Source organism: Methylophaga nitratireducenticrescens (assembly GCF_000260985.4).
GTDB classification, from domain to species: domain Bacteria; phylum Pseudomonadota; class Gammaproteobacteria; order Nitrosococcales; family Methylophagaceae; genus Methylophaga; species Methylophaga nitratireducenticrescens.
In genome coordinates this window covers 3,020,344-3,077,020 of sequence record NC_017857.3, presented here as the reverse complement: position 1 = coordinate 3,077,020, position 56,677 = coordinate 3,020,344, and the positions used below count along the sequence as shown (strand labels likewise).

At 45.5% G+C, this 56,677-nt stretch carries 62 protein-coding genes and 1 pseudogene (2 of these 63 running past the window's edge); 32 read left to right on the top strand and 31 right to left on the bottom strand.

The features are described 5' to 3' along the window. Positions 1–188, top strand: partial view of a tRNA epoxyqueuosine(34) reductase QueG gene (gene queG / locus Q7A_RS14795; protein WP_014707646.1) — the 3' portion only. It extends 886 nt beyond the left edge of the window; only the last 188 of its 1,074 coding nucleotides appear in the window; the start codon falls outside the window, past its left edge; it ends in the stop codon at positions 186–188. A gap of 55 nt (positions 189–243) precedes the next feature. Further along, positions 244–2,181 carry a methyl-accepting chemotaxis protein gene (locus Q7A_RS14790; RefSeq protein WP_014707645.1) on the top strand — a complete coding sequence of 646 codons (1,938 nt, stop codon included), beginning with the start codon at positions 244–246 and terminating at the stop codon, positions 2,179–2,181. 475 nt (positions 2,182–2,656) lie between these two features. Here Q7A_RS14790 and polA read toward each other — a convergent pair whose 3' ends face one another. Further along, the gene (gene polA, locus Q7A_RS14785; protein WP_014707644.1) at positions 2,657–5,371 is read right to left on the bottom strand and encodes a DNA polymerase I; all 2,715 of its coding nucleotides are present in this window, start codon (positions 5,369–5,371) and stop codon (positions 2,657–2,659) included. A 131-nt stretch (positions 5,372–5,502) separates the two neighbouring features. On the opposite strand from polA, the gene Q7A_RS14780 reads away from it, so the two are divergent. The 6 genes from Q7A_RS14780 (at position 5,503) to Q7A_RS14755 (ending at position 10,076) form a co-directional block, all read left to right on the top strand. After that, complete coding sequence (locus Q7A_RS14780) at positions 5,503–5,799, top strand: DUF2782 domain-containing protein (protein WP_044326485.1); 297 nt, start codon at positions 5,503–5,505, stop codon at positions 5,797–5,799. A gap of 27 nt (positions 5,800–5,826) precedes the next feature. Beyond that, positions 5,827–6,783, top strand: coding sequence for a homoserine kinase (locus Q7A_RS14775; RefSeq protein ID WP_014707642.1), 957 nt, complete (start codon positions 5,827–5,829; stop codon positions 6,781–6,783). Positions 6,784–6,811: 28 nt separating this feature from the next. Then, positions 6,812–7,849: a lipopolysaccharide heptosyltransferase I gene (gene waaC / locus Q7A_RS14770; protein ID WP_014707641.1), complete on the top strand. Its 1,038-nt coding sequence runs from the start codon at positions 6,812–6,814 to the stop codon at positions 7,847–7,849. Positions 7,850–7,879: 30 nt separating this feature from the next. Further along, positions 7,880–9,325, top strand: a complete 1,446-nt coding sequence (gene hldE, locus Q7A_RS14765; protein WP_014707640.1) for a bifunctional D-glycero-beta-D-manno-heptose-7-phosphate kinase/D-glycero-beta-D-manno-heptose 1-phosphate adenylyltransferase HldE — start codon at positions 7,880–7,882, stop codon at positions 9,323–9,325. A 188-nt stretch (positions 9,326–9,513) separates the two neighbouring features. Then, the gene (locus tag Q7A_RS14760) at positions 9,514–9,759 is read left to right on the top strand and encodes a type II toxin-antitoxin system CcdA family antitoxin (RefSeq protein ID WP_014707639.1); all 246 of its coding nucleotides are present in this window, start codon (positions 9,514–9,516) and stop codon (positions 9,757–9,759) included. Beyond that, on the top strand, positions 9,759–10,076 hold the full coding sequence (locus Q7A_RS14755) for a CcdB family protein (protein WP_014707638.1): 318 nt from the start codon (positions 9,759–9,761) through the stop codon (positions 10,074–10,076). Before Q7A_RS14760 ends, Q7A_RS14755 begins: the two co-directional genes overlap by 1 nt. 15 nt (positions 10,077–10,091) lie before the next feature. On the opposite strand, the gene Q7A_RS14750 is transcribed toward Q7A_RS14755, so the two are convergent. Then, positions 10,092–10,535: a DODA-type extradiol aromatic ring-opening family dioxygenase gene (locus Q7A_RS14750; RefSeq protein ID WP_202971540.1), complete on the bottom strand. Its 444-nt coding sequence runs from the start codon at positions 10,533–10,535 to the stop codon at positions 10,092–10,094. Between the two features lie 439 nt (positions 10,536–10,974). Here Q7A_RS14750 and Q7A_RS14745 point away from each other — a divergent pair, with 439 nt between their 5' ends. Continuing rightward, entirely contained in the window at positions 10,975–11,424 is a 450-nt protein-coding gene (locus Q7A_RS14745) for a hypothetical protein (protein ID WP_041354623.1), read from the top strand. A 67-nt stretch (positions 11,425–11,491) separates the two neighbouring features. Here Q7A_RS14745 and Q7A_RS14740 read toward each other — a convergent pair whose 3' ends face one another. The 5 genes from Q7A_RS14740 to Q7A_RS14720 all read right to left on the bottom strand — a co-directional run bounded on the left by Q7A_RS14740 (position 11,492) and on the right by Q7A_RS14720 (position 13,421). After that, positions 11,492–11,986 carry a hypothetical protein gene (locus Q7A_RS14740; protein WP_041355218.1) on the bottom strand — a complete coding sequence of 165 codons (495 nt, stop codon included), beginning with the start codon at positions 11,984–11,986 and terminating at the stop codon, positions 11,492–11,494. 37 nt (positions 11,987–12,023) lie between these two features. Next, positions 12,024–12,242 (bottom strand): hypothetical protein, encoded by a 219-nt coding sequence (locus Q7A_RS15150; RefSeq protein ID WP_014707634.1) that lies wholly within the window; start codon positions 12,240–12,242, stop codon positions 12,024–12,026. A gap of 262 nt (positions 12,243–12,504) precedes the next feature. Then, the gene (locus tag Q7A_RS14730; protein ID WP_041354621.1) at positions 12,505–12,840 is read right to left on the bottom strand and encodes a hypothetical protein; all 336 of its coding nucleotides are present in this window, start codon (positions 12,838–12,840) and stop codon (positions 12,505–12,507) included. A gap of 55 nt (positions 12,841–12,895) precedes the next feature. After that, the gene (locus tag Q7A_RS14725; RefSeq protein WP_041354619.1) at positions 12,896–13,180 is read right to left on the bottom strand and encodes a type II toxin-antitoxin system RelE family toxin; all 285 of its coding nucleotides are present in this window, start codon (positions 13,178–13,180) and stop codon (positions 12,896–12,898) included. Then, positions 13,170–13,421, bottom strand: coding sequence for a type II toxin-antitoxin system Phd/YefM family antitoxin (locus Q7A_RS14720; RefSeq protein WP_041354617.1), 252 nt, complete (start codon positions 13,419–13,421; stop codon positions 13,170–13,172). Before Q7A_RS14720 ends, Q7A_RS14725 begins: the two co-directional genes overlap by 11 nt. Positions 13,422–13,614: 193 nt before the next feature. On the opposite strand from Q7A_RS14720, the gene Q7A_RS14715 reads away from it, so the two are divergent. Both Q7A_RS14715 and Q7A_RS14710 read left to right on the top strand, forming a co-directional pair. Next, a complete protein-coding gene (locus Q7A_RS14715) occupies positions 13,615–13,836 on the top strand; it encodes a TA system antitoxin ParD family protein (RefSeq protein WP_007113097.1) in 222 nt (73 codons plus the stop codon). Then, a complete protein-coding gene (locus Q7A_RS14710) occupies positions 13,829–14,119 on the top strand; it encodes a type II toxin-antitoxin system RelE/ParE family toxin (RefSeq protein ID WP_014707632.1) in 291 nt (96 codons plus the stop codon). Before Q7A_RS14715 ends, Q7A_RS14710 begins: the two co-directional genes overlap by 8 nt. 327 nt (positions 14,120–14,446) lie before the next feature. On the opposite strand, the gene Q7A_RS14705 is transcribed toward Q7A_RS14710, so the two are convergent. The 3 genes from Q7A_RS14705 to Q7A_RS14695 are packed head-to-tail and all read right to left on the bottom strand — an operon-like array spanning position 14,447 to position 17,009. Continuing rightward, positions 14,447–15,253, bottom strand: coding sequence for an aldo/keto reductase (locus tag Q7A_RS14705; protein ID WP_014707631.1), 807 nt, complete (start codon positions 15,251–15,253; stop codon positions 14,447–14,449). Next, positions 15,250–16,449, bottom strand: a complete 1,200-nt coding sequence (locus tag Q7A_RS14700; protein WP_014707630.1) for an FAD-dependent oxidoreductase — start codon at positions 16,447–16,449, stop codon at positions 15,250–15,252. Before Q7A_RS14700 ends, Q7A_RS14705 begins: the two co-directional genes overlap by 4 nt. Then, positions 16,446–17,009: a D-sedoheptulose-7-phosphate isomerase gene (locus Q7A_RS14695; RefSeq protein ID WP_014707629.1), complete on the bottom strand. Its 564-nt coding sequence runs from the start codon at positions 17,007–17,009 to the stop codon at positions 16,446–16,448. The genes Q7A_RS14700 and Q7A_RS14695 overlap by 4 nt, the downstream gene beginning before the upstream one ends. A gap of 115 nt (positions 17,010–17,124) precedes the next feature. Here Q7A_RS14695 and rfaP point away from each other — a divergent pair, with 115 nt between their 5' ends. From rfaP to Q7A_RS14675, 4 genes are read left to right on the top strand one after another with little or no spacing between them, the layout of a single operon-like run. Then, positions 17,125–17,925 carry a lipopolysaccharide core heptose(I) kinase RfaP gene (rfaP, locus tag Q7A_RS14690; protein WP_041355216.1) on the top strand — a complete coding sequence of 267 codons (801 nt, stop codon included), beginning with the start codon at positions 17,125–17,127 and terminating at the stop codon, positions 17,923–17,925. Between the two features lie 5 nt (positions 17,926–17,930). Next, a complete protein-coding gene (locus Q7A_RS14685) occupies positions 17,931–19,310 on the top strand; it encodes a lipopolysaccharide kinase InaA family protein (RefSeq protein WP_014707627.1) in 1,380 nt (459 codons plus the stop codon). A gap of 32 nt (positions 19,311–19,342) precedes the next feature. Continuing rightward, positions 19,343–20,470, top strand: a complete 1,128-nt coding sequence (locus tag Q7A_RS14680; RefSeq protein ID WP_014707626.1) for a glycosyltransferase family 4 protein — start codon at positions 19,343–19,345, stop codon at positions 20,468–20,470. Between the two features lie 40 nt (positions 20,471–20,510). After that, complete coding sequence (locus tag Q7A_RS14675; RefSeq protein WP_014707625.1) at positions 20,511–21,470, top strand: glycosyltransferase family 9 protein; 960 nt, start codon at positions 20,511–20,513, stop codon at positions 21,468–21,470. Here the strand turns inward: Q7A_RS14675 and Q7A_RS14670 are convergent. Both Q7A_RS14670 and Q7A_RS14665 read right to left on the bottom strand, forming a co-directional pair. After that, the gene (locus Q7A_RS14670; protein WP_014707624.1) at positions 21,467–23,191 is read right to left on the bottom strand and encodes a carbamoyltransferase family protein; all 1,725 of its coding nucleotides are present in this window, start codon (positions 23,189–23,191) and stop codon (positions 21,467–21,469) included. The genes Q7A_RS14675 and Q7A_RS14670 overlap by 4 nt on opposite strands. A gap of 65 nt (positions 23,192–23,256) precedes the next feature. Then, positions 23,257–24,180, bottom strand: a complete 924-nt coding sequence (locus Q7A_RS14665) for a DUF6625 family protein (protein ID WP_014707623.1) — start codon at positions 24,178–24,180, stop codon at positions 23,257–23,259. A 287-nt stretch (positions 24,181–24,467) separates the two neighbouring features. On the opposite strand from Q7A_RS14665, the gene Q7A_RS14660 reads away from it, so the two are divergent. After that, entirely contained in the window at positions 24,468–25,709 is a 1,242-nt protein-coding gene (locus tag Q7A_RS14660; RefSeq protein ID WP_014707622.1) for an O-antigen ligase family protein, read from the top strand. A 6-nt stretch (positions 25,710–25,715) separates the two neighbouring features. On the opposite strand, the gene Q7A_RS14655 is transcribed toward Q7A_RS14660, so the two are convergent. The 5 genes from Q7A_RS14655 to Q7A_RS14635 form a co-directional block, all read right to left on the bottom strand. After that, positions 25,716–26,861, bottom strand: a complete 1,146-nt coding sequence (locus tag Q7A_RS14655; RefSeq protein ID WP_014707621.1) for a glycosyltransferase — start codon at positions 26,859–26,861, stop codon at positions 25,716–25,718. A 70-nt stretch (positions 26,862–26,931) separates the two neighbouring features. Then, entirely contained in the window at positions 26,932–27,963 is a 1,032-nt protein-coding gene (gene waaF / locus Q7A_RS14650; RefSeq protein ID WP_014707620.1) for a lipopolysaccharide heptosyltransferase II, read from the bottom strand. Positions 27,964–27,969: 6 nt separating this feature from the next. Beyond that, positions 27,970–28,776: a ZIP family metal transporter gene (locus tag Q7A_RS14645; protein WP_014707619.1), complete on the bottom strand. Its 807-nt coding sequence runs from the start codon at positions 28,774–28,776 to the stop codon at positions 27,970–27,972. A gap of 38 nt (positions 28,777–28,814) precedes the next feature. Continuing rightward, complete coding sequence (gene pgeF / locus Q7A_RS14640) at positions 28,815–29,555, bottom strand: peptidoglycan editing factor PgeF (RefSeq protein ID WP_041354611.1); 741 nt, start codon at positions 29,553–29,555, stop codon at positions 28,815–28,817. Then, positions 29,548–30,369 (bottom strand): inositol monophosphatase family protein, encoded by an 822-nt coding sequence (locus tag Q7A_RS14635; protein WP_014707617.1) that lies wholly within the window; start codon positions 30,367–30,369, stop codon positions 29,548–29,550. Before Q7A_RS14635 ends, pgeF begins: the two co-directional genes overlap by 8 nt. Positions 30,370–30,442: 73 nt before the next feature. Here Q7A_RS14635 and Q7A_RS14630 point away from each other — a divergent pair, with 73 nt between their 5' ends. Genes Q7A_RS14630 through pmbA form a run of 7 tightly spaced genes read left to right on the top strand, consistent with a single transcriptional unit; the run spans position 30,443 to position 35,911 of the window. Beyond that, a complete protein-coding gene (locus Q7A_RS14630; protein ID WP_014707616.1) occupies positions 30,443–31,171 on the top strand; it encodes a 16S rRNA (uracil(1498)-N(3))-methyltransferase in 729 nt (242 codons plus the stop codon). Continuing rightward, complete coding sequence (locus tag Q7A_RS14625; RefSeq protein ID WP_014707615.1) at positions 31,168–31,479, top strand: DUF3301 domain-containing protein; 312 nt, start codon at positions 31,168–31,170, stop codon at positions 31,477–31,479. The genes Q7A_RS14630 and Q7A_RS14625 overlap by 4 nt, the downstream gene beginning before the upstream one ends. Before the next feature lie 19 nt (positions 31,480–31,498). Beyond that, on the top strand, positions 31,499–32,545 hold the full coding sequence (locus Q7A_RS14620; RefSeq protein ID WP_014707614.1) for a response regulator: 1,047 nt from the start codon (positions 31,499–31,501) through the stop codon (positions 32,543–32,545). A gap of 14 nt (positions 32,546–32,559) precedes the next feature. After that, positions 32,560–33,408 carry a peptide chain release factor N(5)-glutamine methyltransferase gene (gene prmC, locus Q7A_RS14615; RefSeq protein WP_014707613.1) on the top strand — a complete coding sequence of 283 codons (849 nt, stop codon included), beginning with the start codon at positions 32,560–32,562 and terminating at the stop codon, positions 33,406–33,408. 11 nt (positions 33,409–33,419) lie between these two features. Then, positions 33,420–34,178 carry a HesA/MoeB/ThiF family protein gene (locus Q7A_RS14610; protein ID WP_014707612.1) on the top strand — a complete coding sequence of 253 codons (759 nt, stop codon included), beginning with the start codon at positions 33,420–33,422 and terminating at the stop codon, positions 34,176–34,178. Then, positions 34,179–34,589 carry a Mov34/MPN/PAD-1 family protein gene (locus Q7A_RS14605; RefSeq protein ID WP_041354608.1) on the top strand — a complete coding sequence of 137 codons (411 nt, stop codon included), beginning with the start codon at positions 34,179–34,181 and terminating at the stop codon, positions 34,587–34,589. Continuing rightward, positions 34,586–35,911: a metalloprotease PmbA gene (gene pmbA, locus Q7A_RS14600; RefSeq protein WP_014707610.1), complete on the top strand. Its 1,326-nt coding sequence runs from the start codon at positions 34,586–34,588 to the stop codon at positions 35,909–35,911. Before Q7A_RS14605 ends, pmbA begins: the two co-directional genes overlap by 4 nt. Before the next feature lie 26 nt (positions 35,912–35,937). On the opposite strand, the gene Q7A_RS14595 is transcribed toward pmbA, so the two are convergent. Genes Q7A_RS14595 through Q7A_RS14580 form a run of 4 tightly spaced genes read right to left on the bottom strand, consistent with a single transcriptional unit; the run spans position 35,938 to position 39,276 of the window. Beyond that, positions 35,938–38,109 (bottom strand): PilZ domain-containing protein, encoded by a 2,172-nt coding sequence (locus Q7A_RS14595; protein ID WP_014707609.1) that lies wholly within the window; start codon positions 38,107–38,109, stop codon positions 35,938–35,940. An 8-nt stretch (positions 38,110–38,117) separates the two neighbouring features. Then, positions 38,118–38,387 (bottom strand): BolA family protein, encoded by a 270-nt coding sequence (locus Q7A_RS14590; protein WP_014707608.1) that lies wholly within the window; start codon positions 38,385–38,387, stop codon positions 38,118–38,120. Continuing rightward, complete coding sequence (locus tag Q7A_RS14585; RefSeq protein ID WP_014707607.1) at positions 38,384–38,683, bottom strand: YciI family protein; 300 nt, start codon at positions 38,681–38,683, stop codon at positions 38,384–38,386. Before Q7A_RS14585 ends, Q7A_RS14590 begins: the two co-directional genes overlap by 4 nt. Next, on the bottom strand, positions 38,683–39,276 hold the full coding sequence (locus Q7A_RS14580; RefSeq protein ID WP_014707606.1) for a septation protein A: 594 nt from the start codon (positions 39,274–39,276) through the stop codon (positions 38,683–38,685). Before Q7A_RS14580 ends, Q7A_RS14585 begins: the two co-directional genes overlap by 1 nt. Before the next feature lie 52 nt (positions 39,277–39,328). Here Q7A_RS14580 and Q7A_RS14575 point away from each other — a divergent pair, with 52 nt between their 5' ends. The 4 genes from Q7A_RS14575 to Q7A_RS14560 all read left to right on the top strand — a co-directional run bounded on the left by Q7A_RS14575 (position 39,329) and on the right by Q7A_RS14560 (position 42,842). Further along, positions 39,329–40,159: a PHP domain-containing protein gene (locus Q7A_RS14575; protein ID WP_014707605.1), complete on the top strand. Its 831-nt coding sequence runs from the start codon at positions 39,329–39,331 to the stop codon at positions 40,157–40,159. A gap of 70 nt (positions 40,160–40,229) precedes the next feature. Next, the gene (locus Q7A_RS14570; RefSeq protein WP_014707604.1) at positions 40,230–40,856 is read left to right on the top strand and encodes an L-threonylcarbamoyladenylate synthase; all 627 of its coding nucleotides are present in this window, start codon (positions 40,230–40,232) and stop codon (positions 40,854–40,856) included. Next, complete coding sequence (locus Q7A_RS14565; protein ID WP_014707603.1) at positions 40,853–41,527, top strand: lysophospholipid acyltransferase family protein; 675 nt, start codon at positions 40,853–40,855, stop codon at positions 41,525–41,527. The genes Q7A_RS14570 and Q7A_RS14565 overlap by 4 nt, the downstream gene beginning before the upstream one ends. Before the next feature lie 67 nt (positions 41,528–41,594). Beyond that, positions 41,595–42,842, top strand: a complete 1,248-nt coding sequence (locus Q7A_RS14560) for an O-antigen ligase family protein (RefSeq protein WP_014707602.1) — start codon at positions 41,595–41,597, stop codon at positions 42,840–42,842. Here the strand turns inward: Q7A_RS14560 and Q7A_RS14555 are convergent. From Q7A_RS14555 to Q7A_RS14535, 5 genes are all read right to left on the bottom strand, one after another. Further along, complete coding sequence (locus tag Q7A_RS14555) at positions 42,834–43,736, bottom strand: glycosyltransferase family 9 protein (protein WP_014707601.1); 903 nt, start codon at positions 43,734–43,736, stop codon at positions 42,834–42,836. The two genes, Q7A_RS14560 and Q7A_RS14555, sit on opposite strands and share 9 nt — an antisense overlap. Next, a complete protein-coding gene (locus Q7A_RS14550; RefSeq protein WP_014707600.1) occupies positions 43,733–44,731 on the bottom strand; it encodes a glycosyltransferase in 999 nt (332 codons plus the stop codon). The genes Q7A_RS14555 and Q7A_RS14550 overlap by 4 nt, the downstream gene beginning before the upstream one ends. Further along, positions 44,728–45,849 (bottom strand): glycosyltransferase family 4 protein, encoded by a 1,122-nt coding sequence (locus Q7A_RS14545; protein WP_041354606.1) that lies wholly within the window; start codon positions 45,847–45,849, stop codon positions 44,728–44,730. The genes Q7A_RS14550 and Q7A_RS14545 overlap by 4 nt, the downstream gene beginning before the upstream one ends. A 15-nt stretch (positions 45,850–45,864) precedes the next feature. Further along, positions 45,865–46,824: a mitochondrial fission ELM1 family protein gene (locus tag Q7A_RS14540; RefSeq protein ID WP_014707598.1), complete on the bottom strand. Its 960-nt coding sequence runs from the start codon at positions 46,822–46,824 to the stop codon at positions 45,865–45,867. Between the two features lie 131 nt (positions 46,825–46,955). After that, positions 46,956–47,879, bottom strand: coding sequence for an LpxL/LpxP family acyltransferase (locus Q7A_RS14535; protein ID WP_014707597.1), 924 nt, complete (start codon positions 47,877–47,879; stop codon positions 46,956–46,958). A gap of 165 nt (positions 47,880–48,044) precedes the next feature. On the opposite strand from Q7A_RS14535, the gene clpB reads away from it, so the two are divergent. Together clpB and Q7A_RS14525 are read left to right on the top strand one after the other, a co-directional pair. Next, positions 48,045–50,630 (top strand): ATP-dependent chaperone ClpB, encoded by a 2,586-nt coding sequence (gene clpB / locus Q7A_RS14530; RefSeq protein WP_014707596.1) that lies wholly within the window; start codon positions 48,045–48,047, stop codon positions 50,628–50,630. Between the two features lie 288 nt (positions 50,631–50,918). Continuing rightward, positions 50,919–51,767, top strand: a complete 849-nt coding sequence (locus Q7A_RS14525; protein WP_014707595.1) for a formate/nitrite transporter family protein — start codon at positions 50,919–50,921, stop codon at positions 51,765–51,767. A gap of 38 nt (positions 51,768–51,805) precedes the next feature. Here Q7A_RS14525 and cynS read toward each other — a convergent pair whose 3' ends face one another. From cynS to Q7A_RS14510, 3 genes are all read right to left on the bottom strand, one after another. Further along, positions 51,806–52,246, bottom strand: coding sequence for a cyanase (gene cynS, locus Q7A_RS14520; RefSeq protein WP_014707594.1), 441 nt, complete (start codon positions 52,244–52,246; stop codon positions 51,806–51,808). Positions 52,247–52,320: 74 nt separating this feature from the next. Then, a complete protein-coding gene (locus Q7A_RS14515; protein ID WP_014707593.1) occupies positions 52,321–53,148 on the bottom strand; it encodes a formate/nitrite transporter family protein in 828 nt (275 codons plus the stop codon). 140 nt (positions 53,149–53,288) lie between these two features. Beyond that, positions 53,289–53,573, bottom strand: coding sequence for a hypothetical protein (locus Q7A_RS14510; RefSeq protein ID WP_151903932.1), 285 nt, complete (start codon positions 53,571–53,573; stop codon positions 53,289–53,291). A gap of 36 nt (positions 53,574–53,609) precedes the next feature. On the opposite strand from Q7A_RS14510, the pseudogene Q7A_RS14505 reads away from it, so the two are divergent. Further along, a pseudogene (locus tag Q7A_RS14505) lies at positions 53,610–53,851 on the top strand (transposase); the annotation flags it as partial. 184 nt (positions 53,852–54,035) lie between these two features. On the opposite strand, the gene Q7A_RS14500 reads toward Q7A_RS14505, so the two are convergent. Further along, positions 54,036–54,902, bottom strand: coding sequence for an SDR family NAD(P)-dependent oxidoreductase (locus Q7A_RS14500; protein WP_014707590.1), 867 nt, complete (start codon positions 54,900–54,902; stop codon positions 54,036–54,038). A 102-nt stretch (positions 54,903–55,004) separates the two neighbouring features. Between Q7A_RS14500 and Q7A_RS14495 the strand changes: the two genes are divergently transcribed. Further along, the gene (locus Q7A_RS14495; RefSeq protein WP_014707589.1) at positions 55,005–55,838 is read left to right on the top strand and encodes a CheR family methyltransferase; all 834 of its coding nucleotides are present in this window, start codon (positions 55,005–55,007) and stop codon (positions 55,836–55,838) included. On the opposite strand, the gene Q7A_RS14490 is transcribed toward Q7A_RS14495, so the two are convergent. Continuing rightward, positions 55,835–56,518 carry a DUF4126 domain-containing protein gene (locus tag Q7A_RS14490; RefSeq protein ID WP_014707588.1) on the bottom strand — a complete coding sequence of 228 codons (684 nt, stop codon included), beginning with the start codon at positions 56,516–56,518 and terminating at the stop codon, positions 55,835–55,837. The genes Q7A_RS14495 and Q7A_RS14490 overlap by 4 nt on opposite strands. Before the next feature lie 51 nt (positions 56,519–56,569). Here Q7A_RS14490 and Q7A_RS14485 point away from each other — a divergent pair, with 51 nt between their 5' ends. Continuing rightward, positions 56,570–56,677 carry the 5' portion of a Nif3-like dinuclear metal center hexameric protein gene (locus Q7A_RS14485; RefSeq protein WP_014707587.1) on the top strand. Its footprint extends 651 nt past the window's final position, so 108 of the gene's 759 nt are visible here — the first part of the coding sequence; it begins with the start codon at positions 56,570–56,572; its stop codon lies beyond the right edge, outside the window.

The following is a 56,677-nucleotide window of genomic DNA, read 5'->3' as shown; positions in this document are numbered from 1 at the left end:
GCCTGGAAGGCAGCCCAATCCGCCGCATTGGTTATGAATGCTGGTTGCGGAATATTGCTATTGCTCTGGGCAATGCCGAAACTTCACAAAAAATTGTGGCGTCATTAAAAGACCAGCTTGAACATTCCTCAGAACTTGTACGCGAACATGTTCAGTGGGCTTTGGAACAGCACATTAATCCGTCATAAAGCTGTCATTAACTTGCGCTAGAGTTTCATGCTTGTATGTTAAGCGGGATAAAGAGTGCGATTAAGTGTAGTTTCAAGATGGCTGGCAATATTTATTGCTGCTGGATTAATGATTGGTGTGCTGGCGGGTATCTGGGGCTGGCAACAATTAGATAAGCCGTATCAGATTGCCCAACAGTTTCAGCAATTTAAATCCCGGTTTGATATTGAAGTACGGGTATTGCTGGCCCGTTATCTGGCTTCCGGTGATGCCGATCTACTTCAACAGGCCGAGACCCAGCTTGTTGAATTATCTGCCGTAGAACAGACCTGGCTTAATGAACAGGACAACCAGACGATTCAATCAGCCATTGCTGTGCTTCAGGAAAAAGTATTTGAAGTGCGTGAAGCCGGAAAACTGGCCGGTAATCCACAAGCGCTGCTGATTCAGAACGAACGTGAGCGAGATGGTGAAATTGGCCTTTTGATCGACTACGCTCAAAAGAGTGAAGCGCAAGGGCATCCCTATCAGCAATCTTTTACAGCACTACTGGCAGAATTAAGTCGTCAGCTGAATGATATTGGACGCCTTCGACAGCGTTATATCGAGTTGCAAACCAGCGATATTCAAACGGCGTTAGTTTCTGCGAACAATGCGTTTATCGATAAGCTGGAACAATTAAATACCTTGCCAAAATTTGGCATTTATTCGGAAGTGAATACCGAAGCATTAATCCCTCAGGATCCCGAAGAACTTGGGCAACGTGGCATTGACTCATTGTTATCATTGAGCAGGCGCTATGAAAAAGAATTAAGCAATACATTACAGTTTGATCAGCAGCTACAGCAAAAACGCGCGGCCTTAGGCGGTGAGATCTCTACATTTGCCGACACGCTGGATCAGTTTCAGTTAAAAATAGAAGACATCAAACAGTCCATCAGTCAGCAGGTGCAGTGGATCATGATGGGGGTCGTTAGCATCATTATCCTGACTATTTTGCTGTTCTATTTTTTACAGAAACGCATTATCCGCTTCCTAATACAGCTGGAACATTATTTCAGCCAGATGATTAAAGGTAACTTTCAACAGACTCTGGTTTCAGAGTTGCCGTTTGTCGAATCGCGATCAGTTGAGCAATCGGCGCTGCAGCTGCAAAGTTATTTTGCTCAATTGATTGATAAGCTGAATCAGCAATCTCAAAATGTGTTGTCTGCCAGTACTGATTTACAAACGGCCTCGATGCAGGCGGTTTCGGTCAACCAACAACAGATTGCCGCCACCGAGGAAGTTTCGGCTGCGATCACCGAGTTATCGTATTCCTTTAAAGAGGTTGCCCAAAGTGCCTCTAATGCAGCTGAATCGACAGAACAGGCTACACAGGCAACTGAGCAGGCCAGTCAACAATTAAGCAGTGCCGCCAATGCCAGCCATCAACTCTCTGAGAATTTGTTAGCATTTGAAAGCACGATGAATACATTGGAACAACGTGGCAAGGACATCAATCAGGTGCTGGTGGTGATTCAAAGCGTGGCTGAGCAAACGAATCTATTGGCCTTGAATGCGGCAATTGAGGCCGCAAGAGCCGGTGAACATGGCAGAGGATTCAGTGTGGTGGCCGATGAAGTCCGACAGCTGGCGACCCGCACCAAACAATCAACGGAAGAAATCCAGGCCATTATTGTCGATCTGCTGAACAGTAGCAGTGAAGCCGCTGCAACGGTTCGGTCCCAGAGTCAGTTTGCTGAGCAATGTGCTGAACAAGGTTTAAACGCGAAAACAGCGATGATCCCGGTAATAAACGCGGTGCAGAATATTCATCAGGTCAATGCTTCCATCGCTACAGCAACCCAGCAACAGACAGCCGTAGTGGATGATATCGCCAGAAGTACCGAACAGATCAAACAGCGCTCCGAGACCGTGAATCAGCAAATCACCGAAATTGAACAGGCTGGGCACAGTCTCAATCAAGTCAGTCAGAGTTTGAATAAACTGGTGGGGCAACTAAAACAATAAACCGATACACGCTTTGTCGCTGGAAACATTATGAACAACCATTTTGCTCCACTCCTGCAAAAGCAGTTGAGTCGACGCTCAGTATTGCCATTTAGTCTGGGCTCCTAAAGCCTCAAGCATGTATTTTATTTTTCGGCGATTTTCCTGTTCATGATTTGTCTCAGAAAATCAGCACCTATCTGCGTAATCTACGGATAAAACTCCTTAAAAGCTTCCTGCCCCTATTTGTTTCTGTGGTGAAAAATCCGCTAGGGCTTGTTTATCTCACTGCTGGTGACTATTTTTGTGTCCGACAAGGTGGAAAATAAACAGTGTAGCCATCTACGGGAATACCGGATCAATCTGTTTTTGAAATTACCTGGTTTGATAGTTTGTTATCGGTTTCATTAAAATTATTTCTCTAAAAATCTGTGTCCATCTGCGTAATCTGCGGATAAATTGCTTTTGCACCTTCGTGTCTGTGGTTAATTATCAGCTAGTGCGCTTGTTCCCAATTATCCCCAACCCCAATACCAACTTCTAATGGCACTTCGAGATCAGCGGCTTGAATCATAAATTGCTCAATTTCGGTTTTAGCTAAATCAAGCTGATCTTCGGGCACTTCAAATACTAATTCATCGTGCACCTGCATAATCATGCGAATACCGGTATCAGCTTCAAGCAACCAGTCATGGATCGAAATCATTGCGCGTTTGATAATATCTGCGGCACTGCCCTGCATCGGGGCGTTAATCGCGGTTCGTTCGGCGTATTGACGACGCAGGCCGTTGCTGGAGTTGATTTCCGGCAAATATAACCGTCGCCCGAAAATGGTTTCGACATATCCATCTTTTTTGGCCTGTTCACGAGTATTGTCCATGTAATTTCTGACACCGGGATAGCGTTCGAAATAGGTTTCCATGTATTTGGCAGCCTGATGACGTTCGATGCCCAGTTGTTTGGATAGTCCGTGGGCGGACATACCGTAAATTAAACCAAAGTTGATGGCTTTGGCACTGCGACGTTGATCACCGTTAACTTGTTCCGCTTCCACGCCAAAAATTTCGGAGGCAGTGTGGCGATGTATGTCTTCACCCTCGGCAAATGCGGTCAGCAGGCTTTTATCGCCTGATAAATGCGCCATGATGCGTAATTCAATTTGTGAATAATCGGCTGCCAGGATCTTGGCACCTTTTCCGGCAACAAAGGCTTCACGGATTTTACGACCCGTCTCAGTACGGATCGGAATATTCTGCAGATTTGGATCCGAAGAAGATAAGCGTCCGGTAGCTGTGACCGCCTGATGATAAGAGGTATGAACACGGCCGGTCTGTTGATTGACCTGCTGTGGCAGTTTGTCAGTGTAAGTGGATTTCAGCTTACTCAAACTGCGGTAATTCATAATGATTTGTGGAAGTTCATAGCCATCATCTGCCAGTTCCTGCAGCACATTTTCAGCGGTCGAAGGTTGGCCTTTAGGCGTTTTTTTACGAACTGGCAATTGCTGCTGGTCGTAAAGAATTTCCTGTAATTGCTTTGGTGAACCCAGATTGAATTTGGTCCCGGCAGAGGCATGGGCCTCTTTTTCCAGCCGATCAATATCCAATGCCAGTTGGTCGCTTTGCTGTTGCAGCATAAAGATATCAATATGCACGCCATTACGTTCCAGTGTGTTGAGCACCGGCAACAACGGCATTTCCAGTTCACGATAAACGGTTTCCAATGATGGAATCGCCTGAACCTTGGGCCATAAAACGTGATGCAGTTGCAAGGTGATATCGGCATCCTCACAGGCATATGGAGAGGCTTCTTCTAAACCGATTTCATTGAAAGTCAGTTGTTTTTTGCCTTTACCGGCAATATCTTCAAAATGAATGGTGCTGCGGCCCAGATATTTTTCGGCCAGCGAGTCCATATCGTGGCGGGTCGCGGTGCTATCCAACACATAGGACTGCAACATGGTGTCATGGGCAATACCCTGCAAATTAATGCCATGATTGAGCAGGATATGCCGGTCATATTTGAGGTTCTGACCGACTTTCAGTGCCTTGGGATCTTCCAGTAATGGTTTCATCAGAGCCAGCGTGGCATCAAAATCCAGCTGATCCGGGGCGCCCGGATAATCATGCGCCAGCGGCAGATAAGCGGCTTCACCGGCTTTAATGGCAAATGACATACCGACGATACGTGCCTGCAAATAATTGAGGCTGGTGGTTTCGGTATCAAAGGCAAACAGTTCAGCTTTTTTGAGTTTATCCATCCAGCTATCCAGCTGCTGCTGAGTCAGAATGGTTTCATAATATGTTTCATTGCTGGTGGCAGGTTCATCCGTTTTTGTCGAAGGCCCAGCAGCAGGTGCAGAGTCTAATTCTTGTAACCAGCTTTTGAATTCATAACGTCGATACAGCTCTGCCAGTTTCTGGTTATCCGCTACCTGCATATCCAGCGTTTCCGGTGTGAAATCCAGCTCGACATCCATCTTGATGGTGGCCAACTGATAGGAGAGTGGCAAAGCATCAACGGCTGCTCTTAATTTCTCACCCAGTTTGCCTTTAACTTCATCAGCATGTTCGATAACACCCTGCAAACTGCCATATTGTTGCAGCAGTTTGGTTGCGGTTTTTGGGCCAACACTGTCAACGCCGGGGATGTTATCCACCTTGTCGCCCATCAACGCCAGATAGTCGACGATTTGCTGTGGGGTCAGGCCAAATTTTTCTTGCACGGCGGCGATATCGGTTTTAGTGTTATTCATGGTGTTGACCAGTGTCACATGCTTGCTAACCAGCTGCGCCATATCTTTGTCCCCTGTAGAAATCACGGTTTCAATTCCGGCTGCAGTGGCCTGTTTTGCCAGCGTGCCGATCACATCATCAGCTTCAACGTTATCAATGCAGAGCAGCGGCAAGCCCATGGCTTTAACAATTTCATGGATCGGTTCAATTTGTTCACGTAAATCGTCCGGCATTGGCGGACGGGTGGCTTTATACTCTGCGTAGAGATCATTACGGAAGGTTTTGCCCTTGGCATCAAATACCACTGCCATATGTTCGGGTTGATAATCACGGATTAATTTACGCAGCATATTGATGACGCCATAAATGGTACCGGTGGCTTCGCCGTCACTATTCGTTAACGGAGGCATCGCGTGATAAGCGCGATACAGATAGGAAGAGCCATCAACAAGAATAAGTGGTGCAGTTTGAGTCATAGTTCACAAGGCCTGAAATTAGTGGCAAACAGATTGCTTTTATCATCGTAGCGGAAATGCTATCTTTATCGGAAATTTAGTGGAGCCAAGTCATGTTAAAACCGTTCGCCATTGTATGCGCAATTAGCGCGATGATCACAGGAAGTGCGTGGGCAGGAGCTACCGGTCCTGATTTGACTGAGCCTCCAGCGATGCCGCCTCCGTTACAAGATGGCGAAAGCATCGAACCTGAAATCAACATCATCCAGGAAGAAGATCGCACTATCGAAGAATACCGCGTCAACGGTCAGCTCTACATGATCAAAATCACCCCGGATATTGGCCCTTCGTATTACCTGATGGATACTGATGGCGATGGTTCATTGGAAACGACCAAACATAACCTTGCCAATCCGGAAGTGCCGAACTGGATCCTGTTGGAATGGTAACAAAAACTCCCGTTAACTGAGATTTTCATGTCTGTTTATACCGAAGTCGGGCGCGATGAATTAATAGCGTTCATCGGCGAGTATGCCGTTGGTAATCTGATTGACTATCAGGGCATTTCTGCTGGAATTGAAAACACTAATTATTTTGTCACCACTGATCAGGGAGAGTTTGTGCTCACCCTGTTCGAGCAGCATGAGTTTGCTGAGCTGGATTATTTTCTCGAGGTCATGACGTTTTTCTTCAAGCATGGCATTCCCTCGGCGCATCCCGCTGAAGATAAACAGGGAAATTACCTCAAGTCCTTATGCGGTCGTCCAGCAGCACTGGTGATGCGTCTGGCTGGTCATACAGTGGATGAACTTGCGACGCTTGGCCAATGCGAAGCTATCGGCGATATGCTGGCGCAAATGCATTTGGCCGGGCAGAAGTTTAAACATCGTCGGGCCACCCAACGCGGTGCCGATTGGCGTGAATCAATAGCCGAAACTTTGCTTCCGCATATGTCTGCAGAACAGGCCGATATGCTCAAAGCAGAACTGGCTTTTCAGCGACATTACAGTGATCTGGAATTACCATGGGGCGTGACTCATTCAGATTTATTTCGTGATAACGCCTTATTTATTGATAATGAACTGCAGGGTATTATTGATTTTTACTTTGCCTGTGATGAATTTCTGATTTATGACCTGGCAGTTGCCGTTAATGACTGGTGTATTAACGAGCAAGGCTTGATTGATATCGAACGCTATCATCGTTTGATGAATGCCTATCTGCAACGCCGGGAACTCAATGAAGCCGAACAATCTAACTGGAATCTGGTGTGTCGAGCTGCAGCATTACGTTTCTGGCTGTCACGCCTGCAGGATCAGCTTTTCCCTCGTGAAGGTGAAATGACACAGATTAAAAACCCCGATGCATTTCTGAAAATCCTGCAACAGCATCGCCACAACCCATTATCTTTAAATACTTTGCAAAACGCTTGATGTTATTCCATCAGGTGTTTTTCCGTTTATGAAAGTATTAATCATCAAGCTCACCTCCATGGGCGATTTAATGCATGCCTTACCGGCGTTAACCGATGCAGCAAAAGCTTTTCCCGGTATTGAATTTGACTGGGTGGTGGATGAAGCCTTTGCCGAAGTGCCAAAATGGCATCCCAATGTTCGCAAAGTTATTACCACCTCGCATCGCCGTTGGAAGAAATCTGCCTGGCAAACGCTGACCGGTGGTGAATTACGCCAGTTCTATCGGGAACTGAATCTGGATGATTACGATGCGGTCGTCGATATGCAGAATAATCTGAAAAGTGCGCTGGTCAGCAAATTACGTCGCGGCCCGGTCTATGGTCTGGATAAACAGTCCTGTCGAGAGCGACCGGCCCACCTGGCCTATCAATATCCAATTAACGTCAATCCACAACAACATGCCGTGGAGCGGATGCGGCAGCTACTGTCCCAGGCTTTGGATTATTCGATCCCCAAAGCGTCAGCGAAATATACTGTAAATTTCAGTAAATACCCGTTGCCTGAACTCGAGTTTGTCTTACCCAAGCGATATCTGATGTTTGTGCATAATGCCAGCTGGTTGACCAAGCTCTGGCCGATAAATTTCTGGCAACAGTTGGTATTACAAGCGCGAGCAGAAGGTTATGCGGTCCTGTTACCGTGTGGTAATAATGACGAATATCAACGTGCTCAACAGATCGCCTCAGTCGATGCCATGGCTTTTGCATTACCGCGTTTAGGCCTCAACGATATCGCGGCGATCATGCACCATGCGGCAGGAGCGGTATGCAGTGATACCGGCCTGGCGCATCTTGCTGCCGTGGCAGGAACGCCTGCATTAACCTTGTACGGTGCTACGGATACAGCGCTTATTGGCACTTATGGCAAAGATCAGCAGCATCTGGTCAGCGAATTTAACTGCGCCCCATGTTACAAACGCAAATGTCCGTTACCCGCCTCACGCAGTGGCGAACCCGTCTGCATGACTGAGCTGACACCGGAAATGGTTTGGCATGGACTGCAACCACTTTTAGCCGCACAATAACCACTTTCCTTAATCAATAATTTAAACGTTATGAAAAACGCATTCCCGGATTTTCGGCAGGCCAATGTTGTAGTAGTTGGTGATTTGATGCTGGATCGCTTTTATTTTGGCAAAACCAAACGCATTTCACCCGAAGCGCCGGTGCCGGTGGTCAATATTGAACGTTTGGAAGATATTCCGGGAGGTGCTGCCAACGTAGCGATGAATATTGCTTCTCTCGGTGCCAAATGCAGCCTGTCCGGCATTACCGGTCAGGACGAAGCCGCTCAGGTGCTAGAAGAGCGACTGAATTCTGTCAGCATTGAATGTGCGTTTCATCAAACTTCACAACATCCGACTATTATTAAATCCCGCATTATCAGTGCCCATCAGCAGCTGCTACGGATGGATTTTGAAAGCCGCTTTACGGTCGAAAGCGGTGTCGGTATGGCTGACAAAGTCACACCATTACTGGTCAATGGTGGGGTGATGGTTCTGTCGGACTACGATAAGGGAACGCTGCACGATCCACAGCAGTGGATTGCACTAGCCAAAGCCAATGCGATGAACGTGCTGGTGGATCCGAAAGGTAATGATTTCAGTAAATACCGTGGCGCGGATTTAATCACCCCCAATCTCACTGAATTTGAAGCGGTAGCGGGCGAAATTCAATCAGAAGCCGATCTGATTGAAAAAGCCAAAAAACTGATTGCCGACTTTGACATTAAAGCCGTATTGATCACTCGCAGTGAACAAGGCATGTCGTTGATCACCAACGATAACACCGAGTTCCATTTACCGGCCATTGCCAAAGAGGTCGCGGATGTCACCGGAGCAGGGGACACCGTGATTGCCACGTTGGCGGCGGCACTGGCAGCCGGACAATCTTTGCAACAAGCCGTGACCTTAGCCAATGTCGCCGCCAGTATTGTGGTCAGCAAGTTGGGCACATCAACCGTCAGTGAACCGGAACTGTTTGCCGAATACCAACGCCATCAGGGAACCCGTCAAAGTGATCATTCCTTTGCCGGTGCGGTCACGGTTGAGCAATTAAAAATTGCCGTCGACCAAGCCAAAAAGCGTGGCGAAAAAATCGTCTTTACCAATGGCTGTTTCGATATCCTGCATGCCGGTCATGTCAGCTATCTGCATCAGGCTCGAGCTCAGGGCGATAGATTGATTGTCGCCATCAATTCTGATGAATCTGTCACCAAACTCAAAGGCAAAGGCCGTCCGATCAACACCGCTGATCGCCGTCAGATTGTGCTGGCAGGCTTGGCCGATGTGGATTGGGTTACCGTGTTTGAAGGCGATACCCCTGAAGACCTGCTCAGAGAAATCCAGCCGGATATCCTGGTTAAAGGTGGCGACTACGATAAAAAAGGCGTGGTTGGCTGGGAAATCGTCGAAGGTTACGGCGGCGAAGTCAGAGTCATGGGGTTAACCGAAAACTGCTCTACCACGGCGATAGTGAATAAGATCCATCAGGATAGATAAAGCACTTTATCCGCAGATTACGCAGATGGACGCAGATTATTCAAAAAGCTAAATAAACCACAGAGACACAGAGGGCACGGAGAAATATTAGATTTAATAGCCACTGAATCGATATGACTAAGGATCATTTTCTTTTCAATGCGCACATTTATGCGCATAATGAGGGCGTGTATTAGGAGAATTAAAGTATGCAATCTCTATTCGACCTTGAAGCGCCAAAAAAACCAACAAATCTTAGTGTTAACAGTGATCTATTGAAAAAAAGTAAGGCAATGAACATTAATCTTTCGGCCACGCTTGAACAAGCACTTACCGATAAATTGGCCAAGTTAAATTCAGAAAAGTGGGCTGAAGAAAATAAAAATGCCATACAAGCTTACAATGAGTTTGTAGAGGAACATGGTTGTTTCGGTGATGAATTCAGGGAGTTTTAATGGCACAATTTGACGTTTACCAAAACCCAAGCAAAACCACCCGTAATGCATTTCCTTATCTGGTTGATATTCAAAGTCCCGTTATCTCTGAAATTTCCACCAGAATTGTTATTCCGCTCGGAAGACTGAACAGTTTCAAGAACGAGGTGATGATTAATTTAACTCCAGTAATAGAATATGATGGAGAAAAGCTTCTATTACTCACCCCGCAAATCGCTTCCATCCCATCAAAACTTTTAAAAGATCCAATCGGTTCTTTAAATCATTTTCGTGATGAAATTATATCCGCATTAGACTTTGCCATTACGGGTGTTTAATTCTACTTTTTAATATCATTCCCAAAGATACATGCGCGCTTTTTTATTGCGCACCTGTAATTCAAATGATTTTGAACAAACCGTTGCAGCAAATCCATAACAGACGTGAAGGGAAAGCAAGTGTTCTTTTCTTGGGTGGCAATAGCGTGCAAAAGGTGCCGACTGCCAATTGATAAACCTTTGTTCTCTTTCCGTTTCAGTCAGCTTTTCATCACAACACTTTTCAAGTAACCAGTCTTCGAATGACTCATTCATGGTTTTTGCTTCATCTGTCTCAGCTGTGAAAAAAGCCCGCATATTGTGAAATAAAAACCCGGAACCTATCAGCAGCAATGATTGATCCCCCAAAGTTTGTAGAGCCTGTCCCATCTTGATATGCAGCTCAGGGTCGAGACTGTTGACCAAAGACAATTGAACGCTGGGGATATCTGCTTCTGGATACATGATTTTTAATGACACAAACAGACCATGCCACCAGTGTCAGGGTAGATAAAAGCAATTTATCCGCAGGTGGTATGCAGCTCAGGGTCGAGACTATTAACCAGAGACAATTGAACGCAGGGGATATCCGCTTCCGGATACATGATTTTTAATGACACAAACAGACCATGCCACCTGTGTCAGGATAGATAAAAGCAATTTATCCGCGGATTACGCAGATGGACGTAGAATTATGAAGTATTGTCATTTTCTTTGTGATCAGCTGTTGATGACTTGAGACAAACAAAAAACCCATGGAATGGATTTATCCCAAATCTGTTTTAGATCCTCATACCTGTACTTTCCACATTCAGAAATTATGTTGATTTCGTATGCTTTCTCTTGGCATTTAACTTTTAGATATGTTTGGCATAAATCCTGCCCTACCACTATGAATGTTCTTGGCAAGGAGATAAAAATGCAAGTTAATAACGTTTCGTATGCAACTGGGATAGCTCAACTACATAAAAGTGGCAACAATTTGCCGCTTGCTAAAGTGCAAAACTTACAAGAATCCTCTTCTAACTCTATACGAGAACTGGCTAAATCTATTGACCCCAGCAATATGAGCAGGAATGAAGCCCGGGCCATCGTGGATGCTCAAAGGCAAGCTGGTGAACCAATAGAATTGGACAACCCATTTCTCTTGCACAGTATGATCTTGGTAAACGAAAATGGTCAGTTACGCAATGCAACGGAGACTGACCCAATTATGAATGAAAAATTTAATATGTTCGATGCCTTTAAAAGTGAAATTGAATTCAACATATCGAAAGGCCTTTCCACAGACACATTAGAAAAAGGGTTAGACTTCTTAGAGAAATTTAAAAACTTAAGAGAGACTGCAGAGATCAACCTTTACGCATAACGCGAAGCTTAACTGCGGCTATCGGCTTCGTACTAAACTAGGGACTGGTTAAATGTTATAGGTTTACTCAGACTGCGTCCCATGAATAGCTGGCGTTTTTACCTTTGCCCTTGCCAAGCTTTTTTCGGTCAATCAGTCGAGATTCAAACTGAAAGTTCTCGTCTATTTTAACAACGAGTAACTTGTTGAAATTACCTGCTCTCTTGACCAATACTTTACCTTTAGTTTTTTCAGGGGAAATCGTTTTGATCTCAATCCAGTCGTTTCCCATACGACCATCTGATCCAGCCATTCCAGGAAGATGACGTTTGATCCCATATTTCATCTCAGCATAAAGCTCACCGAGCTCTCCCCAAATTTGAAGATAACGACCAGTGAGTCTGTGGTACTCAGCAGCGTAATAGACCAACTCCTCAAAAACTTTGCTAAATTCAACGGGAGTATTCGGAAACTCAGCCTTGAGGTCTTGTTCGTGCAATTGGCCATTAATCCACTGCCAACTAATCCATTCCCCATCATCCCAAATGCCATCAGATGGATCGCTGATGGGAAGTCCTGTCATTGCACACCGCATCTTGGTCTCTCCCTGTATTTAACAATTATGCCGCTATCAACTTATTCAGCAGTTCCGCATATTCCAAGACATTGGCAATAGCCTCGCGAAGCTCGTTATCAGGAACCGACTTACCGTGAATAACGCGATCCCGAGTCTTCTTTGCTTCCTCCAGTTTTTCAATTGTCTCCTTGCTGAGCGGAGAACCAAAAACGTTTTTGAATATATCCTTGAACCCATCACGGGTTAAGTGTTGGTAGTTCATGACACGAGAAAAAATCCCGTTTTCCGCGGTGAATCTTGACCATACCCCTATACAGAGTTCTGTTCTGAGCCTGCTCACACCTGAGAAAAACGTATGCAAGCGGTATGTCATAGGGAAACTCATTACTAACCGGATTGGGAAGGTGTAACAAGTAATCCTTCACCTCCTGAGCCGGTTCCTCATAAAATTGATTCAATGCGATGTATGTGGGAATTCTAGCCATGACTTTCCTGAGGCATAACGCCAATATTATGTGCTTGGACTACTGAGTACACGGCTGTAGCGAAAAAACGAAAAGCCCAAACCATACATTACCAAGCAATATCAGCAACTTGATTGCATTCCGAGCAAACGCGGGAATATTTTGATAGCGGTATAAAGAGCCAATGACCACCCATTGCACAGCCAGCCACACAGCTGAGAAATACAAAATGCCTTTGTGACACTCTATGTCAGAGGCGGTGTAATAGGCATACCTCCACCCCGAAACCATACCCGTGGTGAGAAGCACGAGAATCGCGCAAGACAGCAGATTGCGCCAACGCGGGTACTCGGTGCTTAAAAGCTTTTCCTTCGCTTCGGTCAAATTTTTCGTCATTCAAATCTCTTCACGAACTGCCACATAATGACCATGTAATGGCGTGATGCTGGCCTCATTTTCGGTCCTTCAATGTCTGGTAGACCTTCCCTTTCTTTCGTTTACCAGCGACAAGGACATAGATGACTAGCTCTTCATCTACCACTTCGTAAACCAAACGGTAGCCAGCTGATCGTAGTTTAATTTTGTACACGGAGCTATAGCCTCCAAGCTTTGCTGAAGGTATTCTTGGATTAATAAGTCGCTCTTCAAGTTTCTTCTTAAACTGACTTCTTATAGGAGCGCTCAGCTTCTTCCATTCCTTCAGTGCTGAAGGGACAAATTTCAGCTTATAGGTCATCCAGTGACACCGCGACGGCTTCTGCGCGCTCACCATGGCGCTCTTCGACCAGCTTGCCCAGTTCGTAATCCTCAATCATTTCCATCATAGCTTCATACGTATCTGCAGGTATGAAGTATGCAGCAGGCTTGTTATGGTTCAGGACAGCAATAGGGGAGCCACAGGCCTGGGATAGCAATGATGATGGATTTTTCTTTAATTCTGAGATGCTTACAGAGAAATCTGCTAATACTTGGCGCATATAAACCTCATAAATGACCTAAATAAAGATCTTATATTAGGTCATTTGTATGACGTTGACTAGAGGCAAATTGAACCATAACGCTGCGCTTTGCGGCTGCTTTGTAGCGCCAGCGGAAAAGCAGCGATTTGTTACAAATTGCCTCAATTGTGGCATATTGCTACAATCTAAAAACTCAACGTAGGAGGTACAAATGGCTACGAACAGCATTCGCTTAGATCAAAATCTTATTGAAAAAGCCACTATTATAGCCAAAGCGCTTAATCGAACCCCGCCTAAACAAATAGAGCATTGGGCAAAAATCGGCGAGATGATGGAAGACAACCCGGATTTACCCTACGAGTTTGTCAGGCAAGCCATCATCGCACAGGCAGAGCGGGACGCCGGAAAGCTGGAGGCCTACGATTTTGGTTAAGGCCACCAGTGTATTACAAACCCCTACATTCAAAAAAGCAGTAAAGAAGCTCAAGCTCAACCAGAAAAAAGACCTTGATTTGGCCGTTAAGGAACTAATGGCCAACCCCAACATTGGTGAGCAGAAAAAAGGGGATCTGGCCTTTCTGCGAGTCCATAAGTTCAAAATGAACAAGCAACTGACTCTTCTGGGTTATAGTTTTGATGACGGTGCTCTTGTCCTTGAACTGATGGCCCTGAGCTCACACGAAAACTTCTACCGCGATATCAAGCGGAAGCAGTGACGTTGTAACAGTCTGTTAATCAGGTCTTCGACCTCATAATAATTATTAACGTGAATGGATCATAATTATTTAGCAAACTGTTCTATCCTTTTTAAGTAATTGAAATTAGAACTTTAATATTTGAATAACTATAACTGAAATAATTAATCGTGAATCATTCACGATTAATTTAAAGTTGCATTCTGAAAAAGTCGGTTGGGAATTTGAAGAGTAAAAGTAGCTAAAGCTGTCAAAGTAATCCTATTATTTATCGACGCTAAATCTGCGCCCATCTGCGAAATCTGCGGATAAATATTTAAACCCCAAAAAACTCCGTGCCCTCCGTGGTTAACTATTTTGAATCGCTGCAATAGCCTTAGCCACATTATCCGCAAGATGAACCGGATTAATCGTCCCAACCACCACACTAGCCACTGCCGGATTGGCAAAGATCATTTCAAAGCTGGCAATTACGCTGTCTTTGGTCGAGTTAGCAGGCAAATGCCCACTGGCGAAAGCTTTTTTGATAAAGATGGCTTTATTGAGCTGCTCAGCCGTATCTATCACGATTTGTTCTTCCTGATAGGCGAGGTTATGGGTGACCATGACGATGTCAGACTGTTGCAGGGCGAGCAGGCCGCCGTCGACGGTTTTGCTGGAGATACCGGTGACAGCAATCAGGCCTTGTTGTTTTAGCTCGTTGAGTGTTTCCAATGCCCGATGCTGTTCGATGATGGGCACATCGTTGCCGTCGGAATGAATCAGCAAAATATCAATCATCTCGCGATTGAGGCGTTGCAGGCTTTGTTCAACACTTCTGATAATCGCATCCCGGGAAAAATCAAAATGTGACTCGCCGGTAGCGGCATCAAACTGTTCACCGGCTTTGGAGCAGATAATCCAGTCATATGGCAGTTGGGGTAATAACTCGCCAAGACGTTGTTCGCTGTTGCCGTAGGCGGGGGCGGTATCAATCAGATTGATGCCTAAATCCCAGGCTTGCTGCAGTAAGGTAATTGCGGCTTCATCATTTGGAATGGTGAATGATTCGGGGTATTTAACGCCTTTATCACGTCCCAGTTTGACCGTGCCGAGCCCCAGCACCGAGACATCCAGTTGGGTACCTGGAATATTTTTTTTAGGCAGCTTATTCATTTATTAAATGCCCGATCCCATAGTGGTTCAGCCAGTTGTGCCAAAGGCAAAATATGCTGCTCTGGATGGGCTGTTTTTTGCATATTTTGTATTGCTAGCGCTTCGATAACTTTATCGGCCAGATCGGGTGATAAAGCTAACTTGGTCGGCCAGGCAATATGCAGATTTTTATGACTGCTGACATAGGCGCTATCGGGACGTGCAAAACCGCTTTGTTTGGGTTCGGCTCGATTGACGTTATGAGTAGTCCATTCCAGTTCCGGCAGGGTAAACCACGGCAGGATTTGTTTAAGTAAAACTCGTGCGTCCGCTATTAAACTATCAGGATCTTTGCCTACACCTTCTTCTGCAATATTGCCACCGAGATACCATACGATATTACCGGTTTTATCGGGATGGCTGCTGATGGTGGCAATCGGTTTGCTGCCACTGCCGAGGCTGTGGGCATAAATCTGCGGTAAAGGATTAGCCGAATCTTTTGCTTTGCAGAGCAGCATTTGCAATGGCCGTTTCTGCATTTTTGGACGTGACAGTTGCAGGCTTTTTAACAATTCACCGGTGCCTTCGCCGGAAGTCAGTACAAACTGCTGCGCCTGAATTTCAAGTTCATAGCCGAAACGCATTGCAGTTATTTGGCCATCCTGTTTTATCCATTCCGGTGTACTGTCAGGCGTTTTTAAAATCGTCGCGGTATAGGGTTTGATTAAGACTTTAAGCAAACTGCCGACATCCAGCACAGGTTCGTCCAATTGGTATAACGTGCCTTTAAAGCCTTCATCGGCAAAGAGGCCGCTGCGTTCCGATTTAGGGATATTCTGCATCCGGCTTTGCAGTGCCTTGCTGGCAAAAAACGACACCATTTTGGAAGACAGGCTTTGTGTGGACCAGAGCAGTTGATGTTCGGTAAACACATTGACGCTGGATAAATCGATTTCACCACTGCCTTGCAGGCAAGCTTTCCAGCGAGCCGGCATACCGCTGATGGTTTGCGCGGCGTTGGATAAAATGCCATTTAACGCATATTTGCTGCCACCATGGATAATGCCCTGAGCACTGAGTGTCTGAGCATGGCCTATTTTCTGGTTTTCCAGCAACAGTGAGTGATAACCCAGCTGGCTTAGCCGATTATGCAGCCACAAACCGGCAATGCCGGCGCCGACAATGACCACATCTGCGGTGATGATGTTTTGGCTCATGCTTTGCTGAGTTTCTCGTCCAGTGCTTCACATAACCAGTGACCAATCAGGATATGGCCTTCCTGCACCCGGGCGGTTTCGGTATCGGCGACACAGACACAATGATCAGCAATGGCTTTAAGCTGTCCGCCGCTTTGGCCGGTAAAGGCAATGGTTGCGCAACCGGCTTTTTTGGCGGCATTGATGCCGTTAATTACATTGGCGCTGTTACCGGAAGTCGATAAACCAATCGCGATATCGCCGGGTCGGGCCAGCGCCTGAATTTGCCGATCAAATACAGTTTCAAAACTGTAGTCATTGCTGTGGGCAGTCAGAATTGATGTATCGGTGGTCAGCGCAATCGCAGCCAGTGGTCTGCGGTCTTCTTTATAACGAATCACAAATTCCGCGGCCAGATGCTGGGCATCTGAAGCGCTGCCGCCATTGCCGAAGAACAACACTTTATTGTCATTCAGTACGCAGTTGCTGATAAGGGCCAGTAAATCATTTAATTGAGGCTCCATATCAAACAAGCTTTCAATCATCTTCTGGTGGCGTTGCAAGGTGGATTTAAATGACACGGCTTACCTCATTTCGGCTCTGGTGGTAGTATTTGTGGTTTCCTGCAAACAGTGTAACAAAACGCTGTGCGCGTTCGCACAACTCACTGCTTGGCATAGCCTTTAGATGGCCTTAATGAAAAAGAATTCCTGTTATTTGCGACAAGATTTGGCTCAGGTCTGGGCCGATAAGCCAGTGTTTGATATTTTGGCGAACATCGATGGCGAAATCTTTCGGGATAAGGAAGGCCGCCGTACCTTGCGCTTTGAGCTGAATGACCGATCGTATTTTCTGAAATATCATCAAGGTGTCGGCTGGGCGGAAATCATCAAAAATCTGCTGCAAATGCGTTTGCCGATCATCAGTGCTCGCAATGAATGGCAGGCTATTCATTTTCTGGAAAAGCACGGCATCGAAACCATGACGCTGGCAGGATATGGCGATAAGGGGATTAATCCGGCAACATTACGTTCGTTTGTGATTACTGATGATCTGGTTAATACCATGAGCCTGGAATATGTTGGCGAGCAGTGGCAACAACGGCCGCCGAGTTTTGCCACCAAACAGGCGCTGATCCGCAAGCTGGCCAATATGGCGGGCACTATGCATAAAAACGGCATGAATCATCGTGATTTTTATCTGTGTCACTTTCTGCTGGATGAACGCTTTGCCGAGCACAATACGTTTGATGACAACGCGCCGGTTTATCTGATTGATTTGCACCGTGCGACTATTAGACATAAAACACCGAAACGCTGGCAGATAAAAGATTTGGGCAGCCTGTATTTTTCGGCTTCCAGAGTACCTTTGACTAAACGGGACAAATTACGCTTTATGCAGATTTATTCAGGCTTACCTTTGCGTGCGATGCTCAGTGAGCAGGCCGATTTATGGCGTGAGGTGAAACGTCGCGCGCAAAAGTTGCTGGCGGAATAATGGTGATGTTGACGGCTAAAAGTATACTAAAAGAATTACCTGCCAGTTTTCCAGTTGAATTGGAACTGGGCGGCACAAAGTATCAAATCCTGTCGGTATTACGTTTTCTGGCCGGACGGCGGATTGTTTTGCATGCCAGTAACGAGAGTGGCGAATTTGTGCTCAAGTTATTTGCTGCGCAAGGCAAAGGCCAGCAGGAATATCAACGCGAACTGAAAGCGCATCAACATTGCAGCCAGGCCGATATCGCCGTTGCGCCAATTTTGCAGCATGCTGATGATCAGCAGGGCATCAGTTTTATCATCTATGCCTTTTTGCCTAAAGCGGTGACGTTGAATGCTTTATCAGAAGAAACGTTTCCGTTGACAGTCTTATTTGATTTGTTTGGTCGTTGCCATCAAAACCAGTGCTATCAGCAGGATCCGCATCTGGATAATTTTGTGTTTTCCAATAACACTTTGTATCTATTGGATTTGGCTTCCGTAGTTTGCCCGAAAAAACCGTTGAAAATGACGACCTGCCTGAATAATCTGGCAAGGCTGATGGCACAGTTTCCGCTGGAGCAGCAGGAGTGGTTGTTGAACGGTTTACCTGCTTATTTTGCTGCCAGAAATATGGTGCTGGATCCTATGGTTGAGCAGCAATTACTTGGCAAGATCAAAAAAGCCCGTGACTATCGCCAAGCGCATTATCTGAAAAAGCAGTTTAGATCCTGCACCATGACCCGTTATCGAAAATCGCTGATGCTTGAAGCGGCATTGCGTGGCAATTTGTCTGTATCTCTAGCAGATCAGCCGTTAACGGTTTTAAACCAAGCCATGCAGGATGGGATTTCTCTGAAAAAAGGCAACTCTGCTACCGTTGTAAAAAGTGAGCTGGCGGGACAGCAAGTGGTCATTAAACGCTATAACATGAAAACGCCTTGGCATTTCTTACGACGTTGTCTGCGGAAAAGTCGGGCCAATGTGTCCTGGTACAATGCCAACCTGCTGGAGTTTCTGGGTATTGCTACACCACAACCACTGGGCTTTGTTGAACAGCGGTTTTTCGGGCTGCGGCATAAAGCCTATTTTATTTGCAAGCATATTGCTGGTCGTTCGTTGGCAGACCTTTCTGACTCGGAAATTCAGCAACCGCAGATGCTGCAGCAAATCAGTGATTTATTTGAGCAATTACATCTGCATCATATTTATCATGGTGATTTAAAAGCCACCAATTGGCTGGTCGATAATCAGCAAAAAATATGGCTGATTGATTTGGACGCGATGCAGCAAATCACCAAAACCGGATTTAAGCGTTTGCATAAACAGGATCAACAGCGGTTTTTACGCAATTGGCCGGTTGGCGAAACTCGTCACCTGTTAACCAAAGCGATCAAAGCATAAGGCAACTAAATAGTGTTAAACGGGACGAATTTATGAAGCTGGCGGTATGCCTGTATAAATATTTTGCCTATGGCGGCCTGGCGCGTGATTTTCGGCGGATTCTGGAAATTCGCCGTGATGCCGGGGATGAAATCGATGTGTATTACATTGAATGGCAAGGCGATCCCATTCCCGGTTTTAACCAAATTCCGATTAAGGTTTCAGGGCTAACCAATCATGCCAAAGTACGGGATTTTTATAATAAATCGCAGCCATTAATTGCTGCCGGTAATTATGATCTGGTGATTGGTTTTAACAAAATGCCTGGTCTTGATTTGTATTACGCTGCTGACCCTTGTTATCTGGCGCGGGTCAGAAAAGAGCCAAGCTATATCATTAAACAGTTTTTTGGACGGGTAAGATTCTACGAAGCCTGGGAGAAAGCCGTATTTGGACCGCAAAGCCACACCGTGTCGATGATGATCTCATCGGTACAGCGCAAATTGTTTGAACAGTATTATCAAACCCCACCTGAAAGGCTGGTCGATCTACCACCTGGTATCGATCCTGAGAGAGTGCGTCCGGATGACTGGCAAGTGCAGCGCCAACAATTTCGCCAAGATCTGTCTTTGAATGACGACGACTTTTTACTGCTGATGATAGGTTCCGGTTTTAAACGTAAAGGCGCTGATTTCGCCATCGAAGCCATGGCCGCTTTACCACAGGCATTACGCGATAAAACACATTTGTATGTGGTAGGTGAAGATAATGCCAACCCCTTTGAACAACTGGCACAAAGGCTGGATGTCGCTGAACGAACTCATTTTATGGGTGGACGCGATGATGTAGCAAAATGGCTGCTGTCGGCCGATGTGTTTTTACACCCGGCACGTTCTGAAAATACCGGGACCGTGATTCTGGAAGCCATGGTGGCTGGCCTGCCCAGTATGGTCAGCACTGCCTGCGGTTATGCCAATTATGTCAAAGACTCAAACGGCGGTGAATGTATCGACCAGCCGGAAGATACGTCAGCGTTTACACATCAGTTGGCTAAAATGCTCGATAAACAATGCCTGCAACAGTTGTCACAAAATGCCTTGGATTATGCCGCCACACATGATTTGTACAGCATGCCACAGCGGGCTGCGGAGTTGATAGAAATGTTAGCTATAAAGCAGTAAGCCAATATATTTACAAAATAATTCAAGAAAATTTCAATACATGCAATCAGTTAAAAGAATAGCAATTGTTCCGTTCCCTGCTCTTGGTGATGTGACCATTTGTTTGCGATTAGCACAAAATCTGACTAAAAGTGGTTGCGAAGTAACGTTGTTTGCAAATTTAATTACTTCAGCTGCTTTAAATTTCCCTTGGCTTAAGCTGAGCGCATTGCCAACGAATCCTGCTGTCATGATGCCATCATACGATCTGATCCTTCTGGACGTATTGTCGCCGTGGGTAAAAGATCATTTGGCCGATTTAGGAGTTTCGAAAAATATACTACTGTTCACTTCAAAGAATTATTCTAAAAGCCTTCCAACTAAAACTTTTTCAAATAAAGACTTAATTTCTCAATCATCAGGTACTTTTACCAACCGTCCACTTTGTTTGGATAAAAACAGCACCAGAAGTATGGTTGACTGGGTTGATGAGTATGGGGTGGAGGTATTAGGTGTTAAAGCCGACTCATTGTTACCTGCAGTTACTTTCCATCAGCCAAAGCAAGTTAAAAATTTAGTGGTGATTTTTCCAACTACGCCAAATCCAAAAAAGAACTTTTCTATTAAAGGCTTTAATAAACTTGCAACAAATCTTATTGGGATGGGGTTTCAAGTGGATATTGTTGTTATGCCCCATGAAAGAGAACAGCTAGAAGCTAAATTTGAGAATATAAATGTTAAAAGTTTTGAGCTAATCGCAGATTTAATAGAGTACCTGCGATCAGCTAAGGTTGTTATTAGCAACGATTCGGGAGGAGGGCACCTTGCTGCAATGCTCGGTATTTCCACCATAACTATTACTCGTAAAAATAAAAACTTCGTATGGCGTCCAGGTTATAAGGTGGGGAATGTTGTTTCACCAATGATTACATTAAAATTTGGTGGCGAACATATCTGGCGACCATTTATTTCAATTAAAGAAATTGAAAAAATTACCAAAAAAATTATGTGTAATAGTTAAACTTTGGTGATCAGAATATCTTCCATCACCAGATATTGCAGATCCGAACCGAAGAACATATTTAACGCATCCGTTGGGCTGCAGACCATAGGTTCACCACGACGATTCAATGAGGTATTCAAAACCACCGCATTGCCGGTGAGTTTTTCCATTTCTTCAATCAGTTCGTAATAACGTGGATTGGTCGCTCGTGTGACAATCTGAGCACGGGCAGTACCATCTTCATGAACGACTTCCGGAATCCGTGATTTCCAGCTTTCCGCCACATCAAAGGTAAACGTCATATATGGGCTTGGATGCTCGGTCTGCAAAATTTCTGGTGCTACTTTATCCAGCATACTTGGGCAGAATGGACGCCAGCGTTCACGGTATTTAATCTGTGCGTTGATTCGATCCGCAACACCGGAATGGTTTGGCGAACCCAAAATACTTCGATTACCCAATGCACGCGGTCCAAACTCCATACGACCCTGAAACCAGGCAACCGGATTACCATCGGCTAAAATCTTAGCAGTATCGACACAGACATCATCAAGATATTGCCAGCTGACAGGCTGGCTGTATTGTTCACAGGCATCGATACATTGTTGGGTGGTATAGGAAGGGCCGAGATAGACATGTTCCATTTTCTCGACTGGCACACCAGCCAATTGTGATGCATAGCTTGCCGCGCCAATGGCGGTACCGGCATCACTGGAAGCCGGTTGTACGAACAATTCTTTTACACCGGGCATGGCAATAATGCGCTGATTCAGTTTGACGTTCAGTGCCACACCACCTGCATAAGCGACTTTACCCGTTTCACGAATAATATCGCCAAGGTAAAAATCAATCAGATGCAAAGCACATTTTTCCAGCAACGCCTGAATGCTGGCGGCGTAATCAATATAAGGCTCGTCCTTTTCATCGCCTTCACGCATTGGGCCAAGCCATTCAATGAGTTCCGGGCTGAAGAAGTAACCTTTGCCATCTTTTTTATAACGACGGAAACCGACGGTATTGACCAGCTTGGTATTGACCTTAAACTCGCCATTTTCACAATGAATCAAACGTGAAAAATCAAAACGGTTGGGGTCACCATAAGGTGCCATGCCCATGACTTTAAATTCGCCATCAAGCATTTCGAAACCCAGATACTCGGTCATCGCGCCATAAACGCCGCCGAGGGAATCAGGGTCAAAGAATTCTTTGATTTTGTGAATTTTGCCGTTTTCGCCATAACCAAAAAATGTTGTGGCATATTCACCTTTACCATCAATGCCGATGATCGCAGTTTTCTCCTGAAAACCACTCAAATGATAAGCACTGCTGGCATGGGCCAGGTGATGTTCAACCGGGACAAATTTGACGCGTTTGGAATCAATGCCTAAATCATCCAGCAGTTTCATCACGTTTTTGTGATTACGCCAGTAACGGCGATTACCCGAAAATAAAGCGGTTAATGCCCGATCCGGTGCGTACCAGTGACGTTTGGCATAGTGCCAGCGAGCTGGAGATTGCAGACCGATTTGGGCATAGGGGAAAGCGACGATATCCACCTCATCAGGTCGAATGCCTGCCTGTTCAAGACAGTATCTGGTGGCTTCATAAGCCATCTTGCCCTTGGCATGTTTGTCACGGAGGAAGCGTTCTTCTTCGGCAGCTGCCACCAGTTTTCCATCAATATACAAAGCAGCTGAGGCGTCGTGATTTACCGCGCCGGAAAGGCCTAAAACGATCATAAGTTATCTTCGAGTTGCGTAAAAATGTTGCCCAGTATATCAAGCGTAGAGAGAGTTGAGACTATTTAACCTTTTAGAGTATCTGGATTAATAGGGGTAAACCCCTGTGGGGAGATCTTAAAACCATTTTGACGCGCCTGTTCAATATCAATTTGAACCAGCTTATCTAGGGAAGACCATGCGGCTGGAGCTTCACGAAGATTTTTAGGCAGCCAGCGATTGGACTTCCAGTTCATGAAGTGTAAATACATGAACTCTCTTTGATCTCTGTTATTGGTCAGATGACCATCTTTCCAAAACCATTGCTGGGGATGATCCGAGCTTCCATCAAACCACTCGATTGGTGAGAGAACTGTACTGAATTGTTCTTTATATAAAACTCGTCTTTGATAGCGTGAACTGAAGGACCACAACTTACGTAACCAAAATGGATGATTTTTATGGCGAACAAACAGCTTGGAAAATTTAGATTCATCCAATCCGAGGTGTTCGTCCATTTCCATTAATTTCTGCCAATTCGGGATGTTGCGAAACGCTTGGCGATATCGATCGGTATTACGGAAAATGGCGAAATGACCGGATAAACGACGGTTATGTGTACCGATAACATCATATTTTTGCAGTAAATCGTCAGTAATAAAGTCTCTTATCTGACCGAAAATAATATCAATATCCCCAAAGGCGAAAAAATCATAATCCTGAATGTCGGCTTCATGAATAAATCCCAAAGCAGGTTTTAAATCACAGAGTTTATATGGACTTGAAGGATTAAATGTGATGGCTAAACGATCACTTACCAAACGCTTATATTCATCAAAAGACATATGGACATAGCTGACATTTGAGCACCGATTACCCGGCTCACCGCAGTCAGTGTAGAAAAGCCATTGGATGTCAGGGTTATGGCTGCAACTTTCTATGTATAGTTCGAACCATTCCGGCCATTGGCCGAAGTAGGGGATAACGATGACGATTGTCGGTTGTCTCAAAAAAAGTACCTATAAAATGCTGAGGAAAGAATCGATTTCATAAAGCAGTTTAATCAATATGGTCTCAATTCACGTCTCTTTGTTCTGTCAGCTTAATTTTGCCAAGCTAATAGTATAAATAATATGAGATAATAACCCCTTTTAAATGAAGTGTTTTCGTTAGAAATTAATGTGTCTTACGTTGGTTTATAACGGCAATTTTAATTAGGAACCGTTCGCCCACGAATGAAAGAAACCTAACTTTCATTTCAGGTAGCAGGGCCTCAAAGTAATATGATGTTAATAAAATGCTGAATCGCTTAAAAAATGCCCCTGCTTATGAGAAAACTATTTTTGTTTTAATGAATATTTGGCTGGCGGGGTATTTTCTATCTCCCACAAATAAGCAACACTATCAATTTTTTATTCTGTCTATTGTGTTGAGTGCATTCTGGCTGATTTTCACCCAGAAAATAAACTACAGAAGTCTGTTAAAGTCCAAAGTCATCATTTCCGCTCTACTTTATGCCCTGCTATTCCTCATTAGTATTGCCTGGTCTAATGATCTTGGCTTTTCTGAAAAATTCAAAGATATCAAAACTTTTTTGTATCTGATTTTCTTTGCTCTGGTTTTTTTGTACGTTATCAACAGCCAATCGGCTAGGCTGACTACGGTAATAAATATTCTAATTATTTCTGCTGTTATCAGTCTGTGTATCAATGTCTATCTGTTTTATGGAGTTAATGCAGAACCAATATCTGCCAGATTTTCTGGAATGGGCAGATTATGGAATCCTCTCTGGGCAGCAGCGATGTATGGGGCAATGGCGTTAGCCATACTGGCAATTTTATTAGACAAGTTTAATCAGTTAAAACCAATATTCAGAAGTTTTTTAATACTCGTTTTTATCTTAATGGTTGGGGCAGTTGTTCTAACGCAGTCAAGAACTCCGATTGCTGCAATGCTATTGCTGGCATTATTTACCGTAATAATGTCGCAACAGTCACTAAAAATGAAGGTCAGTGTTCTTTTAACTAGCGGAATCATAGGCTTGATGGCGCTGTTATATTTCCTGCCGTTTATTCAGGAGCATATGGCCAGAGGTCAGAGTTATCGGTTAGATTTGTGGTTCGGTTTTATTGAGCGAGCAACAGAGCACCTTATTCTTGGACATGGTGGTGGTTCGAACGTACCCATTTCGTCACTTGTAGAAGAGGTTGATGGCTGGTATCACTATCATAGTACCTATATAGCTTCTTTAGTTGAAATGGGGCTGGCAGGGTTATTTTTGCATCTGCTCCTCATCGTGACAACGTTGTCTGCTGCATGGAAAATGCGAGATATTTTTATTGTTAAAGTTGCCGCGATAGTCTTTATCTATACCTGTATTTTAGGTATCACATTTGGTCATGGCATATTGACCCGGATGAATTCACAATGGCTGATTTTCTGGATGCCGCTGGTGGTAATCGCAATGTATGAAATCCACAACAATAACGTGTCAGTGCGGAATGATTCACTAGAATTTCAATCCGAAGGTAGCAGTTGATTTGCACTAGGCCTTCAGCAATTTCGAAATCCTGGGGTTGGTCCAAAATGCTGTTTTAACAGCAGAGTCGGAAAAATACGTTTCCAGTCTGCTGTTAATGGCTTGATTGTTTGCCTTTGAGTTTTCGACGCTAGCTGTATTTATTAAAGCGTCGCTCAGTGCCTGGATATCTCTGAATTTAAACAGTTCACCTACACCTTCAATGATTTCAGCTCCACCACCACAATCTGTGCAGATTATGGGCAGTTCTGCTGCCATGGCTTCAAGAAACACCATGCCAAAAGGTTCGCGATCCGAACTTAACGCAAATACATCAAATGCCTTGAAGTAGCGTCTGGCTTCTGGGATGGGACCAAGAAACAATACATTGTCATTAATATTGAGTTCCTGCACTAAGGTTTTAAGTTCTGCTTCGAGTCTGCCCTTACCAATAAAACAAAGTTTTGCATTATCTGGAAGAGAAGGAAGGGCTTTGGCAAATCCACGTATTAAGGTTTGTGGATCCTTGTCAGGATGAATACGACCAACACTGCCGATGATCCAGTCATTCAGAGGAAGATGGAGCTTCTCTCTGGCTTCTTGTGTCGTCAATAGTTCGCTTTTCACCAAATCGACGTTGATGCGGTTATAAAGCGTCTGGATTTGCTCCTGCGGCCAATCAGGCAACTTTTCTCTTATTTCATCCCGAACAGCATTGGATACTGCCAATAACGTTAACCTTGATTTAAACAGGTTAACTAATAGACGACGTCCAGGACGATCAAAGTCACCAAAAGAATGCCGGATACTTAAAATGGGTAAATTGGTCGCCATAGCGGCGACATATGTAGGTTTAGCGCGGTGAGCAATACATGCCACAAAGTTATATTGCTTAGCAAGCTGACGAATTTTTTTGATGATGCCGAGTTTAAGTCCACTTAATTGTTTACTTTTATAGCCGAGGAAGATTACCTCATCCGAGCAGGCTTTTTCGGCAACTGCGGGATCGGGTTCACCTGATAAAAACACTGTAACTACTTTATAGGGCGTGTCTTTAAACAGAACGGCGTACTGGCGGGCACAATCAAGGAACGGCTCATAGTAGCAATGGCAAATCTGCAGGATACAAGGAGCTGTATTAATATTTGAATTTTTGCCTTCAACCACTTTCATTACACCAATACCGATTCAGATTATTTGTCGAACTAAATTATCAAAAATGATGTTTTTGCATCGTATTTAACTACGGCGAAAAGCCACTTTTTGGCAGAAATAATTCCGCAATCTTAGCAGATGGGATGTCTTGCATACATTTGTGGTGACCTAATGGGCATGTTCGCTGAAAACAAGGGCTGCACTCAATTGGAATTTGCACCAGTTGGGCGTTATCTGAAAGCGGCGGGGTAAAGGCAGGTGAAGTCGGCCCGTAAATCGCCACTAAGGGTTTATTAAGTGCAGCAGCAATATGCATTAACCCGGAATCATTACTGACGACCTGATCGGCAGTCGCAATCAAATCAATGGCTTCGCCCAATTGGGTTTTACCGCATAGATTTATCACATTATGTTTATCTGTTATGCCTGCAACGATCTGTTCTCCCACAGCCACATCGGCTTTGGAGCCCATAATCAATACTTGCCAACCTTGCTGGGAAAGTAGCTCACCAAGCGCGGCATAATGTGTTGTTGGCCATTGTTTGGCCGGCCCAAATTCAGCTCCGGGACACAAAACCAACCGCTTTTGCTCGGGGGCTTTGAGCGGATTCAATTCGCTGGAAACTGGCTCTGCAATCATTTTCGGTGGCAGATATTCCGGGGCAATATCTGACTGGCTGGCAGGATGAGCAAGAGAGACAAATCGCTGCACCATTAACGGTAAAGTTTGTTTGTTGAGTTTACGTGGATCATTGAGCAGACCATAACGCATTTCGCCTAACCAGCCAGTGCGTTGTGGGATATTGGCAAACCACGGAATCAGAGCTGACTTCCAGGAATTGGGCAGAACGATCGATTGGTCATAGTTTTTAAGCCTTAAACTTAGACCAATCTGGCGCCTTTGTTTCCAGCCAAATACGCCATGGGTCACTGGCATGCTTATCGCTTCCCGTACTTCAGGCATACGTGCCAATAGGGCACGGGTCCATTCTGGCGCCAACACATCAATATTGCCGTCTGGATAGCGTTGCTTAAGCGCAGCAAATAAAGATTGCGCCATCACCATATCACCGACCCATGATGGGCCAATGATCAAAATATCGTGTTTAGTGCCAGTCATTCGCTATTAATGCAGCGTACTGTGAGCCAGATAAATAAACACCACACCCGCAGCAATCAATGAGATTTGCTGAAACGTCTCGGAAGGTTTCACTTTATTGTGCAGGCCCGGAATCAAATCAGCTACAGCGATATAAATAAAGCTGGAAGCTGCGACCACCAGAATAAACGGCAGAATATGTTGCATATCGGCTAGCAGGAAGTAGGCCGCTACGGCACCGACCACGGTTGCCAGACTGGAAAGCATATTGAAATAAAGTGCTTTGCGCCGCGAATACCCACTGTGCAGCAGAATCACAAAATCCCCTAACTCCTGCGGAATCTCATGAGCTGCAATTGCAAGGGCAGTCACAATACCCAGATGCACATCGGTTAAAAATGCAGCAGCGATCAAAACACCATCAACAAAGTTGTGAATGGCATCGCCAATCAAAATTAATGCACCCGCAGCCTTTTTGGAGTCGTCGTGATGATGATTATGATGATCTTCACCGAGCTCCGGAATATGTTCATGACCGTGATGACTGTGGCAATGTCGCCATAACACCATTTTTTCCAACAGGAAAAAACTTAATAAACCAATCAGTAAAGTTAGCCCAATATTATGAGGATCCACCGCAAATTCATGCTCAATCGCATGGGGCAACAAGCCTAAAAAAGAAGCGCCAAGCAATGCGCCAATGGCAAAGCTCACCAGATGGGGAACAGCATGTTGACGGGTATGAGTGGGTAATAAGAGAAAACTTGAGGCAATAGCAACACTCAGCACTCCGCCAAGAATACTGAAGATAATAATCCAGATTAATAAGTCCATATGCACCTGACAGACAAAAAGAATGCGCAAATCATACCTTATTCAGCTTCTATCCATATCAGTGTTGCCATTCGTCCGGTTACACCTTCATGCCGATACGAGAAAAAACGTTCGTTTTCGCTGTAGGTACAAAAATCTCCACCATAAATTGCGGTTACACCCTGCGCAGAAAGGCGTTGTCTGGCCAGCATATAAATATCTGCCAAATAACGATCTGAATGAGATGCGATAAAAGCAGATTCTGCCGCAGGATCTATCGCTAAAAATGCCGCTTTTACTTCCGGGCCAACTTCAAAAGCCTTGGGCCCGATCGCCGGTCCCATCCAAGCCAGGATTTCGGAACCGGCAACGCCAAATCTTGCTAGTGTGTTTTCAATAATTCCGGCTTGTAATCCTCGCCAACCAGCATGAATGGCAGCAACCTGTGACCCCGACTTATCGGTGATTAACAGTGGCAAACAATCTGCAGTCATCACTGCACACACCTGATTAATGGAGTTGCTGATAATCGCATCGGCTTCAATATTTTGTTGCCACTGGCTGGAGTGGATTACAGCTGTACTATGGGTTTGCTTTAACCATAATGGTTCGGCTGGCATCAAGGCCGCTTCAATTAATCTTTGCCGGTTGGCAGCTACACAATCTGGATTGTCACCAACATGATCCCCTAAATTCAATGAGTCAAAGGGTGCCAGGCTCTGTCCACCGTTTCGGGTGGTAGTTATTGCACGAATGTTTTTTGGAGCAGGCCAATTAACCTCTATAAATGATTCAGCCATCACAGCGTGGCACATGCAGATAATCACGCCATGCGGCAAACAGGTTTTCATCGCTGGCAGCACAGGTTGAACGGGGAGTTAAGTTGCGGCTGAACACCGGCTCATTATCCAAAGTACAGGCAAATGCGCCAGCTTCCTGAATAACCAGCTGTGCTGCAGCATAATCCCAAATCTGCTGCCGTCCATGCAGATACAATTGAGCTCGTCCCGCAGCCAGCCAACAAAGCTCCAAGGCAATTGAGCCCAGACTGCGTTGTGAACCATAGGGTTTTTCTTCAACCAGTCGTTTAGAGAGGGATATGGGTAAACGTTTGAAATCTATGATGGCCAGGGTCTGATTAAGTGCAAGTCCGGAAATTTCAGCTTTTAATCGCTGACCGTTAAGCCATGCCCCTGCACCTTTTTTCGCGGCAAAACACTCATTCATTACCGGGTCATAAACCAATCCAAGCGTTACTTCGCCCTTTTCAATAAGGGCAAGGGAAATGGAAAAGAAGGGCATGCCGGCGGCAAAATTACTGGTTCCGTCTATTGGATCGAGGCACCAAAGTGCGTCATTACTGCCGAGTAATTCAGCTTGTTCAAGGGCAGTCATTTCCTCGCCCAGTAATTTGATATCCGGAAAATCCCGCTGCAAAACCTCGGTGATGGTCTGCTGCATCAATTTGTCAGCAACGGTGACCACGCTGCCATCATGTTTATATTGACGGCTGACAGTATTGAATAATGGCATTAAATGCTGCTGAACCGTGTCAGTCAGGCAATTTTGAAGTTTGGCGAGGTCGGTATCCATGGCAAAAAGTATATCAGCCATTTACGGTTTATTATTCAAACTCTGTGATGCAGTCTGTAAACTGCTGATTCATTTTGTCAGTTGAAGCTTGTTTATGCGTGTTTCCCGTTTTTATTGCGCGTCTCTAGTGCCTGCCAATTCACCAATGCAGTTGCCAGATGAGGTTTTCCGCCATGCCGTGCAGGTGCTTCGCATGAAGCCTGGTGCTTTATTGAATTTATTTGATGGGCAAGGCCTGGAATATCAGGCTCAGCTGGAGCAGGTTGATAAGCGTCAGGCCACCGTCAGCCTGCAACAGCAAATACACACAGATAATGAGTCTCCATTGGATATTCTGTTGATGCAGGGTATTTCAAGAGGCGAACGGATGGATTACGCCATACAGAAAGCGGTTGAGCTTGGCGTGAAACGTATTATGCCGGTGGTGACCGAGCGTTGTAATGTGCAACTTTCCGGGGATCGTGCCGAAAAAAGAATAAATCATTGGCAAGGAGTGATTATCAGTGCCTGTGAGCAAAGCGGCAGAAGTTATTTGCCTGAGTTATTGCCCATCGCTTCGATAGATTCAGCTTTTGGAAACGTGAACGATGCCTGCAAACTGGTGCTGGATCCAGAGGCGATAAAAAGTTTTTCCAGTGTAAAAAAAGCCCAGCAGATCGCTTTGCTGATTGGCCCCGAAGGTGGCCTGAGTGAAACAGAGGTACAACGGGCAAATGATGCGGGTTTCACTGGTATCACATTAGGGCCGAGAATATTGAGAACTGAAACCGCTTCTGCAGCAGCATTAGCGATGGTGCAGGCTGGCTGGGGAGATATCGCGTGAATGATAGTACCATTGTGTTACTGATTCTGGCGGTCATAGGCTGGATATGGTGGGACAGCCGGGGAGTAGCGGAACATGCCAGCAAGGTTGCCAGTCAATATTGTCAGTCGATGGGGGTGAGTTTTCTCAACGATACCGTGGCCTGGCAAAAAATCCGTCTCAAACGAGGTGCGACCGGCAGAGTGCAATTAGAGCGTACCTATTTTTTTGAGTTTGCCAGTGATATGCAACAACGTTATCGTGGTGAAATCGTCATGTTGGGTAAACGCGTCAAGACCATCCAACTGGATCCACACCGTTACAGTTAAGTCATCAGAGGTAGAAGGTATGGCCACCAAACTTGCATTAGTCGTTGATGATTCTCGTGTTGCCCGCATGATGCTTTGCAAACTGCTGCAATCTTCTGGATTTTCAGTAGTTGAGCAGGGTAGTGCTGATGAAGCCCTGTCCTGGCTGGAAACCAGTGAACAAACGCCGTTAATCATTTTTATGGATTTGATGATGCCTGGCATGGACGGTCTGACCGCAACCCGTCAGATAAAAAACGATTCTCGGTGGCAATCCATTCCGGTGGTACTTTGCACCAGTAATGACAGTGAAGCGGATAAACTGTCTGCGCACGACAGTGGTGTATTGGCTTTATTGTCCAAACCACCTGAAGCCCAACAGTTACAATCGATTTTAGCTGCCTTATCGGCACCTTCAGTGGCCACAGAAGAAACACAACCATCCGTAGCTGAGCCGTTATCGCCTGTTGAAATTCCTTCCATTCCGTCCGTAGAGGAAATTACCGCAGAGGTTGAGCAACAGTTATTACCAGGCTGGTTACAACAAGCTCAACAGCAGACGGAGCAACGTAGCCAGCAGATTGCAGAAAATATCGCACGGCAGTTGATTGATGAAAAACTGGATGGATTAGCGGCAAGCCTGTCTGCGGAGATAAGTCAGCAGATAAGTGGTGCAGTGCAGGAAAAGGTTCAGCATCAACTCAACACGCAAACGGAACAAATGCAGACAGTATTGTTGGAAAAAGCCGCTGATGCCGCCGAAACAGTCATGCAAAACCTGAATCAGTCCAATCACTGGCAACAGCAAGTAACGGCACAAACTGAGCGCTGGTTGGCCAGTCAGCAGCAAACGATTGAACAACAACTGTTGACGGCACTGCAGCCCAGAATTGAAACAGCAATAGCCGATCAGCTGTCCGCAATGCCTGACGCAGCTGATCCCATGACCGAAACCTTGCAGCAGGAACTGGCACAACTGCAATTACAGCAAAATCAGCTGATTAAGCGACAGCGTATGACCAATGCATTATTAATGATCGCGCTGGCGGTTGGTGTCTTTGCGCTATTACAAATCAATTTATTCTGATTTGATGAATTAGCATGACGATGACGCTTCAGGAGGCTTTGCAATGGGCAAGATTGCAACTGGTCACGAGTCCAACGCTGCGATCCGATAGTGACAGCCTGTTATGCCATGTATTGCAATGTTCGCCATCACGGTTGATTGGCTATCCAGAACAACAGTTAACCGCCCAACAGCAGCAACAATTTGTGTCATTGATCGAACAGCGTCGACAAGGTATCCCGATTGCCCATTTAACGGGATCTCGCGGCTTCTGGTCATTGGATATTGGTGTTAATCAGCATACGCTCATCCCAAGACCCGACACGGAATTACTGGTGTCGTTGGCACTGGAAAAAGTTCAGCCGGGAATGCGTGTTGCTGACCTTGGTACCGGCAGCGGAGCAATTGCGTTGTCAATTAGATCTGAACGCAAAGATATCTGGATATTGGCAATGGATTACTCGTTCAATGCATTGAAAATAGCTAAACAGAATGCTGAGGATAATCAATTGCCGTTGCTTTTCTTTCGTGGCCGATGGCTGGAAGCTATGCAGCCCGGGAGTTTGGATATCATTGTGTCCAACCCACCCTACATACCTTCAGATGATCCGCATTTAACCCTTGGTGATTTACGTTTTGAGCCTATTACAGCGCTGGCCTCCGGCAAGGATGGACTGGATGATATCCGGCAACTGGTTCGTCAATCGGCGTTGGTGTTAAAATCCAACGGCTGGTTGATTGTTGAGCATGGTTATGAGCAGTCTCTCGCAGTACAACGATTGTTTGAGCAATCTGGATTTACAGAGGTCCAAGCTTTTCAGGATTATGGACGACGGGATCGAGTGGTTATTGGCAAACGCTCTGCAAGCTTCGAATTAAGGTAACATAATGCAAGATGAATGATGAACAATTACTGCGTTACAGTCGCCATATACTCTTGCCCAATTTTGATATCGCTGGCCAACAACGCGTCTTGCAAAGCCGCGTGTTGATCATTGGTTTGGGTGGACTGGGTTCGCCTGTCGCGTTGTATCTGGCTGCTGCTGGTGTTGGGCATCTGGTATTGGTGGATGATGATATTGTTGAACTGACCAATTTGCAACGGCAAATCGTGCATAGACAGGCATCTGTTGGTCAAACCAAAACGCATTCAGCCGTGACAACTTTACAAAGTTTGAATGACACCATTAAGGTTGAAGCGATCGATTATCGCTTGAACGAAGCTGAACTGTCCGAGCAGGCAGTTCATGCGGATGTCATCGTTGATTGCACCGATAATTTCAGTAGTCGTTTTTTGCTCAACCGGGTGAGCAAAAAAACCAGAACGCCTTTGGTTTCAGCTGCAGCCATTCGTTGGGAAGGTCAGGTTTCAGTTTATGATGCCCGACAAGCTGACGCACCTTGTTATCGTTGTTTATATGATGATAAAGGTGGAGATATCCAGCAAAGCTGTGCTGAAAGTGGTGTGCTTTCACCATTACTGGGCATGATGGGATCCATACAAGCAATTGAAACGCTTAAATTGCTCGCTGATACAGGGACTTCTCTCAATGGTCGATTGTTAATGGTGGATGCCCTGTCAATGCAGCTAAGAGAAATGACGTTAAAACAGGATCCGGCCTGTCCGGTATGCCACGATAATGAGAATCGCTAAATGACAGTGAAAACGACGATACGTTTACCTCGAGAATTGGTGAATGAGCTATTGCACCAGGCACAACTTTCACCCAATCAGGAAATTTCCGGTTTAATAGGTCGTCATGGACAGCGCTGTATTTGTTATCCCATTGATAACGTTAAAACGGATGCCAGTGTGCTATTTGCACTGAGTGCCAGTGAACAGCTGGCGGCTTTGAAAGAAATGAAAGAACGTAATCAGGAATTATTCGCTATTTATCATTCCCATCCTGATGCACCCGCTTTACCCTCGGTTATTGATGAGGATGTCGCCGATTATCCACAGGCTTTGTATCTGATTATTTCATTGAATACCCAAGGTGTGCTGGAAATGCGGGGATTTCAAAAAGATGGGTTGAACATTGAAGAGGTAAATTTAATCATATGAGTATACTTGACGCATCAGTATTAAAAGATGCAGCGCAACAGGCGCTGGATGCGGCTAAAAAGCTGGGCGCGACCGCTGCAGAAGTGGGTATCAGTCAAAGTCAGGGTTTATCGGTAAATGTGCGTCAAGGCGAAATTGAAACGCTGGAGCATAATAAAGATACCGGACTGGGGGTTACAGTGTTTCTGGGGCAAAGCAAGGCTTCGGCTAGTACATCTGACTTAAGGCCAGAAGCCATTCACGAAACAGTGGCCATGGCATGTAGTATTGCCCAACATACTCAGGAAGATAAGTTTGCTGGTTTAGCCGATGCGGAATTAATGGCCACCTCATTTCCGGACCTGCATTTGTATTATCCATGGGATTTATCGCCGGAGCAGGCTATTGCGCTGGCAATGGAATGTGAGCAGGCGGGAAGGGAATATGACCCTCTTATCAGTAATTCTGAGGGGGCCAGTGTTGCCTCCCATGAAGATCAACGAATTTACGCCAACAGCCATGGTTTTATTGGTCAGACTCAGTCCTCTCGTCACAGTTTGTTCTGTACATTAATTGCCCGTGACGAAGCTGGGATGCAGCGTGACTATTGGTACGATGTAGCCCGTGATAGTCAGGATCTGGTTTCTGCTGTTTCGGTGGGTCGAAAAGCGGCTGAAAAAACGTTGAAACGTTTGAACGCGCGGGAAATTGAAACGGGACATTACCCGGTCATATTTGCTGCTGAAGTTGCTTCTTCATTATTCGGTCAGTTAGTGGGTGGAATTCGCGGCAGTGCCTTATATCGCAAATCCAGTTTTCTACTGGATAAGCTGGGTGAGCAGATTTTTCCAGCATTTATGCATATCCATGAACAACCACATCTTTTTAAGGCGCTGGGCAGTTCGGCTTTTGATGCGGAAGGGGTGGCGACCCAAAATCGCGACATTATCCGCGACGGTGTATTGCAGGGATATGTGCTGGACAGCTATTCAGCACGGCGTCTGAATATGACGACTACCGCAAATGCTGGAGGAATACATAATCTTACGGTTGATAGCAATGATTTGTCCTTCCAGGACATGCTTAAAGCAATGGACCGTGGAGTGATTGTCACTGAAACCATGGGCATGGGCGTCAATATTGTTAATGGTGATTATTCGCAAGGTGCGGCGGGTTTCTGGGTGGAAAACGGTGAAATTCAATACGCCATTGATGAGTTCACCATTGCCGGTCAATTGCAGGATATGTTCAAAGGTATTCAGGCAGTGGCCAACGATGTCGACTTACGCAGTAATATCCGTAGCGGTTCGGTGTGGATCGATAAAATGATGGTGGCCGCCTAGGGCTTGTTGATCTTTCAGACCCTAGTTTAAGGATCGATGCTATCGCGGACGAAGCCAGTGATATCAGTTAAATAGGCCACAGCAAATATTGAAAATAGCATCTGCCTTAGATTTTTAATGCGATGAGCGCTTTGGTTTCGTAACGCATTGATTTGACGTATCAAGTCCTGCTCATCGTGTAGCCAGTCAGTATTGTTGTTGACCAGCTGGCAATGAAAGACATAATAATTTTCGGAGTTGAACAGTCTATGCAACAACAGGTTTTTAGCCTCTGCTGATTGCAGTTCATGCTCACAGATGATCTGCCAGGGTTGATGCTCTGAGCGATAGCAATACAATCCCATGCCATGGGTCACCACATTTACAGTATGAATTGTTTTAAGCTGTAGAGTGATGCGATGGATGGAATTAGAAATAGCCTGCCACAAGGTGTTGTCGGTTTGAGTGAAAATCTGAGAATGGCCTGTAACCGCCTGCAGAACGCGTTTTTGTTGAATGTCGAGCCCAAAAAATAATGCTGTACTAAGCGGTGTGTGGCTCAGCAGATCCAGATAAACCCGGCTGACCTGCATTTGTAATAAATCATCCTCGCGACGTGACAATGACTGTTGGTTGTCTTTAATGGCCTTTTCAAAAAACTGATTTACAGCAAATGGGCATTGGGTCACCAGACGCTGTAAACCAAGTTCGGTTTGCTCAGCAAACTTTTGCACTCGCTTAACTTCATACGGCACACTGCGCAAATTTAATTGGGGGCGCTGTGCTTGCCAACGAGTAAAGTGCAAAGTGACTCGGGCCCCTATCTTCACCGGCAAATCAGCATTGACTGATAACGACAGTCCATTAATCGAAACCTCGTTGGTTTGCGAAGAATATTCCTGACTATTTACAAATAAATTGATGGGGGTAAGCACGGTATAGCGGCTTTGCTGGCGTCGAATAAATGCTTTGAGCGAACTGACGGGGGGTAAATTGAAAAGAACCGCCGGTTTTTCGATATTTTCATCAGCATGAATTTGCTTTTCATTATTACTCAGCTGTTGCAAGCAGGCCGAAATATCAGTGATTTCTACCAGATTTTTTAATTGTGAAACTTTGCGTGAAAAATCAACGGCAATGCGCGGGTCTGATTGAGCCATGATATCAAAATGCGGATGGTAAATTGCTTCATCAACTTCCAATGCTGATACATTGAAATGCCATAATTGTGTGTTTTTTGGCCATGGCCAAAATTGTTTGAGTCTTGCTATTTCACTGGTATCAATCACCACCAGTTTTTCCTCGTTAAGCGCCACAAACCCACAATTTAAATTGTTTTTTTCAATATGAGAGAGCACTCTTTTCACGACCGACAGCAAGTCGGGCGTGTCGATGAATATCTGATCACAGACAGTGCTGCTATGGGCCGCGGTGATATTGTCTGATTGCTGTTCACCCATCCAGCAGAGCAGGCTGGGCATTAGCTGGCTGTATAAACGTAACAGACAATTTTGTGTCAGATTCAGAATTTCATTATTCAGTTCAGCCGGACTGTGCTGATTTCGATTGCTTAACCAGTTTTGCCACGCTTGACGAACGTCATCACCGACTGAGTCATGAAAGCGTAATACGGCAAAGGTTCGCTGATCCTCATGATGCATCCGGGTAACGTCAAACGCTATGAGCGTGGGTTCGGTATTATGGGCGTCGGGAAAATGTTCAAAACAGGCATTAACAGTATCATTTTTTTCCAGTGCGGCGACATGCTTCATGCTGACACGGATGGCGTCAATGCTGACATCCAGAGTCATTGCATGGTAGCTAATTTCACCAATTTGTATGATGACCGGTAAAGTCAGTAGCATGCGTGGCGCCTGACGTCTTACCGGTTGATCCAGCCGGATAAGTAATACGCCATCGTCTTCAATTGGAGTAGGTTGCTGTTGTTGTGCTTGCTGTTGAAATTGGCGAACGGCCTGCATCAGTGCTTCGTAAACACCGACGGTGTAATGCCCTCCCATGCGTTCAATCAGCTGCTTGAGAATTAAATAACTACGGTCATCCAGGTGGTGGGTGACACCGCCAAAATCATATGGCTGGCATTCACCGGTCACTTTACCGCGTAAATCAATGATGCGCTGACAGGGTTTTTGTAATCTTTGTCGTTCCAGCTGGGCCAGAAAAGCTTGGTTTTGAGCTTTACTGTTTTCCGTTGCCATTGCCCGAATTATTTCAGTTCATCAGGCGTTTTAGCTTGAATGCTTAATGCATGAATAGCAGAAGGGAGTAGTTCTGCCGCAGCGTCATAGACCAGCCGGTGGCGCTTGATCAAAGATAAACCGGCAAACGCGTCGCTGACAATGAATACCGAAAAGTGTCCACCACCGGTATTGCCAGCATGACCTGCATGCAGATGGCTGTCATCAATGACCTGTAGGTGAATGGGAGCAAGCCGCTGTAATGCCTGCTCGAGTTTTTGTTGTGTCGATAAATTCAAGGTAAGACCTTACGAAAGGGTTTAACAGTTACGTTGGCGTAGACATCAGCCTCAATGTACGGGTCGGCCTCGGCCCAAATCCGGGCGCTTTGCAAGTCGTCAAATTCGGCGACCACTAAACTGCCAGTGAATCCGGCTTCACCGGGATCATCGCTATCGATAGCGGGGTGTGGACCAGCCAATAGCAAACGACCTTCATTCTGTAACACCTGAAGACGGGCGAGATGAAACGGACGGGTATTCTTTCGACGTTGCAGGCTATCAGGCTTATCTTCACTGATAATGGCATATAGCATCAGGAGGCATCCTTCGAATCATTATTGTCGTTTATATGACGGGACAAATAAATGGCTTGTCCGGCAATAAATAACACGGTAATGGCCAAAGAGCCAAATAATTTAAAGTTGACCCAGGTTTCTTCTGAGTAGTAATACGCGATATAAATATTCAGAAATCCGGAAAAGATAAAAAACAGAATCCACGCCGTGTTCAGTCTTGACCAGACCGCGGTTGGCAATTGCAGATGCGCTGCCATCAGACGTTCAAGCAGGGTTTTATCGGTAAACAATCGGGCACCGATAAAGGCTAATGCAAATAACCAGTTCACCGCGGTGGGTTTCCACATCACAAATTCCGGGTTCTGTAACCAGAGCGTGGCCCCGCCAAGCACCATCACCAGAATGAATGTGATTAAATGCTGTCTTTCCACTTTGCCGTGACGCAGCAAACCATAAAGAACCTGAACCAGAGTAGCGACCATCATTACCGCTGTTGCGGCATAGATGCCGGCCACCTCATATTCCTGGCCATTCCAGTGGTAGATGCCGCCACCAAATTTATAAGCAATGAAAAACAGAATAATGGGCAGGAAATCAGTAAATAGTTTCATCTTTTTGTTCAGTTATTACAGAGATGCCACATTCTAACGTAAAATCAACACCATGACGCACTATGACCTGCATTGCCATTCCACCGCCTCTGATGGCGCCTTGTCTCCAAAAGCATTGGTTGAACGAGCTGTTCAGCAAGGTGTCGATGTGCTGGCGCTTACTGATCATGATGGCACAGAGGGCATTACGGCTGCGCTTGAGGCTGCCGCAGATCAGCCACTCACATTGATTCCCGGGGTAGAAATTTCGGTTAGCTGGAATAGCAGTACGGTGCATATTGTCGGGCTGAACATTGATATTAAGAATGCTAAATTGCAAAACGGTTTAGCCAATATCCGCCAATATCGGCAGCAAAGAGCCGAACAAATTGCGCAGCGTTTGGAAAAATCCGGTATTTCGGGGGCGCTTGAAGGTGCGGGAAAATATGCGTCGAAGACCATGTTAGGACGAATGCATTTTGCACAATTCCTGGTCGAACAAGGCCATGCTTCCAATGCTAAAGATGTCTTCAAGCGTTTTCTGGTGAGAGGCAAACCCGGATATGTGCCGGGACAGTGGACTGATCTGGAATCCGCAGTTGAATGGATAACCGAGGCGGGCGGCCAAGCGGTTATTGCCCATCCGTTACGTTATAAAATGACCGGTACCAAGCTGCGACGGCTGATTGATGAGTTTAAAACAGCTGGCGGACAAGCCATTGAGGTCAGTTCCGGGCATCAGCATCCAGATCAACTGAGAAATGTAGCAGCCCTGGCAAAACATTATGATTTGCTTGCATCCTGTGGATCGGATTTTCATGGTCCAGAGCAAACGTGGAGCGAGCTTGGACGCTTCCTGCCATTGCCGGCCTCCTGTAAACCGGTATGGTCTTTATGGCACTAAAACGGTCATGCGGCATGGGTTATGGTATATACAAGTAATTAACAAACTAAAGAATTAACAAAGGTTTTAGATGAGCCAGTATTTTCAAATTCACCCGGATAACCCCCAGCCACGTCTGATTAAACAAGCCTGCCAAATCATAATGAGTGGTGGCTTGGTGGTTTATCCTACCGATTCGGGCTATGCACTGGGATGCCATTTGGGTGACAAAGGCGCTATGGATCGCATTCGTCGTTTGCGTCAACTGGATGCTGATCACAATTTCACGCTGGTGTGCCGGGATTTGTCTGAGCTATCGGTTTACGCCAAATTCAATAATGCAGTCTTCCGCTTGATTAAAGCGCATACCCCTGGCCCCTATACATTTGTCTTACCGGCAACTAAAGAGGTGCCCCGCCGATTGCAGCATCCTAAACGTAAAACCATCGGTTTACGGATTCCGGTCAACAATATTGCTCTGGCCTTACTGGAAGAGCTGAATGAACCATTGATGAGCTCAACTCTGATTTTGCCGGGCGAAACCATGCCGATGACCGAAGCCGATGAAATAGCTGATCAATTGAGTAAACATGTGGATTTGATTATTGATGGCGGAGCATGTGGCAGTGAGCCGACGACCGTTGTCGAGTTTGTAAATGACTTACCCGAAGTGGTCAGGGTTGGTATGGGTGATCCTGAACCGTTTGAGGTGGAATGATCATCTATCTTGGTTTATTCCTGATAATCGCTTGCAGCATCTGGCTTATCGGCATTATTCATGCTGAAGCCGATTGGGGCGGACCGTCCGTTAACTGGCTGGATGGCTGGACCCGCTTAATCTGCAAGTATATTCAGCATTTACCGGAACAGAAAATAAATCTGCCAGAGACTGGCCCAGCGATTATAGTCGCCAACCATGTATCTGGTGTTGATCCCTTATTACTGATATCTGCCAGCAAACGGCCGTTACGCTTTTTGATTGCTCGGGAAGAGTATGAGCGACCTTTTGTTAGTTGGGTGTTTAAAAAAGCCGGTTGTATTCCTGTTGATCGTTCCGGCCGCCCTGAGCAGGCGTTAAGACAGGCCTTAAGAGCTTTGCAACAGGGCGAGATTATCGCACTGTTTCCGCATGGGAAAATTCATCTGGATACTGATCCACCGAGAAAAATTAAGGGTGGTGTTGGCCGGCTGGCAAGCTGGTCGAGAGCACCGGTGTTTCCAGTGCGTATTGATGGTGTGACAGCTCAGGGGAAAGTGTTTACAGCACCGTTTATCCCCAGCCGGGTGGTGTTAACCATGGGAGCACCTCTACAGTGCACCACGCAATCAATGGAAGAATGTTTGCAGGATATTATTCTGACAATCGAAACACCAACCCCCCGACCCTGATTTTCATCATAGTGTCTTAATCGCTAGGTAGTCTGAAAAGTTATTTTGCCTGCACTGAAAGACTTTGATGATGATTGACAATACACCTATCTGGGTCCGCTACTCACAAACTGCATTGCCATGGTTATTACCGCCGTTATTGCTATTTTCACGAGCTCTTGCCGATTTGACGGTACTGTTAAGCGGCATTTTATTTTTAATCTGGTCGTTTCAGCGACAGGACTGGCATTGGGCCAGAAACCCTTGGTTTCGTTTAAGTCTGCTTTTTTGGGCCTATTTACTGTTTGTAAACTTACCTCTTAGCGTTGATCCGTCTGATAGCTTGCTATACGCCATTACCTTTATGCGCTGGCCTTTGTTTGCCGCAGCATTAGCTTACTGGTTATTAACAAGTCGCGATCGACAAAAACACTTTCTCATCGCCTTGCTATTCACTTCTTTATTTATTGCCTTGGACACTGGCTGGCAATATGTAACTGGTGTGGACTGGTTTGGAATTCCTATTGCTCCAGAAAACCGGTTGACCGGACCGTTTCGTAATCCAGTGGCCGGGATTATGATGGTGCGGGTGGAATTTATTTTATTGCTTGCGATAGCAGTATTTTCCAGTTTGCAGTCTATCTATCGGCAAGTGCTGTTTATCGTTGGTATTTTGCTGAGCTTTTTATTGTTAATTTTTATCACAGGCGAGCGCATGGCGTTTATGTTGTGTGTTTCGGCCAGCTTACTGGTATTACTGGGATTTGCGCTGCAATATCCTGCCAGACAAACACTGGTGGTGCTGGGCGGATTGCTACTCATTTTAGTCATTATTGCTTTGATGTTCTTGCTACCGGAAACATCGCAGCGGATGGTGTTTAGTACGGTCGAAAAATTACAGAATTTCCGGGAATCGGATTATGGCCAGGTGTTTCGCGGGGCCTTCGAAGTTTGGCAGCACTATCCGTGGTTTGGTAGTGGTCTGCACAGTTATCAAGCTGTTTGTGCTGAACTTGGTGTGATGGCTAACACTGCTATAGCTTGCACACATCCACATAATCTGTATCTGCATCTTGGTGCGGAAACCGGTATTGTTGGAGTGAGTTTATTTTGCTTGATGGTGTTGGCGATCTTTCACCAGGCATTGGCGTCATTATGGCGACAAAAAAGCTGGCTGTTGCTGACCATCTGTTCGGCGATTTTGCTACTGAGTTTCTGGCCATTAATTGGTGGTATCAGCTTGTTAAACAACTGGGTGGCGGCCCTGGTTTGGTTGGGTGTTGGCTGGGCACTGACAGTTGATTTGCAGCATTCCTCTGCTGAGCATTCAGCTTGAAACGACACCTTGAGCTACTAAGTAAGCAATGACTGTCTCGATATTCAGTTCTGACAATGAACTGACGCTATAAGGCTTGAATTGTTCACGTTCAATTTCAGCACGCCGGGCACAGCTGTGCGGACCAAAAATGGCCATACCGGCTTTACTAAGATGTGCTGCCAGATGGCTTGGTCCGGAATCGTTGCCAATTACAAAACCGGCTTGTTGAATAACACCCGCCAGTTGAAACCAGTTAAGACCGCTTAATATGGTGCTACTAAATTGCTCAGTTAATTGGATTTCATCCGGTCCGAGTAGGGTGACAACGTTCACGTCTTTTGCGGCTAATTGCTTAGCAAGTTGAGGATAAAACGGCCAACGTTTTTCCGGACGCTTGGCCGAGCAACCGGGTATTAATAAAATAAAACCGGATTGAATACCGCGCTCGGTCAGCCAGGGTTGCATATTCTCTGTCAGCCAGCGTAAATCTGCCTGCCGCGCATATTGACTATCAATTCCTGCTTGTTGCAACAACTCAATCTGGCCTTGCAAGCCACTGACTGGAGCAGATTTAGCCGCACGTTGAATCCATGGCAATCTTGGCAATAACAGTTTTCTATACAGTCGAGTACGTTGTGAATTCTGTAAATCAATCACCAGATCAAAATCCTGCTCTTTTAATGTGTTTCTGAGTAGCCACAAATCTGACACTCGCCATAATGGCCTTCGCTTATCTGTTAAGACAAAATCGATATGAGGGCTGCGCTGCATTAGCGATTGATAGGTGGGTGAGGTCAGTAAAGATATCCGAGCATGGTCGAAGTACACTCGAATATCATGCATCACGCCATCTGCTTGCAGTAAATCGCCGAAAGCGCCATGTTTTATCACCAGAATATGAGGTGATTTCATGATGAGAGCAGCTTACGGTAGAGCGCCAGCGTTTGATCCGTCATGGCTGTTAAGGTCATGCATTGCTCGGCAGTAGAATAGGACTTTTGCATCAGTGCTGACCATTGGTTTAAATCAGCTAATAAAATTTGCAGTCGCGCGCTCAGTGCCTGAGGATCATCAGTTGGAACAATTAACTTTTCCGGTAATATTTCATTGGCGACCGGTACATCTGTTGCCAAAACTCGGCATTGTGTTAGCAGTGCTTCATTAAAGACATAAGAAAAGCCCTCGCGCTGCGAGCTGATAATTAATGCATCAGCTTGCTGCATTAATGGATAAATATCCTGGCGAGCACCCAGTAAACGAATATTTGCTTTAGTTGAGTGTCTGTCAATCAGTGATTGAAGATGCATTTTTTCCGGTCCATCACCGGCAATCCATAAGGTCACGGGCAGCGCTGCAACTGCCTTAATGAGTACGTCAAAGCCTTTTGCTGGCACCAGTCTGCCAACGGCCAGCAAAAGTGGTAATGCATTATGTTTCTCTTGCAGGGCTTTTGTGATGAGCGGTGCCTGGATGCCGTTATAAATAATAGTAACCTTTTCATCAGCAAATGGCTTGGCCAGCTGCTTGCTAACAGTAATGACCTGATTAAAATGCCGATAAGCGCCAAGTTGGCGTTTGATATTGTGAAGTGTTGCTACGCGTTGACCTGAAAAAAAATAACGCAACGAATTGATCAGTGCCGCGGCTTTATTTGCCTGCGCATGCACAATATCAAACTGGCCCTGACGTAATGACTTTCCCAGAGCCCATAACAGCCTTGGATCGTGGCGACTGTAATGGCTGGGCATAGCAATGCTTTGAATATGTGTTGGCAATTTTCGAATAAATACTGGGTCGGCAATAACTGTGATGTCATGGCCACGTTCGGCTAACGCAAGACTGAGTTCATATACATGTTTTTCCAAACCACCGTCGCCGCGGCTGGCAAGTACCTGAGCAATTTTCATGAAGCTTTTTCTGGTACTGCGAGCGAATGATAAATAGCGAGCGTATTTTCCAGCATGCTTTGTAGCGAAAACTCCTGATTTTTTGGCACCTCAGGTGGTGTGATCAACCACTGCAGACTTTTTGCCTGTAAAGCAACTTTATCTCCGGGTGTAATAAGACCGGCTGGCAATATACGATTAAGCTGTTCAGCAACACCACCATGGTTATAAGCAATGACTGGTCTGCCTAGGCTTAACGCTTCAAGCGGGATGCGGCCAAAGGCCTCCGGTTCTGTGGATAGCGAATATACGATGTGTGACATCGCCATTATGTCGCGGATATCGCTGCGATGGCCAGTAAAAGTGAAGTGTGATTGCATGTTTAGTTCGGCAATTCGGTCGGTGATTTCCTGTAAATAACGTTTTTTGCCAGGCTTGGTTTCGCCGACGATAAGACCATGAACTTGAGGATTTATTTTGCTGAGTGCTGCAATAAGCTCGATAAAATCCTGCTGACCTTTCCAACGGGTAATTCGTGCAGGCAAACACAATAGAATTTTGTCGCGGGTTTGTGGAAACTGTTGATACCAACTCTCTTGCCACTGAACACTAGGTTGAAAGCCGAATGGAAAATCTGCTGTATCAACGCCTCGATAATTTAATTGCAGCTTGTCACTATTAACTTGGTAATGGCGTAGTACGTATTCACGAATCATTTCTGAAATAACAATGACCTTTTCGCCTTTGGTCATGATGGCACTATATGCATTCACTGAATAAGGGCCATGAACGGTGGTAATAAAGCGTGGTCGTTGCCGATGCGGAATAGTTTTCAGGGTGAGATAACAAATCCATGCCGGTAGCCGTGAGCGGGCATGCACAATATCTACCTTTTCACTGAGTAAAAAGCGACGTAATTTGGGGATCTGCCTTAGCGTTAGCAAGGATTTTCGTCCGATAGGACAGCTGATATGTTCGCTGCCTTGCCTGGTAAGTTTTTTGACCAGTCGCCCGCCAGCAGAAATTACGATAGATCGGTGACCTTGCTGAGTTAAAAACTTGCCGACCTCCAGCGTACCACGTTCCACGCCGCCCGACGCCAACGAGGGCAGTACTTGAACAACGGTCAGTTTCGTCAAAATAATAGGTAAATTTTAGATGTTGGCAATGGCTGCGCGACCCGGTACCAGTTGTGATAACCAATTAGCCTCAATCCACTCTGCACATCTATCGGCTTCAATAAAGCCATTTACTGGGTGTAAATTCTGTTGATAGTTTCGATCATGGTCAAAACGGACAATCAGTTTTTCAGTCAGTAATTTATGCAGACCGTTGCTGACTCTGTTTTGGCGTTTAACTGGCACTGGTAAAGTGCCTACCGCAACCCTTGCCGTAAGTGCTTCATAGACCATGGATACCGAATCTTCACTGATCCAGGCGCTACTGACTTTGGCCAGTTGCTCCGCTACCCATCCAGCAGCAGTTTGCTCAAATGGCACCACTTCAAGATTGGTTGCTTCCAATAATTGCACCGACTGTAGGGTTTCAGCTGGTGTGCGACGAGACGTCGTCAACGTGTAATGAATATCAGGGTTATCAGAGAGCAGTTTACGAATATGTTGCATCAATTCTGTGTTATCCCAACCGCAGTGTTTAGAAGGACCGCCAAGCATGATCAGTGACTGATTGGCGTGATGAGAACCTATGGCATGCAGTGGATTTAATACGCCGCGGGTTTGCAAATAATTACCACCACCATGATATTGGTCATGCTCAGGAATAAGACAGAGATCAAATAATCCTACTGCTAAACTGGGCTGCATCATTAATACGGTTTTGCCACCATAAGCACGCTTGGCGGCTAGCATTGAAAAATGTGTTCGATGACCTGCGCCAATAATAAGATCGGGAAGCGGTAAACCAGCTCCGGCAGGCCAGACCCCAGATAACCATTGAGAAAATGGCGCTAATTTTCCTGATACCGGAATATCAATCAATTGACAGGGACGCACGCGTTGCAATGCTTGAGCCAGACCCAATGACTGACTTTGATGACCAGGTTTTCCATCAGTTAACCGCCAAATAATGGTTTCGCCTGAAACTGATGCATTCATCTGATCGTTGCTCCCAAGTTAGTGAATCAACCCCATGAAATTGGCACGGAGTCGTTTGCTCGTTGGGATAACCTTAGTTTAAAAGTGTGTAATTAAGATGTCGGAAATATGACACTGACTGTCATATTTATTTACGCGCTTTTGGTTGGCCGGATATATAACTTACCGCGTCCATCAGGCTGTGTTTTGAATCGGCGATGCACCCAAAGGTACTGTTCGGGGTACTGTTTTACTTGGGCTTCCAGCCAATCATTTAACTGTTGTGCATCTTGCAGAGTATTACCAGAGGGGTAGTTTTCCAGCGCTGGAAATATTTTCATCAAATAACGACCATCTGGCTGACGGCAAGGCATAAAAGGTACGACGGTAGCACCTGACTTTTCTGCCAAACGCGACGGTGCGATTATCGTGGCAGCCGGTAAATTAAAAAACTTGGCAAAGACTGAGGTTTTGCCACCGAAATCCTGATCCGGGGCATACCAGACGATTTTATTGGCTTTTAGCGCCCGCAATAAGCCCCTGATATCGGCTTGGAGCAGACTACCTTCACTGTGTTTATGCCGATAGTGCAGCATTACCTGGTTTAAAAGTGGGTTTTTCATATTGTGAAACATTACATGCATGGGGTGTTGTAGCATCATCAAGCGACCGCCCAATTCCATGCTGGTAAAGTGGCCGGTCAGTAGAATTACGCCACGACCTTTCTTTACAGCCGATTGCAGGTGTTCGAGACCGTCATAGTCAACGATTTTGGCAAGGGATTTATCTGGGGCCCACCAGCTTAGTGCCGTTTCAAATGGCATCATGCCGATACTGTATAAGGTTTTTTTCAGTAATATTTTCTGTTCAGATTTTGATAACTCCGGAAAGCACATCGCAATATTGCGTTTGGCAACAAAACATTTTTTAGCTGCAAACAAGGTTAAGCTCTTGCCAATAAAAGCAGCAATGAATGATCTGCTGGAATGGGGTAGATAAACTGATAATCGCATTAATGCTAAACCTAACCAATTCCCCCAAAAACGTGGGGCCAGCAATTTCCAGTGTTTAAGCATAGTATGTAGTGAAGTCCGATAAGCAATTTAACAGCTTGGCAAATTTTAATGACCGAAATATGAATTAGCCTTTTCAGCAAAAAAATAAATTCTGTTTCGACCTCTTGAGATCATCTTGTGTACCCCCCATTTTGTAATTAACTTATTTTTTACAGGGATATTACGATGCAAATCGATAAACTCACCAGCAAGTTCCAGGAAGCACTTGGTGCCGCACAAAGTCTGGCGGTTGGACGCGATCATCAGATTATTGAACCAGCCCATTTAATGTTGGCGTTATTAAACCAACAAGGTGGCACGGTAAAACCGTTACTGGCACAAAGCGGTGTCAATGTGCCAGCGTATCAGGCGGATCTGGAAGCACAGTTAAACCGTTTTGCCCAAGTTGAGGGTGGTAATGGGGATATCCGCATATCTTCAGACTTGAACCGATTATTAAATCAAACGGATAAATTGGCACAGCAACGTCAGGATCAGTTTATTTCCAGCGAACTTTTCGTGTTGGCAGCGGTTGAGGAAAAAAATCAAACAGGTGAATTGCTGCGCAAGCATGGGGCTAACAAAACCAATATTAATAACGTGATAGACAAAATTCGTGGGGGCGAACGCGTGACTGATCAAAATGCCGAAGAACAGCGCCAGGCGCTGGAAAAATACACCATTGATCTCACTGCCCGTGCCGAGAGTGGCAAACTGGATCCGGTGATAGGTCGTGATGATGAAATTCGCCGCACTATCCAGGTTCTGCAACGTCGTACCAAAAACAATCCAGTGTTGATTGGTGAACCAGGCGTCGGTAAAACGGCGATTGTTGAAGGTCTGGCACAGCGTATTGTCAACGGTGAAGTGCCGGAAGGCATGAAAAACAAACGAGTGCTGGCGTTGGATATGGGCTCGTTGATTGCTGGTGCCAAATTCCGTGGTGAGTTTGAAGAACGATTAAAAGCAGTACTCAGTGATCTGTCAAAACAGGAAGGACAAATCATTCTGTTTATCGACGAAATCCATACCATGGTCGGTGCTGGTAAAGCGGAAGGCGCGATGGATGCCGGGAATATGCTGAAACCTGCTTTGGCGCGAGGCGAATTGCATTGTATCGGCGCGACTACGCTGGACGAATATCGTCAGTACGTTGAAAAAGACGCCGCTCTGGAACGTCGCTTCCAGAAAGTGCTGGTGGGTGAACCCAGTGTGGAATCCACTATTGCTATTCTGCGTGGTTTAAGTGAACGTTATGAAGTGCATCATGGTGTGGATATTACCGATCCCGCTATTGTTGCCGCAGCGACCTTATCGCATCGTTATATCACCGACCGGAATTTGCCGGATAAAGCCATTGATCTGATTGATGAAGCGGCCAGCCGCATTCGGATGGAAATTGATTCCAAACCGGAAGTTCTGGATCGTCTGGAAAGACGGTTGATTCAGTTAAAAATTGAGCGTGTAGCGTTGCAGAAAGAATCGGATGAAGCCTCCAAAAAACGTTTGGATACGCTGGAAACCGAAATGAAAAAACTGGCGCGCGAATACACCGATCTGGAAGAAGTCTGGAAATCGGAAAAAGCGGCTTTACATGGCAGTCAGCACATCAAAGAAGAACTGGAAAAAGCTCGACTGGAACTGGAATCTGCCAATCGTAGCGGTAATCTGGAAAAAATGTCCGAACTGCAATATGGCCGTATTCCTGCGTTGGAAAAACAGTTGGATATTGCCACCCAGGCAGAAATGCAGGATTTCACCTTGCTGCGGAATCGAGTGGGTGAAGAGGAAATTGCCGAAGTGGTTTCTAAATGGACTGGCATTCCGGTGTCCAAAATGCTGGAAGGCGAGCGCGATAAATTGCTAAAAATGGATGAAGCTTTGCATGAACGCGTGATTGGTCAAGACGAAGCCGTGAATTCAGTTGCCAATGCGATTCGTCGCAGTCGTGCCGGTTTATCCGATCCCAATCGTCCTAACGGTTCATTCCTGTTTTTAGGGCCAACGGGGGTAGGTAAAACCGAGCTGTGCAAATCTTTGGCAACGTTCTTATTTGACACCGAAGAAGCAATGGTACGGATTGATATGTCAGAGTTTATGGAAAAACATTCGGTTGCCCGTCTGGTCGGTGCTCCTCCCGGTTATGTCGGCTATGAAGAAGGTGGTTATCTGACTGAAGCGGTTCGCCGCAAACCTTATTCAGTGATCCTGCTGGATGAGGTCGAAAAAGCGCATCCGGATGTGTTCAATATTCTGTTGCAGGTCCTGGATGACGGTCGGCTGACGGATGGTCAGGGTCGGACGGTTGATTTTAGAAATACCGTTATTGTCATGACTTCCAATCTGGGCTCCAATGTGATTCAGGAAATGGCCGGTGAAGATAAATATGACACCATGAAAAATGCGGTAATGGAAATTGTCGGTCAACATTTCCGTCCGGAGTTTATTAACCGTGTGGATGATGTGGTGGTATTTCATCCGTTACAGAAATCACAAATCCATGCCATTGCTGATATCCAGCTGTCACACTTGCGGCAACGTCTGGCAGAAAAAGAAATGGGACTGGAATTATCTGATGCGGCATTGGATATGCTGTCTGAAGCAGGGTTTGATCCGGTCTATGGTGCCCGACCTTTAAAACGGGTAATTCAGCATGAGCTGGAAAACCCGTTAGCACAAGCTTTATTGTCTGGTCGCTTTGTGGCCGGACAGGTTATCAAGGTAGATGTGCAGGATGAAGAATTAACGTTTACCAGTGAGCTGATGCACTAGGGGCTGCTGCTCTTTCATCGCCACCTATACTGGTGGCTGTCCAACAAGCAGGCTGAAAGAGCAACAGACCCTGTTAAAACGAGACTCATTTATCGAGTTGAGTAAAATTGACTCAACTCGATATTTTAATGAAGTCATGATTCATGACTTTGGTTAAATAATTTTGCCTGTATTGTTTGTTGAGCTTAAATAATCATTGCCTAAGTTAGGAATGCAATCCCTGCAAAGCGTTGCAAGTCACTGATATAATACGGGACTTTGTCCTCATTTTGCACAGGTAACTATCTCATGTCTGATTTCGGCAAGTTTGTCGATGCTTTCACGCCAGCGGAAGTCGCTGAAAAGGTCAAAACCGTCGGTGTGGATAAAGCCAATATGTCCATAATCCCGCTGGTGATTCTCTCACTGATGGCTGGAGCCTTTATCTCGTTTGCTGCAATGTATTACACCGTGGTCATGACGGATGCCAGTGCCGCCTATGGGCTGGCCAGGCTGGTTGGTGGTCTGGTTTTTTCGTTGGGCTTTATTCTGGTGGTGATAGCCGGGGCAGAGTTATTTACTGGTAATACGCTGGTCGTAATGGCCTATGCCAAGGGGCAGGTGAGTTTCAAATCATTGATGCGAAATTGGGGCATTGTCTATATCGGTAATCTAGTGGGGGCATTAGTCACAGTGTATCTGGTGTATTTGTCTGGTTATTTAGATGATGGAAATCTCGGTGTTGGGGTGACGGCAATAAAAACGGGTCTGGCCAAAGTAGACCATACAACTACAGAAGCGTTTGTCAGAGGATTGTTTTGTAATGTGCTGGTTTGCCTTGGAAGCTGGATGGTCTATGCGTCACGCAGTGTGACCGATAAAGTCCTGGCGGTATTATTTCCCGTCTCTGGCTTTGTGGCAATGGGATTTGAACATTGTGTGGCGAATATGTACATGATTCCAATGGCGATGATTGCTGCCACCGATCAAGCAATTGTTGCGGCAGGTCATTTTGATGCAGCGCAGCTGGCAACACTGGATTTTGGAGGCTTAATGGGTAATCTCATCCCCGTTACCTTGGGCAATATCGTCGGTGGCGCTGGCTTTGTCGCAATGGCCTATTATCTGGTCTACGTTTACGCCCGACCGACCCGTTAAAGGCAGGTGCACTGTCTGACAGTGCACCTTGTTGACGGCTACCAGGATTTGTAAGGCAGAAATTTTCCATCCAGCGTGATCACAATCCGCTCCCCTTTTGGATCGGGCTTTTTCTCAATATTCAGTGCAAAATCAATGGCACTGACAATGCCATCACCACATTTTTCATGCACAATTTCTTTAATTGCTGGCCCATAAACCGACATCATTTCATAGAGGCGGTATAGCAAAGGATCGGTCGGTACCGCCTGATCCCATTGTTTATTTGGATATTTCTGCAGGGTCAGCTCAACTTCAGTTCCCAGATCCAGCACATGGCACAGCTTCTTGGCAGTTTCAGCAGACATGCTGTTCATTCCAAGGCAGGCAGAGGCTGTCCATTCTGCTGACATACCCACGGCTTCACCAATTTTTTGCCAGGTCAGTTCTTTAGTTTCTTTTGCCACCATAATGGCTTGCGTCATAGCAAGTTTATTCATTGTTTCTCCAAAACATCTGTTTGCATTCGAATAAAAATCTAACACCGCGGACAGGTGCCAGATCAACGAGGAAATTAGTTCATTTTTTCCGAAAATTCAGCAGTATTTGCACCCGTTTTGTAATGTGTCGCATATAACATACCGCCAGTCAGCACCAAGCCACCCAACATATTGCCGAGGATAACAGGTATTTCGTTCCACAATAACCAATCAGCAATGGTAATCTCTGCGCCCATCAGCATGCCCATTGGAAACAAAAACATATTTACTACTGCGTGTTCGAAAACCAGACCAAAAAACACGGTGATAGGCAGCCACATGGCCACTACTTTGCCTGCTACCGAACTGGATAACATCGCGCCGACAACACCCGTCGAAACCATCCAGTTACAAAGAATACCAGCGACAAAGACAGTTAACCAACCGGCTCCTCCATGTGTTGCAAAGCCTAAAGTACGAACTTCAGCTGCCTTGGCAATGGCCTGACCAGCTGCGCCGGGTTCGGCCGTAAAGGCAAAGGTCCAGGCTGTTCCTACTAATAAAGCGGTCGTTAATGCACCAAATAAATTACCTAACCCTACCAGAAGCCAGTTTTTTAGCATTCCAGAAAAAGTACACCCTCGTCTTTTATCTAACAAAGCCAATGGTACCAAAGCAAAAACACCGGTAAGTAAATCAAAACCTAACAAATTCAGCAATACAAAACCTACTGGGAAGACTAAGGCACCAACAATTGGCAAACCGGTTTGTACCGTCGCTGTAACAGCAAAGGCAACGGCCAAGGTCAGGATAGCCCCTGCCATATAGGATCGGATCAAAACATCCCGGGTTGCCATCTTGAGTTTCGCTTCTCCGGCATCAACCATATTTTTGGTAAATTCACTTGGAATGAGATAAGACATAAAAGCTCCAGATTGATTATTAGCTGTAAACAGGAAACGGTCAGCAGGTTTTATGCCCAATTTTTTTGGTTTTTAATATCAATGGCTTAAATTATTTTAGGCTGTGAACAGACTCGGCACTGCACCAATATGAAACGAACTTAAGCAAGGACAGCACAAGCATGAAGCATTGAGTCAATGGTTGGGATTTTGAAAAAGATTGCTTGTAGTGAATACTTTCTATCCACCCGGTTTGTGGTCGAACCATGTTGTATTGCTAAACTGAATTTACACCAAAGCCTCATAAAGAAGGCCAATATTTCATCTTGTTCGACAAATTCGACAAACTGAATGGTTGTTTGAGGACTAAGTTCAGTGGTGATATCGACCAGTGCTTTGATAAACAATGAATCTTTTGTTTGGACTGCCCTGACTATTGTAGACAACTTCCGGCTCTTATTTGCGCATAGGAGGAAGTCCATATGAGTGGTCAAAGAGATACCCCGGAATTTAAAGATGAAGCAGTAAAACAAGTTCTTGATCGTGGCTACTCGGTTGCTGAAACAGCTGAACGTTTGGGCGTTTCACATCACAGTTTGTATAAGTGGGTTAACGCCGTTAAACACGGTTCATCAGAGCAGCAGGCCAATGAATTACCCGAAGCCAAACGAGAAGCTCTGAAACTGAGAGCCCAGCTTCGCCCCGCACTGAAGAAGAAAGGGAGCCGTCCGGTTTTTATGCGGATTTTTAATTAAAGATGTCATCAATTTTGATGATATAGGCAGGTAATTCTTGTATGTCGTTGAATAGCAAAGTCGACTCCAAAATCATTCAATAAAAAACGACATTTGAAGACGTTAATGACCAGTGTATGGAACATATCAGAACAAAGAAAAATAAAGGCTAATTCATTGTTGTTCATTACGAGAAACCTTGCACAGAAACCAGTCTAAGGCACGATTTGGTAAAAGTCTTTTGAGATAAGCAAACAGATAGGTGGGGAAGGTTACGTAATATCGTATTTTTGGGTTATCGGACTCAATCGCATGCAGTAATTTCTCAACGACAGCGTTGGCTGGGAGTGTAAACGGTGCTGCTGGCCCTGGTGTTAACAAGCGTCTTTCCATTGCGTTATAGCTAGCCTTATGGGCGCTGGTATTTTTATCAATGTGTTGCTGATATTTAGCGAAGGCATTTTGCCTGAACTGGCTGGTGATTGGACCAGGCTCAATGAGTGAAATTGTAATACCCGTGCCTTTTAACTCCAATCGCAAAGTATCAGCCAAGCCTTCAATGGCGAATTTACTGGCATTGTATGCCCCACGATAAGGAAGAGCGATTAGACCTAATACGGAACTGTTATAGATGATTCTACCAAAACCTTGCTGGCGCATGTGTTTTATTACAAGATTGGTCAGTTCCTGTGTGCCAAAAACATTAGTTTCAAATTGTGCACGTAGCGCGTCTCGACTTAAATCTTCAATCGCACCGGGCTGGCCATATGCGGCGTTATTGAATAACACATCAATTTTTCCATCGAACACTTTCATTGCCGTTTCAATCATCTCTTGGATGGAGTCACTCCTATCCAGATCACAACGTAAATTACTGATACCGGCTTGTGAAAGCAGGGTTTGATCGGTCTCTTTTCTGACGGTAGCAATTACATGGTAACCCCGCCGATGTAATATCTGGGCAGCCTCCAATCCAATGCCACTGGAACAGCCAGTGATCAAAATATTTCGTCGGCGTATATTTGGCTTGTTTTTTGGCATATAAGCAATCAGAGTATGGTTAAATTATAACGGTTAAACATTTAAGCATATTGACCGCTAAATACCATAGACCAAACAATTTAGGGTGGGCAAAACACAGGTATGTTACAAGGTAATAACATAAGTCAGGCTGATTACGAACGGTTTCGACTTTTTTTGGAACAAGCCTGTGGCATTGTTTTGGGTGACGGCAAGCAGTATTTAATTGTCAGTCGCCTGACCAAGCTATTGCGTGATGAGGCAATCCCATCAGTCGCCGATCTGTTAAACGCCATACAACGTGGCCATCCACGTCATTTGCGAGACTCGGTTATCGATGCCATGACGACGAATGAAACGTCGTGGTTCAGGGATGGTGGGCCGTTCGAAGTCTTTGAAAAGATGACGTTGGCTGATTTGGAATCCAGGATCACTGCCCCCTGCAAAATCTGGTCAGCTGCCTGCTCTTCAGGGCAGGAGCCATACACTATCAGTATGATCCTCAGTGAATATAATCGTAAAAAACCGGACAGCAAACTTAAAAGTACGCAAATTATTGCCACGGATATTTCCAACAGCATGTTGGCCCTGGCGAAGCGGGGTGTTTATGAGGAACATGCTTTAGTCAGAGGAATATCTGCAACACGGCGACAACAGTTTTTTAAATCGATTGAAGGTCGCTGGCAAATTGCTGATGAGGTCAAACAGCGGGTGCAGTTCAGGGAACAGAATCTGTTGCAGAGCTATACCGGATTAGGTCGTTTTGATGTGATATTTTGTCGCAATGTATTAATTTATTTTTCGATGCAACGCAAGACAGACATTCTTACCCGATTAGCCCAGGCGTTGAATCCCGGTGGCTACTTGTTTTTAGGTGCTTCGGAAACAATTAGTGGTTACACCGATGCATTTGATTTGCAACGCACGCCGCATGGCGTGGTGTATCGTCGTCGTTAGCTTTCGGATTTATCGGATATAGATTTAACCACTATGGGCTCAGCGGATTGATCCCTTGTTGCTGTTTTTGCCGGTTCCGGTTTTTCACACCATCCCAGCCAGCTTCCAATGTATTGTAAAACCGTTTTGATTAAACGCCATAAACGCGGTAGCAACCAAATCATTAACACGATGAAAATAATCAGTGCCGCAAGAAACCACAGCGGATGAGTGAGTGCCGTCCACAAACCGGCAATCACCAGCAAGTCTTCTGTTATTGAGGCTGTCCAGTTGCTGAAAGGTTCTGGTGAGGTATTAATCATTAATCGGCTGCCAGCTTTAGTGGCATGGGTTGCAGCAGCAAGGCTCCCGCCCAGCAGACCTGCTGTTAATTCGATGGCCGGGCTGACATCTCCTACTGCACTTGCCGCCAACATGGCACCAGCCGGAATACGGATAAAGGTATGCAGAGTATCCCAGCCTGTATCGACGCCAGGCACTTTGTCGGTAAAAAACTCGACACAATACATCACAGCAGCAGCCATCATAACCAGGGGATCACTAAGAACCTGCAAATCTGGTGGCAAAACCATGTGGCCAGTAGAACCCATATAACCCAGCATAAATACCGCAGCATATAAATTGATACCACTGGCCCAGGCGGCACCCATACTCAGTGCAATAATACTCACAGCATCCATTTAACCACTCCCGTTTGTTATAGTGATCAGAGTTTTTGTGGAGTAATTTGGATGATAACCCGAACAGAGCTGATCGCCTATCTTGATGAGCAATTGGAAGTATCGAGATTTCAGGACTATTGTCCGAATGGTTTACAGGTTGAGGGTAAACCAGAGGTA

Coding starts and splice junctions, on each gene's coding strand:
- polA (WP_014707644.1), bottom strand. CDS start 5,371: ATGACTCAAACTGCACCACTTATTCTTGTTGATGGCTCTTCCTATCTG.
- Q7A_RS14780 (WP_044326485.1), top strand. CDS start 5,503: ATGATCACAGGAAGTGCGTGGGCAGGAGCTACCGGTCCTGATTTGACT.
- Q7A_RS14775 (WP_014707642.1), top strand. CDS start 5,827: ATGTCTGTTTATACCGAAGTCGGGCGCGATGAATTAATAGCGTTCATC.
- waaC (WP_014707641.1), top strand. CDS start 6,812: ATGAAAGTATTAATCATCAAGCTCACCTCCATGGGCGATTTAATGCAT.
- hldE (WP_014707640.1), top strand. CDS start 7,880: ATGAAAAACGCATTCCCGGATTTTCGGCAGGCCAATGTTGTAGTAGTT.
- Q7A_RS14760 (WP_014707639.1), top strand. CDS start 9,514: ATGCAATCTCTATTCGACCTTGAAGCGCCAAAAAAACCAACAAATCTT.
- Q7A_RS14755 (WP_014707638.1), top strand. CDS start 9,759: ATGGCACAATTTGACGTTTACCAAAACCCAAGCAAAACCACCCGTAAT.
- Q7A_RS14745 (WP_041354623.1), top strand. CDS start 10,975: ATGCAAGTTAATAACGTTTCGTATGCAACTGGGATAGCTCAACTACAT.
- Q7A_RS14740 (WP_041355218.1), bottom strand. CDS start 11,986: ATGACAGGACTTCCCATCAGCGATCCATCTGATGGCATTTGGGATGAT.
- Q7A_RS15150 (WP_014707634.1), bottom strand. CDS start 12,242: ATGAACTACCAACACTTAACCCGTGATGGGTTCAAGGATATATTCAAA.
- Q7A_RS14730 (WP_041354621.1), bottom strand. CDS start 12,840: ATGACGAAAAATTTGACCGAAGCGAAGGAAAAGCTTTTAAGCACCGAG.
- Q7A_RS14725 (WP_041354619.1), bottom strand. CDS start 13,180: ATGACCTATAAGCTGAAATTTGTCCCTTCAGCACTGAAGGAATGGAAG.
- Q7A_RS14720 (WP_041354617.1), bottom strand. CDS start 13,421: ATGCGCCAAGTATTAGCAGATTTCTCTGTAAGCATCTCAGAATTAAAG.
- Q7A_RS14715 (WP_007113097.1), top strand. CDS start 13,615: ATGGCTACGAACAGCATTCGCTTAGATCAAAATCTTATTGAAAAAGCC.
- Q7A_RS14705 (WP_014707631.1), bottom strand. CDS start 15,253: ATGAATAAGCTGCCTAAAAAAAATATTCCAGGTACCCAACTGGATGTC.
- Q7A_RS14700 (WP_014707630.1), bottom strand. CDS start 16,449: ATGAGCCAAAACATCATCACCGCAGATGTGGTCATTGTCGGCGCCGGC.
- rfaP (WP_041355216.1), top strand. CDS start 17,125: ATGAAAAAGAATTCCTGTTATTTGCGACAAGATTTGGCTCAGGTCTGG.
- Q7A_RS14685 (WP_014707627.1), top strand. CDS start 17,931: ATGTTGACGGCTAAAAGTATACTAAAAGAATTACCTGCCAGTTTTCCA.
- Q7A_RS14680 (WP_014707626.1), top strand. CDS start 19,343: ATGAAGCTGGCGGTATGCCTGTATAAATATTTTGCCTATGGCGGCCTG.
- Q7A_RS14675 (WP_014707625.1), top strand. CDS start 20,511: ATGCAATCAGTTAAAAGAATAGCAATTGTTCCGTTCCCTGCTCTTGGT.
- Q7A_RS14670 (WP_014707624.1), bottom strand. CDS start 23,191: ATGATCGTTTTAGGCCTTTCCGGCGCGGTAAATCACGACGCCTCAGCT.
- Q7A_RS14660 (WP_014707622.1), top strand. CDS start 24,468: ATGCTGAATCGCTTAAAAAATGCCCCTGCTTATGAGAAAACTATTTTT.
- Q7A_RS14655 (WP_014707621.1), bottom strand. CDS start 26,861: ATGAAAGTGGTTGAAGGCAAAAATTCAAATATTAATACAGCTCCTTGT.
- waaF (WP_014707620.1), bottom strand. CDS start 27,963: ATGACTGGCACTAAACACGATATTTTGATCATTGGCCCATCATGGGTC.
- Q7A_RS14645 (WP_014707619.1), bottom strand. CDS start 28,776: ATGGACTTATTAATCTGGATTATTATCTTCAGTATTCTTGGCGGAGTG.
- pgeF (WP_041354611.1), bottom strand. CDS start 29,555: ATGGCTGAATCATTTATAGAGGTTAATTGGCCTGCTCCAAAAAACATT.
- Q7A_RS14635 (WP_014707617.1), bottom strand. CDS start 30,369: ATGGCTGATATACTTTTTGCCATGGATACCGACCTCGCCAAACTTCAA.
- Q7A_RS14630 (WP_014707616.1), top strand. CDS start 30,443: ATGCGTGTTTCCCGTTTTTATTGCGCGTCTCTAGTGCCTGCCAATTCA.
- Q7A_RS14620 (WP_014707614.1), top strand. CDS start 31,499: ATGGCCACCAAACTTGCATTAGTCGTTGATGATTCTCGTGTTGCCCGC.
- prmC (WP_014707613.1), top strand. CDS start 32,560: ATGACGATGACGCTTCAGGAGGCTTTGCAATGGGCAAGATTGCAACTG.
- Q7A_RS14610 (WP_014707612.1), top strand. CDS start 33,420: ATGAATGATGAACAATTACTGCGTTACAGTCGCCATATACTCTTGCCC.
- Q7A_RS14605 (WP_041354608.1), top strand. CDS start 34,179: ATGACAGTGAAAACGACGATACGTTTACCTCGAGAATTGGTGAATGAG.
- pmbA (WP_014707610.1), top strand. CDS start 34,586: ATGAGTATACTTGACGCATCAGTATTAAAAGATGCAGCGCAACAGGCG.
- Q7A_RS14595 (WP_014707609.1), bottom strand. CDS start 38,109: ATGGCAACGGAAAACAGTAAAGCTCAAAACCAAGCTTTTCTGGCCCAG.
- Q7A_RS14585 (WP_014707607.1), bottom strand. CDS start 38,683: ATGCTATATGCCATTATCAGTGAAGATAAGCCTGATAGCCTGCAACGT.
- Q7A_RS14580 (WP_014707606.1), bottom strand. CDS start 39,276: ATGAAACTATTTACTGATTTCCTGCCCATTATTCTGTTTTTCATTGCT.
- Q7A_RS14575 (WP_014707605.1), top strand. CDS start 39,329: ATGACGCACTATGACCTGCATTGCCATTCCACCGCCTCTGATGGCGCC.
- Q7A_RS14570 (WP_014707604.1), top strand. CDS start 40,230: ATGAGCCAGTATTTTCAAATTCACCCGGATAACCCCCAGCCACGTCTG.
- Q7A_RS14565 (WP_014707603.1), top strand. CDS start 40,853: ATGATCATCTATCTTGGTTTATTCCTGATAATCGCTTGCAGCATCTGG.
- Q7A_RS14560 (WP_014707602.1), top strand. CDS start 41,595: ATGATGATTGACAATACACCTATCTGGGTCCGCTACTCACAAACTGCA.
- Q7A_RS14555 (WP_014707601.1), bottom strand. CDS start 43,736: ATGAAATCACCTCATATTCTGGTGATAAAACATGGCGCTTTCGGCGAT.
- Q7A_RS14550 (WP_014707600.1), bottom strand. CDS start 44,731: ATGAAAATTGCTCAGGTACTTGCCAGCCGCGGCGACGGTGGTTTGGAA.
- Q7A_RS14540 (WP_014707598.1), bottom strand. CDS start 46,824: ATGAATGCATCAGTTTCAGGCGAAACCATTATTTGGCGGTTAACTGAT.
- Q7A_RS14535 (WP_014707597.1), bottom strand. CDS start 47,879: ATGCTTAAACACTGGAAATTGCTGGCCCCACGTTTTTGGGGGAATTGG.
- clpB (WP_014707596.1), top strand. CDS start 48,045: ATGCAAATCGATAAACTCACCAGCAAGTTCCAGGAAGCACTTGGTGCC.
- Q7A_RS14525 (WP_014707595.1), top strand. CDS start 50,919: ATGTCTGATTTCGGCAAGTTTGTCGATGCTTTCACGCCAGCGGAAGTC.
- cynS (WP_014707594.1), bottom strand. CDS start 52,246: ATGAATAAACTTGCTATGACGCAAGCCATTATGGTGGCAAAAGAAACT.
- Q7A_RS14515 (WP_014707593.1), bottom strand. CDS start 53,148: ATGTCTTATCTCATTCCAAGTGAATTTACCAAAAATATGGTTGATGCC.
- Q7A_RS14500 (WP_014707590.1), bottom strand. CDS start 54,902: ATGCCAAAAAACAAGCCAAATATACGCCGACGAAATATTTTGATCACT.
- Q7A_RS14495 (WP_014707589.1), top strand. CDS start 55,005: ATGTTACAAGGTAATAACATAAGTCAGGCTGATTACGAACGGTTTCGA.
- Q7A_RS14490 (WP_014707588.1), bottom strand. CDS start 56,518: ATGGATGCTGTGAGTATTATTGCACTGAGTATGGGTGCCGCCTGGGCC.